Genomic DNA, 57,671 nt, shown 5'->3' on the forward strand with positions numbered 1-57,671 from the left:
AAAACGCTAACGATAATGCAGAGCCATGTCAATTTTGTGGTTTCCCTCGTGGCGATGGTGCTGTTTTCCGCCATTTTGTTCCATTTGATTCTTCGCAGGGGCAGGCAAAATATTTATTTTCTGCTTTTGATCGGGATGATTTTTGGCACTTTGTTCGGCAGTTTCACCTCTTTTATGCAAATGCTGATTGATCCGAATGAGTTTCAGGTGCTGCAGGATAAAATGTTTGCCAGCTTCAACAATGTGAATGTCCATTTGCTGCGGGTTTCTTTTGTGCTTGTTGTATTGTGCGGGTTGTATTATTTGCGTTTTGCCAAGTTTATGGATGTAATGCTGCTCGGGCGGGATCAGGCGGTCAACCTTGGTGTCGATTATAACCGGGTAGTGCGGCATCTGCTTTTGATTGTCGTCGTCCTTGTCTCCGTCTCGACGGCGCTGGTCGGGCCGATCACATTCCTTGGCCTGCTCGTTGTCAACGTCGCTTATCAATTTTTTGATACATACCGGCATATCATTCTTATACCGGGTGCGATGCTGATCAGCGTTGTCTTCCTCGCAGGAGGGCAGCTGCTTGTGGAAAGAGTCTTCCAGTTCTCTGTTCCGCTCAGCGTCATCATCAATTTTGCCGGGGGCATCTATTTTATTTACTTACTTTTAAAGGAGAGTCGCGCATGGTAAATGTGATGAATGTCTTAAAAAGCTACGGGAGCAAGAAGGTCATTGACCATGTGTCTGTCAAAATTCCAAAGGGAAAAATCACTTCTTTTATCGGGCCGAATGGTGCCGGGAAAAGCACCCTGCTTTCGATCATCAGCCGGCTTGAATTTTCGGATGAAGGGGATGTGTACATAGACGGGGAGGCCGTCAGCCATACAAACAGCAAAAAGCTGGCGAAAAAAATATCCATCCTTAAACAGTCCAACCATATGAACATCCGGCTGACAGTAAGGGAACTTGTCGCATTCGGGCGTTTCCCGCATTCAGAGGGGCGGCTCACGGATGCAGACCAAAAAATAATTGATAAAGCGATTTGTTATATGGAATTGGAAGAATACGAGAACCGGTACTTGGATGAACTGAGCGGCGGGCAGCGGCAGCGCGCTTACATCGCGATGGTGCTGGCCCAGAACACCGAGTATATTTTGCTTGATGAACCGTTAAATAATCTCGATATGAAACATTCGGTCCAGATTATGAAAGTGTTGCGCAAGCTTGCCGATGAGCTTGGGAAAACCGTTTTAATTGTCATTCACGACATTAATTTTGCATCGTTTTATTCGGATTACATTGTGGCGATGAAAGACGGGAAAATCGTGAAACAGGGAAAAACGGATGACATCATTCGCCCGTCTGTTTTAAAGGAAATTTACGATATGGATATCCAAATTCAGGATTACTGCCAAAATAAATTTTGCTTATATTACGGATGAAAAGGGGATTCGCGATGAGAAAGAGCTATTTGGCTGTCATGATGGTTTTGCTGTTAGCGGTATTTGCTGCCGGGTGCGGGACAAAAGAGAGTGCCGGGGGCAGCAATGCCTCAACAAAGAAAATAACGGTAAAGCATGAACTCGGAACCACAAAAGTTCCGGAAAATCCGAAGAAAGTCGTCGTGTTTGACTACGGCGTGCTGGATTCAATGGATAAGTTGGGCATTAAAGTGACGGGCGTACCGCAGGACAATCTTCCGCCATATTTGAAAAAATACAAAAGCAGCAAGTATGAAAATGTCGGCGGCCTCATGGAACCGGATTTTGACAAGATCAGTGAAATCCATCCGGACCTGATCATCATTTCCGGCAGGCAGCAAGACAACTACAATGAATTTAAGAAAATTGCCCCGACCGTTTATATGGGGCTGGATACGGCAAAGTATATGGATTCCTTTAAAGAGAACATGGAAACACTCGGCAAAATTTTCAATAAAGAAGATGCCGTGAAAAAACAACTGGCCGGTATTGACGATTCGATCGACAGCCTGCATGCAAAAGCGGAAAAAGTGAACGGCAAAGCGCTGATTGTCCTGACGACCGGCGGAAAGGTGAACGCGTTCGGGCCGGGTTCACGATTTGGCATCATTCACGACGTATTCGGTGTGCCGGCTGCGGACAAACACATCAAAGCATCCATTCACGGGCAGAATGTGTCATTTGAATATATCATGAAAACCAATCCGGACTATTTGTTTGTCATTGACCGTGATGCAGCCATCGGGCAGGGCGGAAATGCCAAGAGCATCATCGAAAACGACCTCGTCAAGAAAACGAATGCTTACAAGAACAAACATATCGTTTACCTTGACCCGGGCTACTGGTACCTTTCCGGCGGCGGGCTCGTCTCCGTATCCGAAATGGTGAAAGAAGTCCGGAATGCGATTGATTAAGCCGTGTCAACGCCCGGTTTTAAAAATAACCCCCGCATATGGTGCGGGGGTTATTTTTACTCTGAATAAAATTTGCGGGCTTTTTCCAGGAAGGCCATATCCTCTTCTTCCAGTTCTTCTTCATGATAGATGGCTTCTACCGGACAAACTGCCTGGCAAGCGCCGCAATCGATGCAAATATCCGGGTCGATAAAGTACTGGTCTTCCCCCTCGGCAATACAATCCACGGGGCATACATCCACGCATTCGGCCGCTTTTTCGCCGATGCACGGTTGGGTAATTACAAATGCCATTTTCCAGATCACCTTTTTCCTATTATGTTAATCATTATCCGTCTAGCGTTGCGTTTATATCCATCCATTTTGCCAGCCGGACATCCCCGGGCCGGCAGGGTGACAATACGCAATATTCGAAGCCTGGAATCCATGCTTTATCTTTTAACGATCATTTTTAATATAACAAAATGGTACGAATCTTTCAATCAAAATTCTCTGCATACCGGCAAATTGCGGGAAAAAACGCAACAAGAGGCGTCTTAGGAGCAGGACATTTTACGATGGAGGCGGAATATAACTTATAAAGAAAAGGAGGGGGCAAAATTGAAGGCATATGCTTTTATAATCGGAATAATCATTGCTGCGATTGGCATCATTGCAGGGCTTTTTACCGGGGATTTTTCAAAAACCTATTGGCTCTGCGGGATAGCGGCAGCGATTGGGATTGTTTTCTCCGGCATCACAATGGGGGCGTTTGTGGGCGGCATAGAGACGCGGGCAAACTATTTTTCTGAAACAAAAGAACATCACCAATCAAGATTCAGCCTGACGATGCTATTTTTTCTGTTCGGATTGCCGAATGGGATTACCGTTCTGGTGGCATTTCTCATCCAAATGTATGCTTAAAAGATTTTCATATTTTCCGGCCGCGGGGGCGTTTGTGGGCGGCATGGAGACGCGGGCAAACTATTTTTCTGAAACAAAAGAACATCACCAATCAAGATTCAGCCTGACGATGCTATTTTTCCTGTTCGGATTGCCGAATCTGATTACCGTTCTGGTGGCATTTCTCATCCAAATGTACGCTTAAAAGATTTTCATATTTTCCGGCCGCGGGGGCGTTTGTGGGCGGCATGGAGACGCGGGCAAACTATTTTTCTGAAACAAAAGAACACCACCAATCAAGATTCAGCCTGACGATGCTATTTTTCCTGTTCGGATTGCCGAATCTGATTACCGTTCTGGTGGCATTTCTCATCCAAATGTACGCTTAAAAGATTTTCATATTTTCCGGCCGCGGGGGCGTTTGTGGGCGGCATGGAGACGCGGGCAAACTATTTTTCTGAAACAAAAGAACACCACCAATCAAGATTCAGCCTGACGATGCTATTTTTCCTGTTCGGATTGCCGAATCTGATTACCGTTCTGGTGGCATTTCTCATCCAAATGTACGCTTAACAGAATTACATATTTTCCGGCCGCGCGTGGAATGCTTGAAATCCGGCTTTACAATGGAAAAGCAGGCACGATACAATGAAGAAAAACAAGTCGGGGAGCGGGACTATAACAGATGGCTAAAAAAGTTTTGGTTGTGGATGATGAACCATCCATTGTGACCCTTTTAAAATTTAATCTCGAGCAGGCCGGTTTTGAAGTGCTGACTGCCAGTGACGGAAACGAGGGATATGATACAGCAAGGAAAGAAAAACTTGATGTCATTATCCTCGATCTGATGCTGCCAGGCATGGATGGCATGGACGTTTGCAAGCAGTTGCGGCTTGGGAAAATCAATACGCCCATTTTAATGCTGACAGCTAAAAGTGATGAACTGGATAAAATTCTCGGCCTTGAACTCGGGGCAGATGATTATATTACAAAACCGTTCAGCCCGCGGGAAGTGGTGGCACGTGTGAAAGCGATCCTGCGGCGGGCAGAAACAAAAACAGAAGAAGAAACCGCTGAGGCGATAAAAGTGGGCGACCTGCGCATTTTACCGGAACAATTCGAAGCCTATTTTAAAGAGAAAAAACTGGAGCTGACCCCGAAAGAATTCGAATTGCTTTTGTATTTGGCAAACCATGCAGGAAAAGTGTTAAGTCGCGACCAGCTGCTTAATGCTGTTTGGAATTTCGATTTTGCGGGTGATACAAGAATCGTCGACGTACACATCAGCCACCTTCGCGAAAAAATGGAAGAAGATACGAAACAGCCGCAATATATTAAAACAGTCAGGGGTTTTGGCTATAAAATGGAAGTGATGTAGCAGGAAAGGGCTATGCAATGAATAAATTATGGATCCGCATTTTTATTGCATTTTTATCGATTTTGGCCGCCGTATTGCTGGCTATCGGTTTTTTCGTTGCTGATATGATTCAACATACATATATGGACATGGCGCGCACGCAGCTTTCCCAGGATGCAGATCTACTGATGAAAACGATCCGTCCGCAAACATTCAAAGACAAGCCGGATGTACTGCAAGGAAAAGTCCGGCATTATTATTCCAACCACGAACCGCGTATTACCATCATTGATACAAACGGGAAAGTGCTCGCAGATTCGGACGATGATCCGGCAAAGATGGAAAATCACGCAAACCGACCGGAATTCAGGCAGGTTATAAGGCAGCATAAAGCAAGCGGTGAGTCCATCCGCTCAAGCCATACGCTCGGGTACAATATGATGTATGTCGCAAATCCGGTAAAAGAAAATGGGAAAGTTATCGCAGTCATCCGGACCTCCATTGCGCTTAACCGGATTGATGCTGTGCTAAAAGGATTGTGGTTCAGCCTCGGGCTTGCAATGGCGGTGGCCTTCCTCATTTCCGGCTGGATCAGCTATGTGCTGGCACGGAAATTTACGCGCCCGATTGAAGCGAGCATTGAGGTTAGCAACCGCCTGATTGAAAAAGATTATGACAGCCGTGTCCGTGTCAATGCAAGCGGGGAATTGCGGCAGCTGACAAAAGCCATTAATAATCTTGCCCATAACTTAAAGCAGCAAATGAACGAGATTGATGAAAACGAGCAGCAGCTGACCGCCGTATTGGAAAATATGGACAGCGGGGTCATGCTTATTCAGACATCGGGGCGGATCATGCTCGTGAACCGGGCAATGGAAGAAATGACGGGTTTGTCGTCCGGCGAATTGATTGGAAAGCGCCATATCGAAGCGGGAAAAAGTTTCGGGCTCAGCCAGCTGATCGATCGTTCATTAAAAACGGGTGAACGGTTTCGGGACGAGGTCCATCTTTATTACCCGAAAGAGCGCATTCTCGATGCCCATATTGCGCCATATGTCGGGGAGAGCGGAGAGCTGCGCGGCGTTGTGGCGGTCCTGCACGACGTAACAGAAACGAGACGACTTGAGCAGATCCGCAGCGAGTTTGTCGCAAATGTCTCCCATGAATTGAAAACGCCTGTCACCTCTGTCAAAGGGTTTGCGGAAACATTACTAGACGGTGCCATGTATGATGAAGCGACACTCAGGGAATTTTTAAAGATCATCTATGACGAGTCCGACCGGCTGCACCGGCTCATTTCCGACATTCTCGATTTGTCCAGGATCGAGCAGCACCGCATTCCGTTGAAAATGGAACAGCTCAATGTGGTCGATGTGATTACAGAGACCGCCCAAACGATGCGGAAGAGAATAGAAAAGAAACAGCTGGAACTTGTCCTGCCACAAAAGCGGCACGTCATGATGGAAGCAGACAAAGACCGTCTCCGCCAAATCCTGTTGAATTTGGTAACGAACGCGATTGCCTATACGCCGGATAAAGGCAGGATTGAAATCAGCCTGATCGAAAGGGAAAATGAACTGGACTTGATTGTAAGCGATACAGGCATTGGCATTTCTGAAAGGGATTTGCCGCGCATCTTTGAACGGTTTTACCGGGTCGATAAAGCCCGGTCAAGGCAGTCCGGCGGCACCGGGCTCGGTCTTGCAATCGTTAAGCATCTTGTTGAATCGTACCATGGCAAAATCCGGGTTGAAAGCGAGGAAGGAAAAGGGAGCACCTTTATCGTCACCCTGCCGCGGACGCAAACCAGGCCGGACGCTGTTTAAAAGCGTCCGATCTGTTGCTTTTTGCGGATAATAAACGCGTTTTATGTGAAGGAAGCGCTTCGTTTTTGTTTGCTTTCTTAACGTAGATGAGCTCTATGTGAAGGAAGCGCCTCGTTTTTGCTTACTTCCTTAGCATAGGCGGGCTCTATGTAAAGGAAGGTCGTCAATTTTCCTCGCTTTCTTAACGTAGACGGGCTCTATGTAAAGGAAGGTCGTCGTTTTTCCGTGCTTTCTTCACGTAGACGGGTTCTATGTGAAGGAAGGCCTTCGTTTTTTCGTACTTTCTTAACGTAGATGGGCTCTATGTGAAGGAAGGCCGTCAATTTTCCGTGCTTTCTTAACATAGACGGGCTCTATGTTAAGAAAGGTCTACGTTTTTCCGTGCTTTCTTCACGTAGATGGGCTCTATGTGAAGAAAGGCCGTCTTTTTTTTGAGCTTCCTTAACATACAAAAACTGAAACGTCCTTCATCCCGCTTATGAAGGACAAAAGGTTGGGAACCACAAGTTGAAATGTCCTTCATAAGCGGGGTGAAGGACAAAAGGGGACGAACCACAAGCTGAAATGTCCTTCATAAGTTGAATGAAGGACAAAAGGGGCGAGCTGCAATTCGAAATGTCTTTCATAATTGGATTGTAAGACAAAAGAGCAGGAACTGCATCTCCGGTAGAACTGTCCCGTTAGGCGTTCCAATTAGACAAAAGGCCCGCGCCCGGCGCAAGCTTTGACCAATTGGCGGATCTAACTAGACAAAAGCTCCTGCCGCCCAGTAAGAACTGTCCCGTTAGCAATTCTAATTGGACAAAAGCTCCTGCCGCCCAGTAAGAACTGTCCCGTTAGGCGTTCCAATTAGACAAAAGGCCCGCGCCCGGCGCAAGCTTTGTCCCATTAGCGGGTCTAACTAGACAAAAAGCTCCCGTTCCCCGCAAGCTTTGTTCCGTTAGGCGTTCTAATTAGACAAACCCTCCTGACCTCCGTAAGTTTTGTCTAATTAGACGTCAAAACCACATTCACTGAGGCACCAGTGGAAAAATAAAAAATCAACCGGCGCATCTTTTCAGGATAGACAAGATAAAAATGGCCGATCCGTGTTTTGCCCGATCAGTGCAGCCAATCTTGTCTGCGGGTTTCAACAGAAATGCCGAATGAACAAAGCTTTGCAAGTTTTGTCCATTCGGCAATACATGATTTACACATTTAAACTGCCCTGCTCCCTTAGTTTTTCCATTACCTTTCCCGCCGTTTCTTTTCCATTCATGATGCAATCGGCGATGCCTACGCCGTAGTAAGAGCAACCGGCGAGCACCACGTTCGGGTCGCTTGCTGACAGCTTTTTGGTTAGCGCCTCTACCCTCTGCCGGTGGTGCAAATCGTACTTCGGCATCTTGCCCAGCCATTTTGTCACTTCCGCTGCCACTGGCTGTGCACTTATCCCGAGTGCCTGCCGCACATCTTTCAGCGCCGTTTCAATCAGCCCCTCCTGATCCATCGCATTCAGCCGGTTAAACAGTGCGGCATCCGCGTCTTTATAAAACAAGCGCAACAGCAGGCGTCCGTTTTTCGACGTGTGCGGCCATTTCCGGCTTGTCCATGTGCAGGCATTGCAAACGAGCCCGCTTCCGCCGGAAACAATAAAACCTGTCCCGTCTTTCGGCAAGACTGCATCCGGAACGTCAAAACCAAGATAAACGGTGATCACCGAAGCGGCCTTAAACTGATCCCATTCCTCATCCAAAGCAGGGTTCGCAAGCAGTTTCTTCGCTGCAGCATGCGGTACGGCAAGCACCACCACATCTGCTTTAAGCCTGCGCTCGTCCGACAATACAACAGTATAGCCTTTTTCGTGCCGTTCAAGCGCAACTGCTTTTACCCCTTTTATAATGTCAGCACCCGCTGCCTTTTCCTCGAGGCGGCTAGCCAGTTCGGACAAACCGTTTTTAAACGATACAAATTTTTTCTTCTCAGGAGACAAGAAAGTTTGCTTATGTTCGGACAAACCCTTCATAATGCTGCCATACCGATTTTTATAATCGACAAGAAACGGCATTGTTGTCGCCAATGTCAGTTCATACAAATTGCCGGAGTAAACGCCGGACAGCACCGGCGCAATTTGTTTCTCCACCAGTTCTTTGCCGAAAAAAGCCTCCAAAAATTCTCCGGCTGAACTGTCTTTTGTAAAAGAATGGTTTTTCGTAAACAAATCTTTCAGCGCTGCCAGTTTCCCTTTCGTTGAAACAAGTTCGCTGCCAAAAAGGGCATCCAAACTTGCCGGAATGCCAAACACTGCCTCTCGCGGAATCGGTTTTAACCCATCTTCCCGGTAAAGATACGAGATGCCGGTAGCATTGTGGCGAATCCGATTTTCAAGTCCAAGTTCTTTCAAAAACCCGGCTACCCCTTTTTTGCGGGCAACGATTGAATCCGCGCCCGTTTCCATAATAAAACCCTCTTTCCGGACGGTACGGAGCTTTCCGCCAGCTTCCGGATTTTCTTCCACAAGGGCCAAGGATACCTGTGCCCCTGTTTTTTCGATCTGTTTATGAAGCTCGTACAATGCGGTAAGGCCCGTAATGCCCCCGCCAATGATCACGACCGATTTCAATTTTATACCTCCGTTCAGCCTCTGTTACTTCTATTATAAACAAACCGGTTTCTTCTATTTTTTATGTTTTTGCCTAAAATGTGACAATCACCCTTTAAAATCTTACACCTGGTTCTATCATCTTTACAAACTCTTAACATTCCATTCATATCTGCTTAATACCGCACGATTATCTTTAAAAGTGCAAGGAGCAAGCCAATAAAAAACAGGGGGCAAAAAAATGAAGAAAAAGTTTGCAGCGGTATTTGGCTTATTCACGATTTTCGCAGTGATTGCAGCTGGGTGCGGGAACGCAAAAGAGACGACAGTATCCGGCAAGGGCGCAAAACAGGAAAGCATCACGGCCGTCGGTTCAACCGCACTCCAGCCGCTCGTGCAGGAAGCCGCGACACAATATATGAATGATCATCCTGAAGCAACCATTAACGTACAGGGCGGCGGCAGCGGAACCGGCCTGAGCAAAGTTGCGGAAGGCGCTGTCCAAATAGGGAATTCTGACGTTTTTGCCGAGGAAAAAGACGGCATTGACGCAAGCAAAATTACGGACCATAAAGTTGCGGTTGTCGGATTTGCGCCGGTTGCAAATCAGGATATCGGCGTCGATAACCTGACAAAACAGCAGCTGATCGGCATTTTCACTGGAAAAATTAAAAACTGGAAAGAAGTCGGCGGAAAAGACCTGAAAATCGTTGTGATCAATCGTGCGGAAGGATCTGGCACACGGGCCGTCTTTGAAAAACAGGCTTTAGATGGCGCTACTGCAGTGAAGGCGCAGGAACAGGACTCTTCGGGTACTGTGCAAAAAATTGTCAACGAAACACCGGGGGCTATCAGCTATCTCGCATTCTCTTATATGAACAATAAAGTCAAAGCTTTAAAAGTGGACGGCGTTGAACCGACAGAAGAGAACGTCAAAACAAACAAATGGAAAATTTGGGCTTATGAACATATGTACACAAAAGGAAAGGCAAAAGGCTTAACGAAAAAGTTTATAGATTACATGCTTTCGGATGAAGTGCAAAAAAACCTCGTTCCGAAACTCGGGTACATGCCTATTTCTGAAATGCAAGTTGAACGGGATGCAAGCGGAAACGTTACAACAAAATAAAGTGGATTTAAAACTTTGCGGAGCTCTGAACTGATGCAAGCAGCAGAATGATCGCCAGAACGATACGGTTTCCGGTTATCTGGGGCACGTCCGGCGGCACATTTCTGCTTGTCTTGTCCTTTTTTGAAAACCGCAACTGAAAAGGATAGACCATGTAAAAGCACAAGCAGCCAAGCGGGCAGAGCGGGTTGCTCGCAAAGCAGAAATGAGTTCGGCAATCAAAGCGGCAACCATGCCCGTTTTTCAAAACCGCAACTGAAAAGGATAGACCATGTAAAAGCACAAGCAGCCGAGCGGGTAAAATAGGTTGCTCGCAAGGCAGAAATGAGTTCGGCAATCAAAGTGGCAACCATGCCCGTTTTTCAAAACCGCAACTGAAAGGGATAGACCAAGTAAAAGCACAAGCAGCCGAGCGGGTAAAATAGGTTGTTCGAAAACAAAATGAGTTCGACAAACAAGCGGCAACCATGCTCTTTTTTCAAAACCGCAACTGAAAAGGATAGACCGTGTAAAAGCACAAACAGCCGAGCGGGCAAAGCAGGTTGCTCGCAAAGTAGAAATTCATCCGGAAATCAAAGCGGCAACCATGCCCGTTTTTAGAAACCGTAACCGGAAGGGGATTTGAACAACGTGAGTGAAAATGCACTCAAATGGACAGAACAGGTTGTCAAAAATAAAGCTAAGCCGCGTTCGAAAATCAAAATAGAACGGCGCGGGAAAATGATGACACTGATTTGCATTGCTTTGATGGCGGTTGTTGCCACATCAATTTTTATTTTTGTCGCAACAAAAGGGCTTGCCCTTTTCTTTGAACATCACGCCAGTGTCCTAGAATTTTTCACCGGAAAAGACTGGAATCCGGGCAAAAAGGATGCTGCTGGAAACCCGGTTGCGGGCGCTTTGCCGATGATAACCGGTTCCTTTGCTGTCACATTTCTTGCCGCTATCGCCTGTGCGCCGCTTGCAATCGGCGGGGCTGTATTTATGACGGAAATTTCCGCTAAACGGGGGCAAAAAATGTTGCAGCCGGTCATCGAATTGCTTGTCGGCATTCCGTCGGTTGTTTACGGATTTATTGGATTAAGCGTCGTCGTTCCTTTTCTTCGTGAACATATATCAGGAAGCGGCTTTGGCATTGCGGCAGGAACCATTGTGCTTGCAGTCATGATTTTGCCGACTGTGATGAGTTTGTCGGTGGATGCAATCCGGGCTGTGCCCGATTCGCTCCGGGAAGCCTCGCTTGCGCTTGGGGCGACGCGTTGGCAAACGACTTACAAAGTAGTGCTGCGGACGGCGCGGCCGGGCCTGTTAACAGCTGTTATTTTCGGGATGGCCCGGGCATTCGGCGAAGCGCTCGCGGTGCAGATGGTGATTGGCAACGCAACGGTGATGCCCCGTTCATTGTTCGAACCGGCATCCACTTTAACGAGCATTTTAACGATGGGCATGGGCAATACCGTGATGGGAAGCGTGGAAAATAACGCGCTTTGGACGTTGGCGCTCGTGCTGCTGCTCATGTCGCTCGTCTTTATCATCATCGTCCGTTTTATCGGCCGCAGGAGGGATGCATCATGAAAGCAAAAATGGCGGACCGTATCGCAACATCCGTTCTTTACTTCATTGCCATGTTTATCGTCGCCATTCTTGCGGGGCTCGTCGGATACATTCTTGTAAAAGGGCTGCCGCACGTTAGCTGGTCATTCATTTCGTCCCCTCCCCAAACCTTTAAAGAAGGCGGGGGAATCGGGCCACAGTTGTTCAATTCCTTTTATTTACTCGTGTTGACAATGGTGATCAGCATGCCAATCGCACTTGGCGCAGGTATTTATATGGCAGAGTATGCACGGAAAAACCGGCTGACGGATTTGCTCAGGACGGCGATTGAAGTGTTGTCTTCGCTTCCGTCTATTGTGGTCGGGCTGTTTGGTTTTCTGTTCTTTGTCCTGTCGATGGGCTGGGGATTTTCGATTTTGTCCGGCGCGTTTGCATTGGCGCTTTTCAATTTGCCGCTGCTGGTCCGGGTCGTGGAAGATTCGCTCCGTGCCATTTCGCCAGCGCAGCGGGAAGCAGGCCTTGCACTTGGGGTGTCAAGATGGGAAACGATTCAATCGGTGCTGCTTCCGGCTGCGTTGCCGGGGATCATCACCGGGATTATTTTGGCCTCCGGGCGCGTTTTCGGCGAAGCGGCAGCCCTAATTTATACAGCAGGCATGAGCTCGCCGAATCTTGATTTTTCAAACTGGAATCCATTCAGCATGAACTCTCCGCTGAACCCGCTCCGCCCGGCTGAAACATTGGCCGTGCACATTTGGAAAATCAACGGGGAAGGCCTCATGCCGGATGCCGCGTCCGTATCAAGCGGCGCGTCCGCAGTGCTGATCCTGTTTGTGCTCATCTTTAATTTTTCAGCAAGGTTTATCGGCAAATGGCTCCACAACCGGATGACTTCGCAATGAAGGCACCGTATCCATTTGGAAACGTGCCGTGCCTGCTTTCAAATCGGTGCATGGCAGGATTAAAAGCAACAGCTTCACAACCGGATAAGTGGGGGTGTCCAAAAACTAACAACGCCACGTCTGTTTGGCATCATAGCTCATTTTTACTTTGCGAGAATGAGAAGCAAACAGCTCGACAATCGGTTGAGTTCGCCATAAGAGGTTGGGCATGTACCGGTCCAAAAACTGGTAACGGCCATCCGTATCAAACGCTAGGCTTGCACACGTTTCCTTTTAGCCAAGACAAAAAACAGATCCACCTGAATCATTTCACAATAAAAGGAGGAATGACCCATGGCAGTATCGATGCTGGCACGGAATGAAAAAATAGTGCTACCCGCGGTTGAAATCCCTGGACAGATGCCGGAAGCACAGCACATTATCATCGAAACTAAAAATTTAAGTGTTTTTTACGGGGAAAAAGCAGCGATCCAAAATGTTAGCCTCGCGTTTCCCGAACATCAGGTGACGGCATTAATCGGCCCGTCCGGATGCGGAAAATCGACCTTTTTGCGGAGCCTGAACCGCATGAATGATGAAATTGCGGGCTGCAGGATGTCCGGCGGAATTTTTTATAAAGGAGTCGACATCACCCTTTCGTGCGCGGACGTTTTTGAAATCCGGAAGCATATCGGCATGGTGTTCCAGCGCCCGAATCCGTTCGCAAAATCGGTTTTTGAAAATGTCGCGTTCGGTCCGAAGCACCATGGCGTGAAGAAAAAAGCAAGGCTGGAAGAAATTGTCGAAGAAAGCTTAAAAAAAGCAGCATTATGGGATGAAGTGAAGGACCGCCTGCATACGTCCGCGCTTGCCCTGTCAGGCGGCCAACAGCAGCGGCTTTGTATTGCAAGGGCGCTCGCCATGAACCCGGATGTCCTGCTTCTTGATGAACCGGCATCGGCGCTCGATCCGGTCTCAACTGGTAAAATTGAGGAACTGATGCTCGAACTGAAAAAAGATTATACCGTTGCCATTGTCACGCACAATTTGCAGCAGGCCGCCCGCATTTCCGACAAAACCGCCTTCTTTTACATGGGTGCACTGATCGAAGCGGGGGACACGACGAAAATGTTTACGAAACCGGAAAACCAACAAACAAGGGACTACTTATCCGGCTTTTTCGGTTAAATCCCGGTGGAAAAGGAGAAATGCAAAATGGCAGCAGTATTGGAAAAACGGGCAGATAACCAAACGGCTATCCGGGCTGAGCGTGTGAATGTGTTTTATAAAAACTTTCAAGCCCTTTACGATATCAATCTGGCATTTCCAAAAAAGCATGTGACAGCACTGATCGGCCCGTCCGGATGCGGAAAATCCACGTTTTTGCGGACGTTGAACCGAATGAATGACAACATCCCCGGTTTCCGAATGGAAGGCCATGTTACGATTGGAGACGAAAATATTTATGCGCCGAAAACGGATGTTGTCCAATTAAGAAAAAAGGTCGGCATGGTCTTCCAGCGCCCGAATCCGTTTCCGATGTCCATTTACGATAATGTCGCGTACGGACCGCGCATCCACGGCGTTAAAAACCGGCATGTGCTTGATGAAATGGTAGAAAGATGTTTGCTTCAGGCTGCGCTGTGGGATGAAGTGAAAGACCGCCTTCATACATCTGCCGCGGGGCTTTCCGGCGGGCAGCAGCAAAGGCTTGTGCTTGCGAGGGTGCTCGCGGTTGAACCGGGCATTATTTTAATGGACGAACCGGCATCGGCACTTGATCCGGTATCGGCCGCAAAAATTGAGGAGTTGATCCTCGAATTGAAAGCACAATACACGATCATCATCGTCACCCATAATATGCAGCAGGCGATGCGCGTGTCCGGACATACCGCTTTCTTTTTGAATGGCAGGGTGGTGGAATTCGCTGAAACAACCAAAATGTTTACAAATCCTGCATCGAAGCAGACAGAAGACTATATTTCAGGACGGTTCGGCTAATCCTTTCCAACGCTTGACAGGTGAAGGAAAGCACATTTTTCATTCAAGTTCAGCTGAGAGGGCAACCGTACAGCTGGCATTTCTGTTTTCTTGAGCCTGAAATGCACAAAAAAAGCACGTTCACGAAGCGTGTTCTTTTCGTGTGCCCGGTGAGCGGAACCATGGCAACAAAACGGAAAAAAGGTCCCGGCAAATCCGGAAAAATCCTGAAACACTCTTTCACTAAAATTTCTCCTCGTGCTATAATAGTTCAGTACTGTATGGCGAATGATAAAATCAGTAATGATTTGGAGGAGCAACAATGAAAACAGCCGTCTTGGTTCCTTGTTATAACGAAGAACTGACGATTGCAAAGGTGATCCGGGACTTTAAGAGAGAGTTGCCTGACGCGGACATATATGTTTATGATAATAATTCAACGGATCGTACATATGAAATTGCCCGGGAAAACGGGGCCATTGTAAAAAAAGAACCACGCCAGGGAAAAGGCAATGTCGTAAGAGCCATGTTCTTTGAAATTGATGCAGATTACTATGTAATGGTAGACGGGGATGATACGTATCCTGCTGAATTTGTACATCAATTGTTAGAGCCTTTAAAAACAGGCGAAGCCGATATGACCATTGGGGACAGGCTGTCAAACGGCACTTACGAAAAAGAAAATAAACGGGCTTTTCATAACCTGGGAAACAATTTGGTAAGAAGTTTAATCAACAAGCTTTACAAAAGCAATATCCAGGATATTATGACGGGATACCGTGCATTTAACCGCTTGTTTGTACGTTCTTTTCCTGTGGTAAGCAAAGGTTTTGAAATTGAAACAGAGATGAGCATCCATTCGCTCGATAAAGGATTTAAAATCAAAGAAATTCCCATTGACTACCGCGATCGTCCGGAAGGGAGCGAGTCAAAACTCAACACTTTTTCCGACGGCCTGAAGGTAATCAAAACGATTTTTACCCTTTTTAAAGATTACAAACCGATGCTATTTTTCACATTTTGGGCCGTCATTTTGCTTATTTTCGGGCTCGTAGCGGGCGTGCCGGTTATTGTGGAATTTTTCCACACCCATTACATTACAAAAGTACCGTCAGCGATCCTGGCAGTCGGTCTTGTCCTGATGGCCATGCTTTCTTTTGCCTGTGCGCTCATTCTGGATACGGTTGTCAGCCACTCCCGCAAGCAATATGAAATGGAGCTTCACGCCGTTTACGAAGAATTAAAAAGAGAAAAGGAATGGAGCAGGTAATGTTTGCGCATCAAAAGACCATGCAGGCGGTACTTAGTTTAGTGATCGGCATCTTGGTAGGGCCCGGTTTTCTGCTTTTTTCTTATTCTTTTAAAAGCGTGCCCGGTTGGTATCCGGTTTTTTTCGCGCTGGCCGGTAGCTTTCTGGCATACGGTGCCATTTTTTGGAATATTGGCCGAATGAAGCGCCCTTTAAAATGGGGTTCTTTTCTTTTTTCCCTTGTGCTCTCGGTCATTGTCACATTTGCCTTAAAAGGGCCGCAGCAGCATCTGGCGCACCAGCCCTTTTTGATAAACTGCCTTATTTATCTTGCAACGATTGTGTTTTTGCTATTTGCCATGCTGCTGGCGGTCAAAATACTGTATTCTTTAACAGAGAGCCGGGCAGAAGGGGATGTTCCCAGGAGGCATATTCTTTATTTTTCAACCCTGCCTTTATTGATCTCCCTTCTGTACTTCTGGGCTTTTTATCCGGGCATTTTAATGGCTGATTCTGTCAATCAGTGGCAGCAGGCGCACTCCACTTTTTACAATGACTGGCATCCTGCTGTGATGACATGGCTCATTAAGTTTACGGCCCACATATGGGATACGCCGGCATCATATGTGATTTTCCAGTTCATCTTAACAGCACTGATTACCGGATACGTCTTTTATGTATTTGAAAAATTAAGGATCAAAAAGCCGGTTTTATGGCTGGGGTATGCGTTTTTCTGCTTTTTGCCGCTTATCCCGCTTTATTCTGTCGTGATTTGGAAAGATACGTTGTTTAGTTATTTTCTGCTGGCGTTTACAGTTATGCTGATCCAGATCATTGATTCGAACGGCAAATGGCTGCGATCGTTCCCCCATTTGCTGTTTCTGTACTTATCCGTTTGCGGTGTCATTTTTTACCGGCATAACGGCTGGCCGGTGTTACTTGCAACGATTGTTATTTTTCTTTTTTTCCTGCGAAAACGGTATTGGTATATGTATGGCGTTTTCGCGCTTGCGGTCATTACGTTTCTGGTGGTGACAGGCCCGATTTACAAGCATTACAAAGTGCTTCCGGCTGATGAAACGGAATCGTATTCCATTCTTTACCAGCAGATTGGAAGAATTGTGAAGGAAAACGGGCATATAACGCCTGCCCAAAGAGCCGTGATCAATCAGGTGATGCCGATTCAAGATTGGAAAAAATATTATCAGCCGACAGACGTTGATCGGATTAAGTTTACGCCGCACTTTGACCGTGCGTATATTAAATCCCATAAAAAAGCCTTTTTCAGTACGTGGTTCGCGCTATGCCGGCAAAATCCAAAACTTGCTTTGGATGCTTTTTACGATCAGGAAAAGCTTTCGTGGAAACTGTACATTTCCGGCGAAGAGTTGCGCCGCCCGATTTTCCGGAACAAGGATTTTGAAAAGTACCGCCCCGTTTATTTTATGACACAAAAGAATGTGCAAAAATATCATGTTCATTATAAATGGTTCTATTATAAAGATTATGGATCGGATTTGGCGAATACAAAACTTTCGTCGCGCATTACGCAAATCAATCAGACGTTTTCACAAGGGATGCTCCGTGTGCTTATGATGCCGGCGTTCTATTTGTATCTCATCCTTTTGTTTTTGTTTACTGCCATTTTAAAAGGAAACTGGCGATTTGTGCTCGCGGCTGTTCCGATGTTTTTAAATCTCGGTTCCATGTTCGCGGCGATTCCGGCCCAGGACATCCGCTACTTTTTTCCAAACTTTTTGCTGGCGGTGCCGTTTTTCTTCCTTGCAACATTAACAAGCAGAAAGCGTGATAGCCATGGGTAATTCTATTTTTCAATCGATCCGTAAAAATAAAACGGGCATTTTGCTGATTGTGCTTGCGGCATTTTCCACCTCTGTCGGACAGATGCTGTGGAAAATGTCCGGCCATTTTTTGGATGGATACTTTGTGATCGGCTTTTTTCTCTATTTTTGCGGCGCCCTGCTGATGATTGTTGCATTTCGTTTCGGGGATCTTTCTGTCCTTCACCCGCTTTTAAGTATGGGGTATATTTTTTCCCTTTTCCTTGGGAGCATTTTTTTGGGAGAACATATGACGCCTTTCAAAATCATCGGCACTTGCATCATTTTTGCAGGGGCAGCGCTGATAGGGGGCGGGGATGCTGATTAAGCTTGTACTGCTTCTATGCATGACGCTGTTAGGGTCATTGGGGGGGTTCTTTTTCAAAAAATGCACTTCCAGAGGATTAAAGCTGAGCGGATTTTTCATTGTCAATCTTGGTATTGGCGGTGTTCTCTATGTATTAGGGGCATTGCTGAATATTCAGTTGCTGAAAATGATGCCGTATACGATTGTGTATCCATTAACCTCCATCACCTATATTTGGACCTTGATCCTTTCTTCCCTTTTTTTGTCGGAAAAAATGAACAGGAGAAAATGGTTCGGGATTCTGCTGGTCATTACAGGGGCATTTTTCCTTACCATGTAGATTTTAAACCCAGTTGCTTGACGCTGGGTTTATTTTTTTCTAGAATAGTGGAAATATCAAAAAACCAGTCCCAATCCTATAAGAAAAGAAAATCGGACAGCAAGGAGGGAGCAGGATGGGGGTTCACCAATATTTTAAAAGTTTGTCTGACCTGGAAAAAATTTACCGTTGCCCGGGCAAATTTAAATTTCAAGAACATTCGGTGGCAGCCCATTCTTTTAAAGTGGCAAAAATCGCCCAGTTTTTCGGCCATGTGGAAGAGAAAGCCGGCAATAAAGTGAACTGGCGCGCGCTCTACCAAAAGGCGCTGAATCATGATTATCCGGAACTGTTTACAGGCGACATCAAAACGCCGGTCAAATATTCTTCAAAAGAGCTGCATGAGTTGTTCAAACAAGTCGAGGAAGAAATGACGAAAAACTTTATCAACGGCGTGTTTCCGGAAGAATACCGGGATATTTATTTTGACTTGTTCAAAGAAGGCAAAGACGATACGTTAGAAGGAAAAATATTATCCGTTTCCGACAAAGTCGATCTTTTGTATGAATCTTTCGGGGAAATCCAAAAAGGCAATCCGGAGCCGCTGTTTCTGGAAATTTACGAGGAATCGCTGCGGACCATTTTGCGGTTTTCGGGGCTTGCATCCGTCCAATACTTTTTAACGTCCATTTTGCCTGATCTGCTCGCAGAACGTTTTATCGAACGGAGCCAGTTGCGCGGCATTACAGATGAAATCATTGAAAATGAATTCAAAAGATAATTCATTTTCAATGATTTTTCTTGTATTTTCGGGTGGAATGTTAAAAAATAGGGATAGCAGAAGTAAGGGCTTGGAGTGGGGTGAGGATGATCGTTCAATTGGTGGTAGCCGCTGTTTTTCCATGCTTTCTCGTCATCTTTTTTTCGCGGGTTACGTTTAACCAGGTGATTGGGCTGATCCTTACGGTTGCGCTCATTGTCGCTTCCGTTTATAAAGGCTATACGCGCACGTGGCCGGTGTATATCGTGGATGCAGCTTCATTGACAATCGGGTTTTATTTTGCTAATACAATGATACGGAAGGCAAAGATGAAAAAAGGAATGAAAAAATGAAGACGGAGGCGCCCATGACCGGATTCAAAATGAACCCTGCAGAAAAGCAGCCTGTTCTGCGGGAAATACAGCAATTTGTCTGGGAACAGACAGGTGAAGAAATCGGCGTGATTGCCGCACAGGCGTATTTTGATTTTTTTCAGGAAAAGCTTGCGGCACACTACTATAATAAGGGAATTGAGGATGCGAAGAAAATATGGGAAGGGCAAAATGCACGTCTTGAAGAAGAATGGTACGCCCTGGAAATCCCGGTGAAATAACGGCCATCCGTTCCTAAAAGCGGTAGGGAAAATCCTTACCGTTCTTTCTTATGAAAAAGATAGAAAACTTGTTCGCTTTTTGTTGGAGACAGGGCAGGATTTATGTTAAAATAAAAAGACTGAAAGACGAAGAACGCCTTTTAAGGTTGAAATAGATGATGCCGGTTAAGGAGGCTCATGGATGGAACAGCATGCTTTTGAACTTGTTTCGAAATACAAGCCGGAGGGGGACCAGCCGGAAGCGATCCGCCAGCTTGTGGACGGCATCCGTGCAGGCAAAAAGATTCAGACACTGCTCGGGGCGACCGGAACGGGAAAAACGTTTACGGTTTCGAATGTGATTAAAGAAGTGAATAAGCCGACGCTTGTCATTGCCCACAACAAAACGCTGGCCGGGCAATTGTACAGCGAGTTTAAGGAGTTTTTCCCGAACAATGCAGTAGAGTATTTCGTCAGTTATTACGATTATTACCAGCCTGAAGCGTACGTGCCGCAAACCGATACGTATATTGAAAAAGATGCAAGCATTAATGATGAAATTGACAAACTGCGGCACTCGGCAACGTCTGCCCTGTTTGAGCGCAATGATGTCATTATTATTGCGAGCGTCTCCTGTATTTACGGCTTAGGTTCGCCGGAAGAATACCGCGAGCTTGTCGTCTCGCTCCGGACCGGGATGGAAATTGAGCGGAACCAGCTGCTGCGGCGGCTTGTTGATATTCAGTATGCCCGCAATGATATTGACTTCCAGCGCGGGACGTTCCGCGTGCGCGGCGATGTCGTCGAAATTTTCCCGGCTTCGCGCGATGAACACTGCATTCGTGTCGAGTTTTTCGGTGACGAAATTGACCGGATCCGCGAAGTCGACGCGCTGACCGGCGAGATTATCGGTGACCGCGACCATGTGGCGATTTTCCCGGCTTCCCACTTCGTTACGCGCAATGAGAAACTGCAGATTGCGATCCGGAATATTGAAGCGGAACTTGAAGAACGGCTGAAAGAGCTCCGCGATAACGGTAAACTGCTCGAAGCGCAACGGCTCGAACAGCGAACGCGCTATGATCTGGAAATGATGCGGGAAATGGGCTTTTGTTCCGGGATTGAAAACTATTCCCGCCATTTGGCGCTGCGCCCGCCCGGTTCGACGCCGTATACGCTTCTCGACTATTTCCCGAAAGATTTTCTGCTCGTCATTGACGAGTCCCATGTTACGCTCCCGCAAATAAGGGGAATGTTTAATGGGGACCAGGCGCGCAAGCAGGTGCTCGTCGACCACGGGTTCCGGCTGCCGTCTGCGCTTGACAACCGACCGCTCCGGTTTGAAGAATTTGAAAAACATATTTCGCAAATGATTTGCGTATCCGCTACACCGGGGCCGTATGAACTTGAGCATACGCCGAAAATGGTGGAACAAATTATCCGCCCGACCGGCCTTTTGGATCCGGAAATTGATGTGCGGCCGATCGAAGGGCAAATCGACGACCTACTCGGGGAAATTCAGGACAGGATTGAAAAAAATGAGCGCGTGCTTGTCACGACACTGACGAAAAAAATGGCGGAAGATTTAACGGACTACTTGAAAGAAGTGGGCATTAAAGTCCAGTATCTCCACTCCGAAGTAAAAACGCTCGAACGGATTGAAATTATCCGCGATCTCCGTCTCGGCAAATATGATTGTATCGTCGGCATCAACCTGCTCCGGGAAGGGCTGGACATCCCGGAAGTGTCGCTTGTTGCTATTCTTGATGCCGATAAGGAAGGCTTCCTGCGTTCCGAACGGTCACTGATCCAGACGATCGGCCGCGCCGCTCGGAATGCAAACGGCAAAGTGATCATGTACGCTGATAGAATCACGGATTCGATGGAAAAAGCGATCAGCGAAACGAAACGGCGCCGTGCCGTCCAGGAAGCCTATAACAAAAAACATGGCATCACGCCGAAAACGATCCAGAAAGATATTCGCGATACAATCCACGCGACCTATGCGGCGGAAGATGCAACGCCGTATGAAGCGGAAGAAACGAAAAAGCCGCTGACGAAAGAAGAACGCATACGGATGATTGCAGAACTGGAAGAAAAGATGAAAGAAGCGGCAAAAGCGCTTGACTTCGAGCAAGCCGCCCGGTACCGTGATGCCCTTTTAGAACTGAAAGCAGGTGACGACCACAATGGTATTAGATAAAATTGAAGTAAAAGGGGCCCGTGTCCATAATTTAAAAAATATTGATGTAACCTTGCCGCGGGACCAGCTTGTTGTGCTGACGGGATTGTCCGGGTCCGGAAAATCTTCGCTCGCATTTGATACGATTTATGCGGAAGGGCAGCGGCGCTATGTTGAATCGCTGTCCGCCTATGCCCGGCAATTTTTAGGGCAGATGGACAAGCCGGATGTGGATGCGATTGAAGGCCTTTCCCCGGCAATCTCCATCGACCAGAAGACAACGAGCCGCAATCCGCGTTCCACCGTCGGGACGGTAACAGAAATTTATGATTATTTGCGGCTTCTGTATGCTCGCGTTGGCCACCCGATCTGCCCGAACCATGGCATTGAAATTGCTTCGCAGACGGTCGAACAAATGGTGGACCGGATCATGGCATGTCCGGAACGGACACGGCTCCAGGTGCTTGCCCCGGTGGTATCGGGTAAAAAAGGCCGGCATGTGAAACTGCTGGATGATATTAAGAAACAGGGTTTCGTCCGCGTCCGCATTGACGGGGAAATGCTCGACCTCGGCGAAGAAATCGAGCTGGACAAAAACAAAAAACATTCCATTGATATCGTTGTTGACCGTATTGTCGTAAAAGACGGAATTGAGCCCCGCCTGGCCGATTCGCTTGAAACAGCGCTGAAATTGGCGGACGGGCGTGTGGTAATTGATGTGATCGGAGAAGAGGAACTGCTGTTCAGCGAGCATCTTGCCTGCCCGATTTGCGGCTTTTCGATCGACAAACTGGAACCGCGCATGTTTTCGTTCAACAGCCCGTTCGGCGCCTGCCCGGAATGTGACGGGCTCGGGGCAAAGCTTGAAGTGGATCCAAGCCTTGTCATTCCGGACGCCTCGCTTACGCTCAATGAAGGCGCGATCGCCCCGTGGGAACCGATCAGCTCACAATATTATCCGCAGCTCTTAAAAGCGGTGTGCGAGCATTTTGGCATTGACATGGACACGCCTGTAAAAGATTTGCCAAAGCATCAGATGGAGATCATTTTATACGGATCCGGCAACGAACGGATTTATTTCCATTATGAAAATGATTTCGGCCAGGTGCGCGACAATATGATTCAATTTGAAGGCGTACTGAACAATATCGAACGCCGTTACCGCGAAACCAGTTCCGATTTTACGCGCGAGCAGATGGAAAAATATATGGCCCAGCAGCCATGCCCGAAATGCAAAGGCTACCGCCTGAAACCGGAAAGCCTTGCTGTGAAAGTGGGCGGTAAACATATCAGTGAAGTGACGGATTACTCGATCGCGGAAGCCCGCACCTTTTTTGCCAATCTTGAATTGACGGAAAAAGAGCAGGCGATCGCCCGGCTGATCCTGCGCGAAATCGAATCCCGGCTCGGTTTTCTCGTTAATGTCGGCCTTGATTATTTGACGCTGAGCCGTTCTGCCGGTACGCTTTCCGGCGGCGAAGCCCAGCGTATCCGGCTTGCGACGCAGATCGGGTCGCGGCTTACAGGCGTTTTATACATTCTCGATGAACCGTCGATCGGCCTCCATCAGCGCGACAATGACCGCCTGATTGCAACGCTCAGGCAAATGGCTGATATCGGCAATACGCTTATTGTTGTCGAACACGACGAAGATACCATGCTTGCCGCAGACTATTTAATTGACATCGGCCCGGGGGCAGGCGTCCATGGCGGAAAGGTTGTTGCGGCCGGCACGCCGCGCGAAGTCATGAAAAATCCGGATTCACTCACCGGCCAGTATTTATCCGGAAAGAAATTCATCCCGCTTCCTCTTGAACGGCGGAAAGGGGACGGCCGTTTTATTGAAATCAGAGGCGCAAAAGAAAATAATTTAAAAAACATCAATGTAAAATTCCCGCTCGGCCTGTTTATTGCCGTAACCGGTGTCTCCGGTTCCGGAAAGAGCACGCTTGTCAATGAAATTTTGCATAAGGCGCTTGCCCAAAAATTGCAGCGGGCAAAAGCAAAACCGGGCGCTTACAAAGAAATCAGGGGCATTGAGCATCTCGACAAAGTCATTGACATCGACCAGTCCCCGATCGGCAGGACGCCGCGGTCCAACCCGGCGACCTATACCGGCGTGTTCGATGATATCCGCGACGTGTTTGCTTCCACGAACGAAGCAAAAATCCGCGGTTATAAAAAAGGGCGGTTCAGTTTTAACGTCAAAGGCGGCCGCTGTGAAGCCTGCCACGGCGACGGGATTATCAAAATTGAAATGCACTTTTTGCCGGATGTGTACGTACCGTGTGAAGTATGCCACGGCAAACGGTACAACCGCGAAACGCTCGAAGTTCAATACAAAGGCAAAAATATTGCAGATGTACTCGATATGACGGTGGAAGATGCGATTTCCTTTTTCGAAAACATTCCGAAAATCAGGCGGAAACTGCAGACCATTGCGGATGTTGGCCTTGGGTATGTTAAGCTCGGGCAGCCGGCAACGACCTTGTCCGGCGGCGAAGCGCAGCGCGTGAAACTCGCATCCGAACTGCACCGGCGTTCGACCGGCCGTTCTTTCTATATTTTGGATGAACCGACAACCGGCCTTCACGTCCATGATATTGCCAAACTGCTTGATGTGCTGCAGCGGCTGGTGGAAAACGGCGATACGGTGCTTGTGATCGAGCATAACCTCGATGTCATCAAAACCGCCGACTATATCATTGACCTCGGACCGGAAGGCGGAGATGGCGGCGGAACCGTTGTTGCTACCGGTACGCCGGAAAAAGTTGCGGAACACCCAACCTCCTACACCGGAAAATATTTGAAACCGGTGTTGGAACGCGACCGGGAAAGAATGGAAAAAGAAATAGAAAACCTGGCGCGCTGAGGCATGCTTTTTGTTTTTTCATAAGTGCGACTCTGGCTGTGTTCGCGCCTAAAGTCCCGGACGCCCGCGTTTCTCTACCTCCTGCCCTGCCGGATGAATAACTGAATGCGGGATGTACGGTGTCTTTTGGCCATTTTTTCTATTACGTGGAAAACCGGCGTGCTCACTGTATGGCGTTCCTCCCCGCTTGTGGGAGGGACCCTCGTACATAGGGGAAAACCCGGCGCCCGCTTCTTGAAGAAGTATTTGAATTCTGCTTGAAATAGACATATAATGAGTAAAGATTAGGGAAAAATAATGAAAAGTGTCGCATTGTGCAGGAATGTTGCCTATTACATTTAGCAGGGAGAGAACTGTATGAAAAAAGTAATCACATACGGAACATTTGACCTTCTCCATTGGGGGCATATCAATTTACTGAAACGCGCAAGAGCATTAGGCGACTATTTAATCGTCGGCCTTTCATCGGATGAATTTAACGAAATCAAAAATAAAAAATCGTACCATAGCTATGAAAACCGGAAATTAATTTTGGAAGCGATCCGTTACGTTGACCAGGTCATACCGGAACATTCGTGGGAACAAAAAATAGACGATATTAAAAAATACAATGTCGATGTTTTCGTGATGGGCGATGACTGGAAAGGCAAATTTGATTTTCTGAAGGATTATTGTGAAGTGGTTTACCTGCCACGGACGGTTGGCATCTCTACGTCAAAAATTAAGAAGGACCTCTTCTCTGTGAAAAATGGTTAGGGAACTGTTCATTTCCTTATACTTCCTGCTTTTTCGCGTGCTTTTTACATTGTGTAAAATTTTTCCTTTGAAAAGGAAAATCACATTTGTCGTTTCATTTGAGCAGAACAGTTTATATGTGTATGAGGAATTGAAAAAGCATCCCGATCCTTTTCAGGTAGTGTTCGTTTGTACTTCTTCCTGCTATCGCCGTGTTGCGGAAACCGTCCGGCAAGAGAAGGTATTTCTGTTTGAAATGAAAAATTTGCAGCATTTTATCCGCAGCATATACAACATTGCGACATCGAAATTTGTGATTGTTGATAATTATTATGGTTTCCTGGCTGCCGCCCGGTTTAAAAAAGGGGTGGAGTGCATCCAGCTCTGGCATGCAGCAGGGGCTGTTAAAACGTTTGGCCTTGAAGACAAAACGATCCGCACGAGGGGCAAGCGTGCATTGAAGCGGTTTAAAAAAGTGTATGCCCATTTTGACCGGGTAGTGGTGGGGTCTGAAAAAATGAAGCATATTTTTATGAGGGCTTTCGGGCTTCCTCCTGAAAATTTTCTTTGCACAGGCATACCACGGACCGATCTTTTTTTTGACCAAAACAGGATTCGGGACATAAAGAGGGAGCTGTACAAACGGTATCCTGCCTTTCAAAAGAAAAAAGTGATCTTGTATGCTCCGACTTTCAGGGACCAGCATCCGGATCATTTTGAAGCGCCGCTTGATTGGGGCCGGCTTTATGATGCATTGAAGGATGAGTATATTTTCGCTGTGAAATTTCATCCGGCTGTAAACAAAGGGGCAGGGCTGCTGCAGTATCCTGATTTTGTAGTGGACTGCCCGCATGATATGAATATCAACGAATTATTGGTGGTAACGGATTACTTGATCACGGATTATTCTTCTGTTCCTTTTGAGTTTTCCCTATTAGGCCGCCCGATGATCTTTTATCCGTATGATCTGGAAAGCTATCAGGCCACACGGGGGTTGTGGGAACCGTATGACCGGCTTGTCCCCGGGCCGATTGCGTGTACGACGGCAGAAATTATTGGTTTGATTAAAAATGGTTCTTTTGATGCGGGAAGTATTGAAGCATTTTCAAGAACCTGGAATACATACTCTGCCGGCCACTCCAGCCGCGATCTGGTACAGTATTTGCGTGAACAGGACGAAAAAAAGGGAAGAATGTATGGGTGAGTTTGCAGGAAAATGGAATTCCGGGACAGATTCCGGTATTGCAAGAAAAAACCGCATCAATGGGAAATCTGTTTAATTTTACTGTGTTTTAGCCGTTTAAGTGCTTTCAATCGTGTCTTGATGTGAGGATGCATTTGTATGAAAAAAATCTTGAAAAGCATAGCACAGCAAATTTATTTTTTGGCTATGCTTTTGATCGGGAAATTGCCCGCCAAAAAGAACGTGATTATGTTTGAGAGCTTTCAGGGCAAGCAGTACAGCGATAATCCGCGGGCGATATATGAATATATCAAAGCGCATTACCCGGGCTATACTTGTTACTGGAGCGCGCACAAAAACTTCTTACATAACTTTCAAAATAAAGACGTCCGCTATATTAAAAGGCTGTCTCCTTACTGGGTATATATGATGGCCAGGGCTCGTTACTGGGTGACCAACAGCCGGATGCCTTTATGGATTCCGAAGCCGAAACATACCGTGTATCTTCAAACATGGCACGGGACGCCTTTGAAAAAACTTGCAAATGATATGGAAGAAGTGCATATTCCGGGAACTACGGCTGAACAGTATAAAAAAGATTTTTTGAAAGAGGCGGGGAAGTGGGATTTCTTAATTTCGCCCAATGCCTATTCAACAGCCATTTTCCGGAGCGCTTTTCAATTCCGCCAGGCGATACTTGAAACCGGGTATCCGCGTAATGATATTTTAGCCGCCCAAAACAACCGTGCATCTATTAAGTCATTAAAAAGCAAACTGGGGCTTCCGGCTGATAAGAAAGTGATTCTTTATGCCCCTACCTGGCGGGATAACCAAATTCATGAAACCGGGAAGTACCGGTTTGAATTAAAACTTGATTTAGATCAGTTGCAGCATCATCTGAGCCATGATTATATCTTAATTTTACGGATGCATTATTTGGTTGCGGAACAATTGGATTTAGCACCTTATCAAGGTTTTGCCTATGATTTTTCCAATTATGAAGATATCGCGCAGCTTTATTTAATTTCTGATTTGCTGATCACGGATTATTCATCCGTATTTTTTGATTATGCCATTTTAAAACGGCCGATGCTTTTCTTCGTATACGATATTGAAGAATACCGAGACCATTTGCGCGGTTTTTATTTTGATTTTGAAAAAGAGGCACCGGGCCCGCTTGTTACAACGACCGCACAGGTGATTGATGAAGTGAAGAAGATGGATGCCGCGGGATATAAACTGCCGGATTCATTTGATGCTTTTTATCAGAAATTCTGTTATTTAGAATGTGGAGAATCAGCACGGCGCGTTGTTGAAAGGGTATTTGCAGAAAGGAAAGAGTTATGAAATCTGCCATTACTGTCTTAAAAGAGCAATTCAACAGTTTTTATTTAATTATCCGCCTTTCCTTATATGAGGTAAGGAGTGAAAACAGGAATAATTATTTGGGCATCCTTTGGGAAGTCATAAATCCGATGATCCAGCTTGCGATTTACTGGTTTGTTTTCGGTTTTGGTTTAAGAGGCGGGCATCCGCGGCCGGGTTATATTCCATGGCTGTTTGCAGGGTCGTCTATTTGGTTTTTTATCAGCCCGGCTGTTTTGCAAGGATCCCGTTCCATTTATTCCCGGATCCGAATGGTTGCAAAAATGAATTTTCCATTAAGCGCCATTCCGAGTTATGTCATTATGTCAAAATTTTATCAGCACTTGCTGCTGCTTGCGATTGTGATCATTATCCTTCAATTTCAAGGTTATCCGGTTTCCGTCTATTACCTTGAGCTGCCATATTATTTGGTTTGCACGTTTGTATTTACATTTTCTTTATCTTTGATTACATCTACGCTGGCAACGATTGTACGGGACGTGCAAAACATTGTGCAGGCGATTATGCGGATGATGATTTATATTTTGCCTGTTCTTTGGGATCCATCTGCAAGATTGCATGGCCCGATTGAATTGATTTTAAAGTTAAATCCGTACTACTACATTGTTGAAGGGTACCGCTCTGCATTGCTTGGAAATATGGGATGGTATCTTGTTGAACATTTACATTACACGATTTATTTCTGGGCTGTAACCCTCATCGTCTTTATGATTGGTTCGGCGCTGCATATCAAATTTAGAAATAGTTTTGTCGATTTCTTATAAGGGTTTTCCCGAAAGATGGCCATTTCCGGCCGTGATCAGATTTTTAGAGCTGACTCGAAATGGCCCGGATGACGAAAAACAGGTATGAAAAAAAGCACTTCCTATTAATAGGGAGTGCTTTTTTTCATCTTATTCATGCAAGCATCTGTAGAATGTTTCCATGGCGGCTTTGTTATACGCCTGATAATGAAACTTTTCAAATTCCGGATGCTGGTGGGTGATCATGGCTTCCAATCCTGATTTTAACCCGTTAATGCTGTCTTCCACAAGCAGCCCGTATTTGCCGTCTTCGAGGACGGTACGATTTGCGACAATATCTGTTGCCACGATTTTCATGCCGAGCGTTAACGCCTCGAGCAGTACCATCGGCTGGCCCTCATAATGCGATGACAGGACAAAACAATCGCATTTTTTCATAAAAGGAAAAGGATTATCAAGCTGGCCCATTAGGAAAACAGAATCGCTTACGCCAAGCTCCAGAATCAGCGCCTGCAACTCGGCTTTTAAAGGGCCCTGCCCGAGAATATAGAGTTTACTTTTCGGATGGTTTTTATGAAAATCGGCAAACGCCGAAATTAAATTGGCCTGCGCTTTTTCCGGAGAAAGCCTGCCCATGTTGACAAAATTGTAATGGCTGCTGTCCGGTTCCGGGACATACTGGCCATTTACTTCGTATCCGTAAGCACGCTCTACAAAGACGTTCCGCATGTTGATCCAGCCAATTTCAGGCCCGTCCGCCTGCAGGATACGGCCATAAGTCCCGGATGGGGTGGTAACTTCCCTGTCTATTGTAAAGGTTGCATCACCTTTCAGCATATCGGGAAGCCCTGCCTTTTCCGCGCCTTCCATTCCATATGGCTTGGACCAGATTACCGCATTTTTCTCATCCGGCAATATCCTCGCGATTTTTAAAACTTCAATGTCAGAGACGACAGTTGAGCGTTTCAATGGGCTTAATGCGCTTGTATGAATCCAGCCGATTTTATTGTTTTTTAAATAAATGAGAGCGTAAACGCCCTGTTTTGTTTTTGCTAATTTCTTTACAGTGACAATGGCATCTTTATAGTTCAAAGCTTCTTCTACCATCTTGGCCTTATGATTTGGATACGGCTTGTTCCATATTGGTTCATTTACTGAACCTGCCACTTTATAATATTTAGGCTTGCGGAGGTCAACAAGCCTGCGTGTTCGGCCGTCAAGATGGTTTAAAAATTCTCTTTTACTGTAATTTAACGTTTGAATCAGCTTTCGTAAAACAAATATCTTGAGCTTGCTGAAAATTCCCGTATTGGGTTCAATCGTACAGCTGCTGTAAAATCCAAGCGCTCTTTTGTCAATCCAGCCAATGGCTTCTTTCTTTACAGAGAACCGGTAATAAGTTGAATGCTGTGTTTGTACTGCCTGATCAACAGCTACAATACAGTTTTTAAAGTCGGAACTCAAAGAGATCTTTCTTGTTCCAGGCAGTTTAAAAGGTTTGCTCCATATAGCATTTCCTCTTGTTTTAACAATCTTTGCCAGCTTATCTACCTTTTCCGATGTGACAACACTATCCGGAAGAAGGGCAACTGCTTTTTCATGAATCCAGCCGATTTCTTTGCCTTCGTAATGGAAACGGTAATATAATGCGTGTTTTACTGTTGATTTGGCTGTAATCAAAACCTCGGCATTCGCCATCTCATTGGACAAAGATACTTGTGTTGCGCCTTCAATGGAAGGGAGCACCCGCCAAACCGGATAATCATTTACATTACTGAGGAGCGCCCGTGCCTTAAACTTGGTAATTTTAGGCTCATCCGATTTTTCTTCTTCTGCATAAAGAATTCTGTCCGGATTAATGGAATTCAGGACGTAATCAAATTGATCATCATTTGCATACCGGCTTAAATTTTTCCGGTTGACTTCCATTGTTCCTTTGGAGACGCTGACCAGCTTATCAAATCTGTAGTACAGCGTGAACAAGCCTCTCAGGTTGATTCTGTGCGGGTGTTTCCCGTTGATTTCACGTTCACTGTCTGAAAGCAGGTCGTTATGCATAAAGCAAATTTTTCTTTTCGCATCTGCAACGACCAGATACTTTGCCCAATAGTAACTGTATCCACTGAAATCGATAATATAATCAAAATGACTGTTGCCAAACAATCTCGTATGTTCCCTGACATAAGCACGCTCTGGAAAAATCTTTTTCCCAAGATTCCCTTGTATGCCCCGGTTATGCGTAAATTTATCCCGGTATACTTCAAACACGCGGTAAAGCGGTACGCCAGGTTTAAAGATCATGCGCACATTTTTATTGATTTTGTAAATATTATTCAGGACTTCTTTCGATCTTGGTGCGCCGGTAAAACAGCTGACATCGTATTTTTCAAAATCAATGTTGTTCATTAAATTCAGGAAAGAGGAGGTAATCCCGTTATTTCGCATCCCCCCCGGATAAATCAGTATCCGTTCCTTTTTAACCGGCACTGCATTGACAATATGAAGGGGCAAAGAAGCTTGGTCGAAAATATACTGTACAATTCTTTCCGTCACTTTTCCGTCTTCATGGTTGGTAAAACGGCTGCGGAGGTTTTGGTAATTTGAAGCATATTTTTGCGATACCGTTTCAATGTTGTGAATGGCTTCAATCAATTGCTCTACGCTAAACAAGAGCGGGCCGGGCAAATCTTCATTTTTGAGATATTGTCCTCTTTCCTCGCTGTATACATCATAATCCCATGTATAAAATAATATTGGTTTTCCTGTGACCAGGTAATCGAAAAAGATGCTGGAGTAATCCGTAATTAAAAGATCCGTTGCAGCAAGCAGTTCATTCGTGTCCATATAGTCAGGAACAAGCCGGCTTTGCAATTCAGGATATTTGGCTGCCTGCGGGTATAAAAACGGATGGACTTTTACGAAAACGTTGTATTCATTTCCGGCCTCTTTTTCGACTCTGTCCATGTCAGAGATGATTTGCATTACATCATTATTGGCCTTTGAAACACTTTTTCCTTTCCAAGTCGGCGCGTAAAGGAGGTTCTTTTTATTGAAATCAACGGTTAATCCGGCGTCTTTTAACGCTTTTTTTACGGTATTCGGATTTGTATGGAAGGTTAAATCAATCCTCGGATACCCTTCTTCGATAATTTTTCCGTCATACAGCCCTTCAAGCTTATAACTGTCCAGATACATTTTGGTCGTATGTTCATTCGGGCTCAGCAAATAGTCGGCACTCAGGAAATTTCTTAACACGTTTTGCGACTGGGCCGGATTGCCCGGAATGTCAAAGCCCATGCTTTTCAATGGCGTGCCGTGCCACGTATTGATATAAACCTGGCCTTTTTTCGGAGCGTAAAAAGATTGGAATGTGGAATTATTAATTAAATACGCACATGAGGCCAATTCCTTTAAATATTCCCTGGAATTACGCTGTACAAATTTAACGTTTGGATATTTTTTGTATTTGTCTATAACCGGCTGGAGCGATTGAAAATCCTGGATTGACCAAATATGGTTGTAATGTTGATAAGCGGGATTGTCAACCATATATTTAAAAATCGCATAAGGGCTGTCTGTCATACTTTTTCCGTCGCGGCTTTCGTAAAGAATGGTGTTTGGTTTTATCCGCAACTGGTCATAAAATTTTGCATATTGATTGGCACGCTGATGGTTATCTTTAATGAGATACTGTATAATCGGCGCACCGATAAATTTCAATCTTCTTTTTAATACCTTTTTATTCAACTGACGGTGTCTCCTTTCAAAAGAGATCTCTATATTGGTAATGATTTACAAGTTTTTTCTGTCATGATCCATCATATTATTTCCTTATCGATAAAAATTGATATGAATTTTGTCAAAAAAGGAATCATATTGTAGGGAGGTTTCCCTAACAAATCTTATCGAAAAAAAGTATATTTGTCTATATGATGGCAGCAAAGGAATCCGGTTTCAGGTTTTTAAAATGAATGATGGAATAATTGAAACTTAATATGCTGTTAAACGTAAGAGAAGTAACGAGCAGAAAAAGGAGGCCATCCCCCATGGAAAACAAACGAAAACGGATTTTGGATATGGTGAAGGACGGGAAATTGTCGACGGATGAGGCACTGACGCTGTTGGAGGCGTTGGACAGGGAAGAGGCGGGACAAATTGCTGCGAAAGAGGATCCGGCAGAAAACGGGGAACAGGCTACAAACGGCGGCAGCGGCGAGGCTGGTAGTACCACCGGACAGAAAAAGTTCCGCGACGCAGACCGGAATTTTAATGAAACGAAAGAAAAGTTGTTTGATCTTGTCGGCGGCGCGCTGAAAAAAATAAAGGACTTTGATCTCCAGCTGGGCCAGTCTGCCGAAGTTTCCCATGTTTTCCAGCAAAGCCTGCCGGAAACCGATACGATTGAATTGGACATCGCAAACGGGCATTTAACGTTTAAACAATGGGATCAGGAAGATGTGCGGATAGAATGCCAAGCAAAAGTGTACCGCACCAATGACAGGGAAGATGCCCGCAGTTTTCTGCTGAACAATAGCACGTTTTCGGTGGAGGGCGGCAGGCTTGTGTTTTCTACGCAATCCAAATGGATGAAAGTGGATACAGCCGTTTATGTTCCGGCGTCCCGCTACCGGAAAATCACGTTGAGCACTTTCAATGGAAACGTCCAGGTGAAAGACATTCAGGCAGACCAGTTAAAAGTGAAAACACTCCACGGAAAAGTACTTGTGGAACATGCCGATTTGGAAACGGCGGAAGTCGAAACGGGAAACGGCACCGTTGATTTTGACGGAAATACAATCGGGCAGGTTGAAGTACAGACGATGAACGGGGACATCCGGTGGAACGGAGCGTGCAGGCGGTCAGACTTTGAAGCATTTAACGGCAATATTACGGTAAAAATGGCTCCGGGCGCCGATTCATTGCACAGCAAGACCGTCTCCGGAAACATTGAAATGACCATCCCGGAAAACATCTCCGTACACGGGGAAGGAAAAAGCAACTTCGGCAACTTTGCGATTGACCTTCAAGGCATGGAAAAATATGAAGAACGAAAAGAAATGATTCAGAAAGTGGCGCGGTTCAGCAGAAAAGGCACCACCGAGCCCGCATTATATATTTTTGCCGACGCGAAAACGGGGTCCATCACGATCAACGAACAAACGCCGGATGAAGAAGAAAGCCCGGAAGCATAATCGTATTTTTGCCGGGGGAGCAGAAATTTCGCGAAAAAAAGATGCGTACCTGCTCTGCTGCTGGAATCAACTGCTATGCCGTTATATACTGTAAAAAGAACCACACAGAAAAGGTTTGATGATCATGCGCTGGTTACTTGGAATTTTGATCAATGCGGCGTTGTTTATTGCACTTTCCGGCTATTTTCATGGCTTTTATGTCGAAAATATTGGGGCTGCCGTTATGTCAAGTCTCGTCTTGTCCATTTTAAATATTCTGGTACGGCCGATCCTGATTTTGCTTACGTTGCCGATCACGATTCTCACCTTGGGCATTTTTTTGCTCGTCATTAACGCCATTACGCTTGTGCTGACGGATGAACTGATGGGCGCAAGTTTTGAAATTGACAGCTTCGGCATGGCTTTTTTCGTTGCGATCATCATGGCGGTCGTAAACTTAATTTTACAGGAAACCGTATTCCGAAAATAAGATACGCGGCGGCCTGAAACCGGAGCTTTGAAAAAACGGCGGCGAAAACCCGCCGTTTTTTCATGCCATGGCCCGATGGATATAGGGTAAATCATTTTCAGGCAGCCAAGCTATTTTTAAAATGAAAAATGCACCACCCGGCATTTATCTCAAAAGAAGTAACAGGGTGGCGACTTTTCGTTCATTTATAGCGTCGCCCTTTTGGAAAAGGAGGAAAGCAGCGTCCGCTCTGATTTGCCATTAGGCCCTGAACCGCTCTAACGCAGTTTTACACGGCACAGGATGATTTTTGGTTGAAAAGGGTGGAACGGGCCCTTTGGGAAATGATAAAATAATAAGAAGCCTTTGAATCATCAACAAGCCGTTCCGGTGGTTTTCATCCGGACTTAACAGGAGGAATTACAGTGGCAAAGGTGCGCGTAGCAGATATGATTAAACATTTTAATCTGGAATTGATCAGTGGGGAAGAGGGCATCCATCGCCCGATTACCACAAGCGATATTTCAAGACCGGGGCTCGAGATGACGGGATTTTTCGATTATTATCCAGCCGACCGGATCCAGCTGCTCGGGATGACGGAAATCACATTCAGCAAGAGGCTCTCGCCGGAGGAACGGAAAAGCAGGATGGACAACTTATGCAGCGATATTACACCGGGCATCGTGATATCACGAAATTTGGAAGTACCGGATGAGTTAATAGAAGCTTCCGAAGAAAAATCGATCCCTGTGATGCGGACCCCGATGAAAACAACCCGGTTTTCAAGCCGCTTAACCAATTATTTGGAATATAAGCTCGCCCCGGCAACAGCCATCCATGGTGTGCTTGTAGATGTGTACGGGGTCGGCGTTCTGATCACCGGCAAGAGCGGGGTCGGAAAAAGCGAAACAGCGCTTGAACTTGTCAAAAGGGGGCACCGCCTTGTCGCGGATGACTGCGTGGAGATTGTCCAGGAAGAAGAAGGATCTCTGATCGGGCATGCGCCGGAATTGATCGAGCATTTGCTTGAAATCCGCGGCCTTGGCATTATCAATGTTATGACGCTGTTTGGCGCTGGTGCGGTCCGAAGCCATAAAAAAATTACTATGATTGCCAATCTCGAGTTATGGGACGAGCATAAGCAATATGACCGGCTCGGGCTGGATGAGGAAAAAGTCAAAATCCTTGATACCGAAATTACAAAGATGACGGTACCGGTGCGGCCGGGGCGGAACCTCGCCATTATCATCGAAGTGGCGGCGATGAATTACCGTCTGAAAAATATGGGCGTCAATGCGGCGCGGCAATTTACGGCCAAGCTCGCAAACGTCATCGAAGAACACGAGCAGGGAACGGAAGAAGAAAAGAACGAACCGTAAAAATGGCCGGCTGTATTTTAGGCTGGCCTTTACGGCGCGGAAAAGAAGGAGTGGTTGTGAAAAATGGATTCGAATATTACCCCGCTGGATCCGATTGCGTTTCATTTAGGCGGGTTTAGTGTGCACTGGTACGGAATCATTATCGGCTGCGGCATTCTTTTGGGTCTTGCCCTTGCGATGCGGGAAGCTGACCGGCTTTCGGTTGACCAAAATATCATTGCCGATTTATGCATTTGGGCGATTCCGGTTTCCATTATTTGCGCCCGGATTTACTATGTCCTGTTTGAATGGAAGTATTATGCCCAACATACAAGTGAAATCATTAAAATTTGGAATGGCGGCATTGCCATTCACGGCGCGCTGATTGGGGCGGTGGTCACCGCCATTCTTTTTACACGTGCAAAGGGCGTTTCTTTCTGGAAAATTGCGGATATCGTTGCGCCGAGCCTGATTTTAGGGCAGGCGATCGGGCGCTGGGGCAATTTTATGAATCAGGAGGCGCATGGCCGGGCTGTGTCCAGGGCTTTTCTCGAGAACTTGCATCTCCCGGACTGGATCATTAATCAAATGTACATAAACGGCACTTATTACCAGCCAACATTTTTATACGAATCACTTTGGGATCTTGCAGGTTTCATCTTTTTGCTTTTGTTGAGAAGGCGGGCGGCGATGCACAGGGGCGAAATTTTTCTAACCTATCTTATCTGGTACTCGATCGGCCGGTTTTTTATCGAAGGTTTGCGGACGGACAGCCTGATGTTGACTGCGCATATCCGCATGGCGCAAGTTGTATCCTTCATCCTGATTGTTTGCGCGCTTCTTCTCTGGTTTTACCGCAGAAAAACAGGCTTATCGGCCAAACGATACGATGAAGAGTGAAAAAGGCTTAATTTTTCCGGATGGTTCAGCCCGTTTCAGAGAGGCAAACAGGCTTTCCGGCCAAACGGAGCCACGAAAAGAAAGAGGGAAGCAGATTGAAAAACCGGATTACGACATTGCTATTTGACTTTGACGGCACTTTAATTGACACGAACGAATTGATTATCCAGTCCTTTTTGTATACGCTCAATGATTACTATCCGGGTCGTTACAGCCGCGAGGACGTGCTCATTTTTAACGGCCCGCCTTTAATCGACACGTTTCTATCGATCGATCCGGAACGGGCGGAAGAAATGACCGCCAAATATAGGGCGTACAATATTCAGCAGCATGATGCGCTTGTAAAGGAATTTCCGGGCGTATATGACACGATTAAAATGCTCAAGGAACACCGCTTTAAGCTCGGAATTGTTTCAACAAAAATGAAGGACACGATCAAGAAAGGACTGAAACTGGCAAAACTGGACCCGTTTTTTGATGTGATTGTGGCGCTTGATGATGTCAAAAAGGCCAAACCGGATCCGGAGCCTGTTCAAAAAGCGCTCCGCCTTCTCGGTTCAAAGCCGGAAGAAGCGATGATGATCGGCGACAATTACCATGATATCGAAGCGGGGAAAAATGCCGGCACCTTTTCGGCCGGTGTGGCATGGTCGGCAAAAGGGCGCGCTTTTCTCGAGCAATACAACCCGGATTTTATGCTCGAAACGATGACGGATCTTGCTGAAATTGTCGGGGTCCATGTGAAATGAGAAATACAAAGCGGTATCCGGTTAAAGGATCGAATGCCCTTTGGCAAATTTATAAAACCGTTTCATTCTGGAAAGTTTTTAAAAACGTGCTTGTCATTGAAATTGCGCGCTTTCTTCCGTTTTTGCGTCTTAAAAACCAAATGTACCGCATCTTTTTGCACATGAAAGTCGGGGACAGGACGGCTTTTGCCTACAAAGCGCTTGTCGATATTCTGTTCCCGGAGATGATCACAGTCGGCAAAAATTGCGTGATCGGCTATCATACGACCATTCTCGCGCATGAATATTTGATTGATGAATACCGAATCGGTGAAGTTGTGATTGGCGATGATGTGATGATCGGGGCGAACACGACGATCCTTCCAGGTGTAACGATCGGAGACAGGGCGGTGGTGGCCGCCGGTTCTGTCGTCCATAAAGATGTGCCGGCTGGTGCCTTTGCTTGCGGGAATCCGCTTCAAATCAGGCAGAAAAGTAGCGAAAAGAAAGACCCGGAACAAACAAAACGATAAAAAAGGGAAGAATTACTTTATCCCAAAAGGTTAAAGGCTTTCCAATTGTATGTTATACTACAAGAAACGATGAATGTTACTTGTTTGTGAGGGAACAACATGAGCAAAGATTCCAAATTAAGGCAGGAACATGACAATGTGCTGTCTTTTGTACCAACGGGAGAATACTATTTTAATAAAGGTGTCCAGGCTTATGACCGCCATGACATCAAAAAGGCATTGAAATATATGCAGCGCGCTGCCCAGCTTGACCCGTATGATCCGGTCATCGCCTGCCAGCTTGCGATCATTTATACCCATTGTGAAGCGTTTCGGAAGGCGATTGACATTTTTCGCCATATTTTAGCAAAACTCGATCCCGGCATGGTCGAATGCCATTATTTTATTGCCAATAATTATGCGGATCTCGGATTTTTTAACGAAGCTTTATACCATGCGCGAAAATATCTTGAACTGGACCCGTTTGGCGAGTACAGGGAAGAAGCAGAAGAACTCATTTATGTGCTTGATTTGGAAGAAGAGGACGAAACGGGCGCTATTTCGTATGAACAGGACGAACTCATGGCCAGACAAGAGGAAGCAAGGCGGTATCTCGAAGCGGGACATTTCGATACGGCGCTTTCGGAGTTGCATAAACTGATCAAGAAATACCCCGATTTCTGGTCTGCCTACAACAACATGGCGCTTGCGTGTTTTTACCTTGGTCAGACGGAAAAAGCGGTCGAGGTACTGATGGATTTGCTCGAAAAGAACCCTGGCAACCTTCATGCACTTTGCAATTTAGCGGTTTTTTACTACCATAAACGCGATGACGAAAAGCTGGAACAGATTTTACGCGGCCTTGAAAAAGTTCGGCCGGTGTTACTGGACCATCAATATAAACTCGGTGCAACATTTGCAATTGTCGGGCGCTATGAAGAGGCGTACCTTTGGCTGAACCGGTTGAAAAAAGTTGGATTTGACGGGGATGCTTCGTTTTACTACTGGCTTTCGCGGGCGGCCTACCATACGAACCGGCAACAGGCAGCAGAAGCCGCCTGGGAGCAGCTTGTGGAACTGAATCCGGAGAAAAAAGGCTGCGAACCATGGAACCGGGAAATGGAAAAGAAAATGAACGAGAAAAATGTCCAGTTTATTTTGGACAGGTTGAACAGCACGGAGTTGCCCGAGCGGTTCTTCGGAATTTTCATGATCGGATTGTCTTCCAATCGTTCGGATATCGTATCGCATCCGGATTTTAAACCGCTTGACGATTTTACGCTGACCGAAAAAATTTATCTCGCCCATGTGCTGGAGTCGGATATTCGCGAATCGTTTGACCCGGATGAGGTGTTTGTGCGCGGCCACAATATTGCATGTATCCTCCACAGCCATTACGGTCCGATGTTTCCGGGCTATACGAACTTAATGCTCGCCTGGTTTTCGATTTTTTTAACCGGTCTGAAACGCGGGGAACGGTTTCAAAATGAGTCCGGTTTTGCCGCCGCTATCGATTACTTGTGGCATCACCAAAAAGGCGATAAAGTATCCCAACAGGCAATCGCAAGGGAGTACCGGATTTCCGTCTCCACATTAAGGAAATACGCAAACCGGATCAAATCGCTCCTTTAAGCACAAAAATAGACGATAAACCAATATTCCTTTACTATAGAGAATGAAAGAAAACCCCACTGCATAAAAGAGAGTGGGTTTTTTTCAAAAAAATCGTATGGAATTGCATCTTTGTGGAACGATGAAAACAGGCGGCCTGCGGTTTCCCGGCCGCGGCCTTTCAATAAGGAGTGGTACAAACGATGAGTGAAGAACAAATTTATGATGTGATCATTATCGGGGCGGGGCCTGCCGGGATGACAGCTGCCGTTTATGCATCGCGGTCAGACTTGAAAACCTTGATGATCGAGCGTGGCGTTCCAGGAGGCCAGATGGTCAACACGGAAGAAGTGGAAAACTATCCGGGTTATGAATCGATTCTCGGTCCGGAGCTATCAAATAAAATGTTTGAGCATGCCAAAAAGTTCGGTGCCGAGTATGCATACGGCGATATTAAAGGCATTGAGATAGACGGGGATTATAAAATTGTCAAAGCAGGCGCAAAAGCATACAAAGCGCTTGCTGTGATTATCGCAACGGGCGCCCAATATAAGAAACTCGGTGTCAAAGGCGAAAACGAACTGGGCGGCCGCGGCGTTTCTTATTGTGCAGTGTGCGACGGCGCTTTCTTCAAAGGAAAAGATCTCGTTGTCGTTGGCGGCGGTGACTCGGCTGTTGAAGAGGGAAATTACCTGACGCGCTTTGCCAATAAAGTGACGATTGTGCACCGGCGTGATCAGCTGCGGGCGCAAAAAATCCTGCAGGACCGGGCTTTTAAAAATGAAAAAATTGACTTTATCTGGAATCATACGGTGAAAGAAATCCATGAAGAAAACGGAAAAGTCGGCACTGTGACGCTCGTTTCGACTGTGGACGGATCAGAAAAACCATTTAAAACGGACGGCGTTTTCATTTATATTGGCATGGTGCCTTTGACCAAGCCTTTTGAAAACCTGGGCATTACGAATGAAGCCGGTTATATTTTGACGAATGAGGAAATGGAAACGAAAATTCCGGGCATTTTTGCAGCCGGCGATGTCCGTGAAAAAACGCTCCGCCAAATCGTCACGGCAACGGGCGACGGCAGCATTGCCGCACAAAACGCCCAGCATTATGTAGAAGAAGTGAAAGAAGCCATGAAAGCCGGTTGATTGCTGGATAAAAAGGCGTGTATCCCCGGCATTTTGCTAAAAACAGGGAAAACGTCAAGTGGTTTTAACGTGTTTGTAACCCGCATGAAATAAACTTGCGGTATGATGTAAATATAAATTGACCCCCTTTTTTATATGTTTGAACCAAGAACACTTATGGCTCCGGCTATAAGCGGTTCAAGGAACCTATCTCCCAGGCACAGGAAAATCCTGTGCTCTTTTTTTTTTTTGCGCAAAAATTGCGGTGCGGATATTGCGCTGCTTTTTCCGGCTGATAAATGCGCTGGCTCGTTTATACGGGAGATGAAAGACATTTTAAAGGGTGGCGGGCGCCTATTTGTCCTTCACCGGTTTGATGAAAGACAAAACAAAGCGCGACTGCTTGCCATTTGTCCCTCATCGATGCGATGAAAGACAAAACAAGGTATGACGGGTATCGATTTGTCCTTCATCACCCCGATGAAAGACATTTTATAAGATGGCTGCCAGTATTCTGTCCTTCACCGGCATAATGAAAGACAAAACAAAGCGCAGCTGCCAGCCATTTGTCCTTCATCTGCCCGGTGAAAGACAAATCAAAGTTCAGGAGCCACGGACTTGTCCTCACCCATGCGATTTTCACGATTGGGGAAAACTTGACACAAACGGGGCAGGTGCATTCATTGTTCAACCATTTCATTAATAGTATAATAAAAAGGTACATGGTTTTACGCACGGGAAAGGTTTATCCATCGGTTGAATAGATGCGGATTTGTCCGCATCATTCCGGTTCAGATATGAGGTGACTCCTTTGCAAAGAATAACAAATTGTGTATTCATCAAAGACGGACAGGTTTTATTGCTGCAAAAGCCGCGGCGCAACTGGTGGGTTGCACCCGGTGGGAAAATGGAGCAAGGAGAAACGGTCCGTGAAGCTGTCATTCGTGAATACCGTGAAGAAACGGGCATCTATTTAAAACATCCTGATTTAAAAGGCGTTTTCACCATTGTCATCAAAGACGGGGATAAACCCGTGTCTGAATGGATGATGTTTACGTTTGTTGCCACAGACGGCGACGGCAAAAACTTCGAGCAATCTGCTGAAGGAATTTTGCAGTGGCATGCCATTGATGAAATGAAGAACTTGCCGATGGCGGCGGGGGATACCCATATCTTGGAATATATGGTTCACGGAAGCGGCATCATCTACGGCCAGTTTACGTACACGCCCGACTTTGAATTGCTTTCATACAGGCTCGATCCAAGCTGAAACGCCATGCTAAATTTTCCGTCAGGGGGAAAAAGAATGGGTTTAGAAGGAAATCAAATGCAGTTTGTCATCATTACCGGCATGAGTGGGGCCGGAAAAACAGTTGCGATCCAAAGCCTGGAGGATCTCGGGTTTTTCTGTGTCGATAATTTGCCGCCGACGCTTTTGCCAAAATTTCTGGAACTGATGAAAGATGCCAGTAATAAAATGAATAAAGTCGCGCTTGTAATGGATTTGCGCGGCCGTGAATTCTTTGATGACTTGTTCCGGGCGCTGGATGAACTTGACAAGTCTTCGTGGGTTACGCCCACCATTTTATTTTTAGATGCGGATGATTCTGTGCTCGTACGCAGGTATAAAGAAACGCGCCGTTCACACCCGCTTTCGCCGGATGGGACGCCGCTGGAAGGGATACAGCAGGAAAGAAAAATCCTTGAGGAGCTGAAAGGGCGCGCACAGCTTATTCTTAACACATCCAATTTAAAACCGCGCGAACTTCGCGAAAAAATAGTGATGGAGTTTTCGGCGAATAAGCAGTCGTTTTTCACGGTTAATGTCCTGTCGTTCGGCTTCAAAAATGGTATTCCGATTGACTGTGATCTTGTTTTTGATGTCCGGTTTTTGCCGAATCCATTCTATATTGAACATATGCGCCCGAAAACCGGACTGGACGAAGAGGTATACACTTACGTTTTAAAATGGAATGAAACGCAAAAATTTCTTGAAAAGCTGACCGATTTGCTTGCTTTTATGCTCCCGCATTACAAACGGGAAGGGAAAAGCCAGCTGGTGATCGGCATCGGGTGCACGGGCGGACAGCACCGTTCCGTAGCGCTTGCCGAGTATATCGGCCATTTTTTTGAAAAAGACTATCATACAACGATTTCTCACCGTGATATTAAAAGAAAAGAGGAGCGTAAGCCATGAGGCATCCGAAAATTGTACTGATCGGAGGCGGGACGGGGCTTCCCGTGCTTTTGCGGGGGCTGAAAAAATACCCGGTTGAGATCAGTGCCATTGTAACTGTTGCAGATGACGGCGGGAGTTCCGGAAGAATCCGCAATGAAATGGACATTCCTTCACCGGGGGACATCCGCAATGTGCTTGCGGCTTTATCCGATGTGGAGCCGCTGCTTGAAAAAATGTTCCAGCACCGCTTTGAAACCGGCGATGAACTTTCCGGGCATTCGCTTGGCAATCTGATTATTGCGGCGCTCACTTCGATAACTGGAGATTTTGTGCACGCCGTAAAGGAACTGAGCAAAGTCCTGAATGTACGGGGGCAGGTTTTACCATCCGCCAACCAAAGTGTCGTGTTGCACGCCGAAATGGAAGACGGATCGGTCGTTTCCGGGGAATCCAAAATTCCGTATTCTGGCAAAAAAATCAAAAGGGTGTTTTTGACCCCAGAAGTCATTCAGCCGCTTCCGGAAACATTAACGGCCATTCAGGAAGCTGACTTGATCGTGATCGGCCCGGGCAGCCTTTATACAAGCATTTTGCCGAATTTAATGGTGCCGGGTCTTGGAGAAGCGGTATGCCAGGCACATGCGAAAAAAGTGTATGTATGCAATTTGATGACACAGGCGGGCGAGACGAATCATTATACTGCCGCGGATCACGTGCAGGCGATTTTCAACCATATGGGCAGTGCCTGCATTGATACGATCCTCGTCAATGATGAAGATGTGCCGGAACCGGTTATGAGCCGGTACCGCGAGGAGCTGGCACAGCCTGTTGTATACGACGTGAAGCGTTTAATGGGGCTCGGCCTGGAGGTGGTTTCGGGAAATATTTTAACGTATAAAGGCGGGGTCATCCGCCACGATACGGAAAAAGTTGCCGAAATCCTTTATGATATTTTGAAAAAGCAGCAATGGCTTTCACGCTCCAGTGCCCGGTGAAAGGATAAAGGCGGAACATCCCCTTTTCGTGTGCATTTTTTCGCATAGCTCTAAATTTTGCCAAGGGAGGGGCCTGGAGGATGTCATTTGCATCAGAGATCAAAAAAGAGCTGACCAATTTAGCAGTAAAAGATTGCTGCGTGAGATCCGAATTATCGGCACTGATCCGGATGAACGGATCTTTATCTTTTTCCAACAAGGTGCTGGTTGTCAATGTGCAGACGGAAAATGCCGCCATTGCCCGGCGGATTTACGTCCTTGTAAAAAGATTATATGATGTCCCGGTGGAATTATTAGTCAGGAAAAAAATGCGCCTGAAAAAAAACAATGTCTACATTGTCAGGCTGAAGGCCCGGGCAAAAGAAATATTGGAAGATTTGCATATTCTCGGTGAACATTTTACCTTTACCCGGAACATTTCCCCGGAACTGCTGAAGAAGAAGTGCTGCAAACGCTCCTATTTGCGCGGGGCTTTTCTGGCGGGCGGATCCGTTAACAATCCGGAAACTTCCTCTTATCATTTGGAAATTTCCTCCCAATACAAAGAGCACAACGATGCACTATGCCGCCTGATGAACGGGTTTCATTTAAACAGCAAAACGCTTGAAAGAAAAAAAGGATATATTACGTATTTAAAAGAAGCGGAAAAGATTACGGAGTTTCTCAATATTATCGGTGCCCATCATGCCCTGCTCCGGTTTGAAGATGTCCGGATTGTTCGGGATATGCGCAATTCCGTCAACCGGCTCGTCAATTGCGAAACGGCCAATTTGAATAAAACGATCGGAGCCGCCCTCCGTCAAGTGGAAAACATTCGCTATATTGAAGAAACGGTCGGCCTTGACGCACTGCCGGAGAAACTGCGCGAGATTGCAGTATTGCGCGTGAACCACCAGGATGTGACTTTGAAGGAACTCGGCGAAATGGTGTCCGGCGGGCATATTAGCAAATCCGGCATCAATCACCGGCTCCGCAAAATCGATGAAATTGCCGAGAAACTGCGGGCAAACGGGCCTGTCAATAAAAATTCATAATGGGTACCAACATCTATATATTATAAGCTTTAGTTTTTCGCGCAAATTACGAGCAGGATAAGACATGGCTTCTCATAACATGTAAAGAAGTAGTTATGTTAAAATTCAACTTATCTAAGATGAATAGGTTTAAAAAGTACAAAGATGGGGGGCGTATTGGCAGCGCCCCTATCCTGCTACTTGAAAGGAGAGGGTTATCGTGATCGAAAAACAATTGGAAGTGAAATTAAAATCCGGTTTGCAAGCGCGTCCTGCAGCCCAATTTGTCCAGGAAGCCACCCGCTTTTCATCGGAAATTTTTCTTGAAAAAGAAGGAAGAAAGGTGAATGCAAAAAGCATTATGGGGCTGATGACCCTTGCCGCAGGCCATGGAGAAACTGTTACGCTGAGCGTGGACGGGAGTGATGAAGAAGAAGCATTTGAACATTTGGCAAACTATATTGAAGGAAAAGAAAAACTTCCGTCCTAATGTAAGCGCATGCGCCGGAATCAGCCTGCAGGTTTCAAACACAGTACAAGGCCGCCCGCTTGCGGACGGCCTTGTTCAATTTTATTTCAATTCTTTTTTTGTCATAATATGGTCAATCAAACCATATTCTTTTGCTTTTTCCGCGCTCATGAAGTTATCGCGGTCTGTATCCCTTTCGATCACTTCAATCGGCTGGCCGGTATGGTCGGACAAAATTTTGTTTAATTTCGCGCGCGTATACAAAATATGTTTTGCCGCGATTTCAATTTCTGTTGCCTGGCCTTGGGCGCCGCCTAATGGTTGGTGAATCATCACTTCGCTGTTCGGCAGGGCATAACGTTTCCCTTTCGTGCCGGCGGTCAACAGCACGGAGCCCATTGATGCAGCCATCCCGACGCAAATCGTTTGCACGTCCGGTTTGATGATCTGCATGGTGTCATAAATGGCAAGGCCCGCAGTGACACTCCCGCCAGGACTGTTAATATAAAGATAAATATCTTTTTCAGGGTTTTCCGCTTCCAGGAACAAAAGCTGGGAAACAATCGAGTTGGAAACATTGTCGTCAATCGCGCTGCCAAGCATAATAATCCGGTCTTTTAACAGGCGGGAATAAATGTCGTATGCGCGTTCCCCGCGGTTTGTTTGTTCAATTACTGTGGGAATTAAATTCATATTGAGTATCCTCCTTCTTCTCTTCGGAATGGTCCATCATATGCTATATCATGGATGTTAAAGGAATTATTCTCCATCCTTATGTACTGATCATACAATATTGGTCAATGAAGGTCAAAAGAATTGCCTTCACCTGAACTACAATACCCATCATAACCAAATTCCGATAAAATAAAACCAAAAAGGGGCTTGCTTTTTTGTTCATTGTCCTTTATAATCTATTATTGTTGAATCACTTATTGCCCTCGTGGTGCAAAGGATAGCACGTGAGATTCCGGTTCTCAAAATGTGGGTTCGATTCCTGCCGAGGGCGTTTTCTAAAAACTGAACAATTAGCTTAAAATTTTTTAAACCCTTGATACGACTGCATTTGCAGTCGTTTTTCTTTTTCTCTGATACGGAAAAATAAGGCGAAAATTGAATGAATTTTGCACCACAAATCTCATTCATTGCGCCACCTGCGACATTTCCTTCATAGTGCCATATATTCAGGTTTTGAACAGTTTTTGTATAAATCATGGAGGGCTTTATTGGTTACGAAAAATTGATAAGAAATATGCAAAAGGAGAATGCCGGACCAAATTTGCAAAATCCACTTGAAAAACGAACGTTTGTCCTTTATAATAAAACTGAAAAATAAGAAAAGGAGTGCTGCCATTGGAACTTGTAATGGAAAAGCATGCCGGTTATCACGTGCCATGATCGTTTTTTTAAGGAGCTGATCCAAAACTTTTTTCAGGAGTTTATGGAGGCCTTTTTCCCGGATGTGTCAGCGGATCTTGACTACCGCCGGGTGCGGTTTTTGTCGCAGGAACAGTTTACGGACTTTCCGGGCGGTGAGCAAAAACGGGTTGACATCCTCGCCGAAACGAAGGTAAAAGGGAAAGACACCGTGATTCTCATCCATGTTGAGCCGCAGTCGTATTACGAAAAGCCTTTTCCTGAACGCATGTTTCGTTATTACATGATGATCAATCTCCGGCACCGGAAACCGGTATTGCCGATTGCTGTATTTAGTTATGAGGAGAAAACAGAAACCCCTGATACATACACCTTTGCGTTCCACAACATTGAAATTCTTCGTTTTCACTATTTATCCATTCATCTGATGAAACAAAATTGGAGAAATTATATCCGGAGCAACAACCCTGTTGCTGCGGCATTATTAAGCAAAATGGGGTATACAGAAAAAGAACGGGTGCAGGTCAAACTGGAGTTTCTGCGGATGCTGGCCCGGATGGAACTCGACCCTGCAAAAATGAGGCTGTTACACGGTTTCTTTGATTATTATTTAAAATTGAACGAAAAAGAGGAGGCGGAAGTAATGGAAAACATTAAAATGCTGGATCCGGACGAAGCGGAGCAAGTATTGAAGCTGCCGAATTCCTATTTTGACCGCGGGTATAAGAAGGGGAAAGAGGAAGGCAGAGAAGAAGGAAGGGAAGAAGGGGAAGAAAGGTTAAGAAGATTTATTGTTAACTTGTTGAAAAATCAAGTGGATGTGAAGGTCATTGCCCAAGCATCCGGCTTGAGTGAAGATGAGATCATGAAAATCAAAAGGCAGATAGAAGGGGAAAAGCCTTGAACCCGAGTTATGACGAAGCAGAGCAAGTATTAAAGCTGCCGAATTCTTACTTTGATCGCGGGTATAAGAAAGGAATTGAAATAGGAGTAGAGAAGGGAAGAGAAGAAGGAAGGGAAGAAGAAAGAAAAGAATTGTTACAAACGATTCCAATTGCCATCAAAATGTTGCTGGCAGGTACGGAGCTTCAATTAATTGTAGAAAAAACCGGCCTGAGCCAGACAGAAGTGGAAAAAATAAAACAGCAACTGGAGACAAAGCAGGACAAGTATTGAAGCTGCCGAATTTTTATTTTGATTTCGCGAATATATGAAATAAAATAAATGCACACCATTGCGAACAGGCTGCTCAGGGCGGTAGCGACCCGCAATGCATTGAAAAAACGGCCGGCCTGAGTCAGCAGGGGTGCCGTTCAAGCGGTCGTTAGCGGGGAATGATGTCTGTTACAATCCGGCAAATCCGGAGAGTGGCAGGCATTTTTTCAGGACTGTGATACCGGCAAACGGTAAATGTACGGCATTGGCCGGCTCGTGAACGGATATGCCGCTTTTTTGGTGCAAGTTTCATTCCTGAAAATTGTTTTCAAAAAGGAATTGATCAGCGACTCGCGAGCGTTGAGGTGTTGCTTTGCGGGAATTTATAGTAAAATAAACTTGCAGCTACATACCGGCAAGTTTTTTAGGCTTGCCACCGTTTCCACCGTTTTGCAAAACTCAATTGTAAGCACATACAGGAGGGGAAGAAAGTGGAGTACCGAATTGAAAAAGACACACTCGGAGAAATGAAAGTGCCGCGGGACAAATATTGGGGGGCACAAACGCAGCGCAGCAAGGAAAACTTCCCGATCGGCGGGGAAAAAATGCCGATGGAAGTGATCCGCGCTTTTGCCCATTTGAAAAAAGCGGCTGCCGTCAGCAACAATCGCCTCGGCAAATTATCGGATGCCAAAATGAAGGCGATTGTCCAAGCTTGTGAAGAAGTGCTGGACGGGAAATTTGATGAACATTTTCCGCTTGTTGTCTGGCAAACAGGCAGCGGCACCCAGTCAAACATGAACGTGAATGAAGTGGTGGCAAGAAGGGCAAACGAAATTCTTTCGGGAGAAAATAGTGCTGAACACGTCCATCCGAACGATGATGTGAATATGTCGCAAAGCTCGAACGATACGTTCCCGACTGCAATGCATATTGCCGCTTACCATGAACTACAGACAAGGTTGTTGCCGCCGCTGGAACAGCTGAAAGAAACGCTGCTTGAAAAAGAAAAAGCGTACATGAAAATTATTAAAATCGGGCGCACGCATTTGCAGGATGCAACCCCGCTTACTTTCGGCCAGGAAATCAGCGGCTGGCGTGCCATGCTGGAAAAAAGCGAACGCATGATCAAAGAAAGTGCAAAACATATTTTGAACCTGGCGATCGGCGGCACGGCTGTCGGCACCGGCATTAATGCGGACCCGACTTTCGGTGATAAAGTTGCGGAAGAACTAGAAAGCCAGACCGGCTACCCGTTTGTTTCTTCTGATAACAAATTCCATGCACTCACAAGCCATGACGAAATCGTTCATGTCCACGGGGCATTAAAAGGGCTTGCTGCAGATTTAATGAAAATGGCCAATGATGTCAGGTGGCTTGCAAGCGGGCCGAGAAGCGGAATCGGTGAGATTACGATCCCGGCCAATGAACCGGGCAGCTCGATTATGCCTGGCAAAGTCAACCCGACCCAGTGCGAAGCATTGACGATGGTAGCGGTCCAAGTATTCGGGAATGATGCCGCAATCGGGTTTGCCGCGAGCCAGGGCAACTTTGAATTAAATGTATTTAAACCGGTAATTATATACAATTTCCTGCAGTCCGTCCATCTGCTCGGCGATGCGATGAAATCATTTGATGAAAGATGCGTGCGCGGCATCGAACCGAATGTAGAAACGATCCAGGAAAATGTTAATCGTTCCCTCATGCTGGTGACGGCCTTAAATCCGCATATCGGTTATGAAAAAGCGGCCCAAATTGCGAAACTTGCTTTCAAGGAAGGTACGACGCTGAAAGAAGCCGCCATTAAAACAGGTTATGTAACCGAAGAACAATATGAGGAGTGGATTGTGCCGGAAAAAATGGTCAATTTAAATCACTGATAAAAAGGGAGGCGATTGCCCCCCTTTTTTTCAGCCATTTTATTGGTTTGTTTTATTACGAATGGAAAGTACCACCAAGTTGTTGTTCAGCCATTTGCACAAGGCGTTTTGTAATTTCTCCCCCGACAGATCCGTTCGCGCGGGATGTCGTATCTGCGCCGAGGTTTACGCCGAATTCTTGTGCAATTTCGTATTTCATTTGGTCGAGAGCCTGCTCAGCACCGGAAACTAACAATTGGTTTGAATTGCTGTTGTTTGCCATCTGTGTCATCTCCTCGTTGTAAGTTTTTGGTTGGGTCGGCTGGAATTGCACCAGCAAGCGGGGAATTCCCCGCCACCTTCTTGGTTGAACCCAGCGGAATTTGATCGATGTACTACGTATTATGGAGGAAAAAATTTTAATTATACTGGTTCCTGGATGGTAATCGCTGGTGATTTTTGCAGTGAAAAAATGCCGGCTGCAACCAGCAGCCGGCATTTCTATTCACCCAATCCTTAATTCTGTTTCAGCATCAAAGAAATGGGCTTTGTTCATATCAAGCCCGAGCGTAATTTCGTCACCCGGTTTGACAACCGTCCTGGAATCGATGCGGGAGATAAACTCTTGCCCGTTGATTCTGGAATAAAGCATTGTTTCAGCGCCATGAAGTTCGGAAACATCAATCGTGGCTTTGATGGTAGCGCCCGGCATTGTCTCAATGAAAACAGGTTCATCGTGGATGTCTTCGGGGCGGACGCCGAGGATGACATCTTTCCCGATATGGCTTTTCAAGTGTTTCATTTTTCCTTCCGGCACATCAATCTGAACCGATTCGTTTAAGTGGAATTTGCCGTTATCCAGTTTACCGCGGAAGAAGTTCATCGCTGGTGAGCCGATAAAACCGGCGACGAACAGGTTAGCAGGTGAGTCGTATACTTCACGCGGCGTTCCGACTTGCTGGATGACACCATCTTTCATGACGACAATCCTCGAAGCCATCGTCATTGCTTCCGTCTGGTCATGCGTCACATAAATGGTCGTCGTTTGCAAACGCTGGTGAAGCCGGGCAATTTCGGCCCGCATTTGCACCCGCAATTTTGCGTCCAGATTTGATAAAGGTTCGTCCATGAGGAAGACTTTTGCATCCCGTACAATCGCGCGGCCGAGGGCAACCCGTTGCCTTTGTCCGCCTGATAAAGCTTTTGGTTTCCGTTTTAAATATTCTTCAAGGCCAAGAATTTTTGCGGCTTCCTGTACCCGCTTGTCAATTTCCGCTTTCGGCACTTTGCGGAGTTTCAGCCCGAATGCCATATTGTCGTATACCGTCATATGCGGATAAAGCGCGTAGTTCTGGAATACCATCGCGATATCACGATCTTTCGGCGCGACATCGTTCACCCGTTTGCCATCCATGTATAAATCGCCTTTTGAAATTTCTTCAAGCCCGGCAATCATCCTGAGCGTCGTCGATTTCCCGCAGCCGGAAGGACCGACAAATACAATGAATTCCTTGTCATTAATATGTAGATTAAAATCGGATACAGCGGTTACATTATTGTCGTAAATCTTATAAATATGCTCAAGCGCAAGTTCTGTCATCGTAAAATCCTCCCCCGTTATAAGTTGTCTTTATTATAAAGAAAACCCTTTCATAATGGGAACGTCAGGATGCACAAAAAATGCAGGGCGATTTTCGGCACCCTGCCCACACGATTTTCCCGGTTGACGCAGTGAAATGAGAGAGCCGGGATCCTGGCAATGTAAAAGCAGCTCGTTTTCCATTCTTCTGGTTGCCGCATTCATTACAACATGGGAGCTGATGCCGGCATGCCACTCTTGATACAACCATTTTTTGTAAAATAGGCCTATTCCATCTCAAGGCAGATCACGTAAGACTTATCGGAAGGGTTAGCCGCCAAAGGTTTCGAGACAGGCGAAATACGCAAAGATCGCATCTGTAAAATGTTTTAAATTCAAACCCGTTTTTTCTTCGAATTTTTCAATCCGGTACTGCAAGGAATTGCGGTGGATGAATAATTGTTTTGCCGTCAGGCTGGCATTCGCAAAATTTTCAAGATACCGTTTGATCGTTTGCCCCATTTCCCGGTCTTCTTCAAACAGCCCGTGCAGGGATTGAAAGAGCAGGCCCTTTTCACTTTCAGGCAAATTAGACAGCAAATAAAGGGGAAGCAGGGAATGAACCGTGAACAAAGCGGACGTTTTCCGGCGGCTTTTGGCAAATTCGAAAAGCCGGCGTTCGAATGAGAAGTGGTGCTTTAATGCTGCCATTTCCTGAAATTCGCCTAAATACAGCAAAACAGGGGTGTAGAAATCCCCTTCAAACGCACGGAGGGATGCCGTCAGATCGTCTTTGGTTGCAATTGTTTCACTTTTTTCTTCAATCACAATGCCTTCCAGCTGATTGGTCACAATCACCAAGACATCAGGCACAAACATGTTTTTGATAGCTTCCTGAACGCCGGATACATCCGACCCTGCTTTTGCCAGCGCAAATTGTGTAACGCGATATACGCCGTCATGGACAGGGGCATCGGCATCCGGCAAAAACAGGTAGTCATACCATTTGGATGCTTCGCTCGTCGTGCCGGCAGTATTTTCTTGAAATTTTGGGAATAATGTCTTTAACAGCAGCGTTTCTTCCGGTGTCAATTCGACCGGATCAATCCCGAAATACTTTTTTTCTTCTTCCATCCAAAACCACAACAAAGGTTTCGCCGCAATCGGTTCATTTGCAATGCAAGCATTTGGATACCTCGTTTTTAATCTTTCCAGCATGTTTGGACCCCTCAGTTTTTCATTGGATATAGTCTATTTTACTCAATTTTTTTAAAGGGAGGGAATCATTTTGCCAAAAATCCGGTAACGGCATAAAACAAATCGGCAAGTTTCTGGGTTTTTGCTGTTTCAATTTCAGGTTCATCAAAGGACATTGGTTTCGCATTCAGTTCAAACAAATAAAAGCTGTCTTCATTGCCGGGTGCGATGTCAGCGGTAAATTCCCCGAAAAAGCCGTATGATTCCGCTAAAGCATTGCCGCATGCTGAAATGAGCGGCGCAAGCTTTTTTTCAATCTCCGTTTTTTCCCGGGAAGATAGCACCAGCGTTTCCCCGCCCTTTGCCGTATGGGTTGTCATGCCGCCGGGGCGGGCAACCCGCACGCCGATGCTGGTAACCCGGTAACCTGTTCCGTCGTAATGGACGTGGACACGGTAGTCATATTTCCGACCATCAAGCAATAATGTTGGCACGGTTTCTTGGACAATGTACGTTTCTTTTTCCGCAAGCAGGCCAATCTCCTGCCACACATCCGAAAAGCTGGCGGGCAAGCGGGCGGATTGGGGCGTGTAAAATGTCCATGTCTCACAGGGTCCCTCTACAATGCGGCGGATGCCGTATCCTTGCGAACGGGCGGCGGGCTTGATATAGACATCCTTGTGCGTCAATAAAAAAGCGTGCAAGCTGTCTTCATCAGAAATAAGCGCCGTTTCCGGAAGAAAACCAGCAATCGCCGGGTCCTGCTTCAATTTTTCGTACACATCATATTTATTTAAAAAATGCGGGTTGAAAAAAGGAATCCTTTTTTGCCGGAGAAGCGTGGTGAAGCGGTGGAAATCTTCGCCCGATTCTTCCTCCCGCTTCCGGATCCGGTTATAAACCACGTCCGGAAGCGGGAACATTGCCCTGTGCCATTTTTCTTGTTTTATATCCCAAAACACACCGGTAATATGTGCTGAAATATCGGCAAGGCTGAATAAAAAAGACAGACCGCCCTGTTTTTCCTGCAATGCTTGTTGAATGGCGATAAAAAAATCACGATCTCCGCTGATGGCTTTCTTTGATTTACTGATAAGTATCCCGATAAGGGGGCCGGCCGATGCTCCTTTTAACATCAGGCGGTGAGGCGTTTCCTCACCGGGTTTCGCGGAGAAAGGAATCAGTTCCGCTTCTTTTCCCCAAAAAAGCGGGGACGGGGTAGTGCGCTTAAACATTTTTTCCTTGCGGTCAAACCAGATGACGGTCATGGGAACATTTCCCCTGGTGACTGCACCTGCCGTTCCGTCAAATAAACGGCAAATGATAAGCTCATTTTGCGCGTCAATAAATCGCACGCCTTCATGAACGGATGGTTGAAAATGGAGCGCCCGGGCTTTGAATTGGCTTCAAACAGCCATACTTTTCCGTCCGTACTGATGCCGAGGTCAAACCCGATTTCTCCAATGATTCCTTCGACATGTTCATCGATGGCACGGGAAAGTTTGAGGGCGGCTGTTTCCAGTGCATGCCGGTACATCTCCTGTTGTTCCGGGTTTTCCGTAAGCTCGGGAAGTGTTTTAATTAATCCGCCGCTTCTCACATGCGTTGTCGGGCTTCCCGGGCCGGCCACTTTTGCCGCGATTGCTGTAACGACCCAGTTTCCATCCCCGTCTTTATTGGTATGGACCCGGAAATCAACCGGCCGCCCTCCGTCTGTTACGAGAAAAATGCCCTGCTGGACAAGCAGCCGGTTCCATTGCTTTTTGGAAAAAACACGGTTCATTAAGTTTTCAAGGCTGCTGAATTTTAACAATCGGTTGCCAGTGTCCCGGTACCGGCAATAATACGCACCGGAAGCATGGTGGTAAAGGATTTGATGGACGCCGAGGCCAAGGCTGCCATTCACCGGTTTGATATAGACCATCCCGTAGTCAGACAGCATCCGTTCAATTTGATGAAAAGAGGTGAGCGGGTTTGTTTCCGGCAAATATGGGCGCACATCCGGATCTTGAAACAGCCGCTCGTTAATTTCTAGTTTGTTGAAAAAACCGGGATTGTACCATGGAATGAAATATTCATTTTCCAATTTTTCTTTAATTTTCTGCGCATTTACAAGTTTTTCACTCTTCCGGTTCGGGAGCCGGTCGTAAATGGCATTGGGAAATGGAACTTCCTGTTTTTCCCAGCCCGCTCTCCCGTAAAAGTAGCCGGTGATCACACCCTGTTCCCAATCTATATGCTGTTCGCCGAATAAAAACGGCACAACACCGGCGTCCGGCTGGGCGGAAAGAAGTTTTGCAAACCACGCTGACCTTGCGCCGGCCGGCCGGTTTTCAAAAGGGGTGAAGCCGGCCGTAAAAATGCCGACAAGCGGGCCGAGCATTAGGATATCGCTGTTTTGGAAACAGTGAAGAACCGTTAAAAAGGCGGGCATTCTCAGTTCACCGGCAAGTGCGCTTGAGACGGAAAAAACATTGCGGCCATTTGGATGCGGTTCGATTTTTGCGGCAGCGATCTTAGAGCCGAAAGCCACTTTGTCGGTGTGTTCAAGTATCGGAAGGCTTTGCGGCGTGTACAGGATCGGGTCGGATGCCTCAAAAAACTCGATTTTATATTTTCTAGCCATTTGCAAAACACCTCGTTTCATTTTCAGCTTCGTGCTATACAGTTTCGATATTTGCCCGCGCGCAGCTTCCGGTTTCCTGTAAATGCCGGCAGTAGGCAAGCGGGGCTTCAGCCATTTGCCCGGTTTTTTCCGGATGGAGAAGGCTGACCATTTTCCTGCCCGGTTTCGAATTGATGTCGAGTATCCAGATCGATTGGTCTCCCGCAATGAGCAGATCGATCCCCAGCTCAAACAGCGGTTGAAAAGTTTCTTCCAAAACAGCCGGCAAGGTGCTGATGATGTCAGAGATTTCCTGGCTGATATAGACGTGATTAAAATGCGGCGTTTCGCGTTGCCAGTTCTCGTATGTTGAGAGGCTTGCCCCTGCGCTCAAATTGGTTAGAATGCCGTTTTCCATGCCGGTACGGATGCCCCGCGCCACTTCCTGCCACTCGCCGCGGCTGTCTTTTTGCAAAAAGATGCGGAGATCAAAAGGCCGGTTTTTCCGGTCCATATTGTCAATCCTTGCCTGAATGAGAAAATCATGCTTTCCAAGCAGCTGATTGAGCCAAGCTTGAAATTGATCCAAACGGTCGAAGTTCCGCGATATAAGACTGCCGTTTTTCGTCGTACTCACAAGCAGTCCGCCCGTTCTCTTTTCGAGGGAATATACCGCATAACCATGCGCACCGTTTGCCGGTTTTAAAATAATGGAAAGGTATTTGTTCAGCTCCCGCAAAACCGTTCCCGTGCTGTCCGCCTTTACTGTCTCCGGCAAATACGGAGAGATCTCCGGAATTTCCTTTAGGCGGTCATAAAGCATGGCTTTATTTGGCAGCCCGTATCCGAGAAAGGTAAGGTCTTTCCGTTCTTTCAGCCATGCGACAATTTTTTTGGCATCTTTTGATGGCTGGTCTTCACCGTAAAAGCAGCGGTCATAAAGGAATTCCGGAATTTGGAAAACTTCTTCTTTCCATATGCCGCTTGCAGTGTCAAAATGGAGTCCTTTTGCTTTCTGCGTGCCGGGCAGTAAATCAAGGGGGGAGAATGAATAAAGATCGGTCCCGTATTTTTTTGATTCATGTGCCATTTGGTCAAAATATTCCTGCCGGGAAGCAGGATCCAGCGTTAGAATGCCTAATTTATCCGGCATGTTCCATTCCCCTTTCAGTCCATAGAAATAAACCGTAACGGTAAAGTGCTTTTACGGATGGGCGGATGCCGCCGCGGGATACGCCAAACGCGGCCTTAGACGGCTTAACGTTTGCTTCAATTACCCACGGTTTTCCTTCCCGGTCCACGCCTATATCGATCCCGAATTCCGCAAAATGCCCGTTTCCGGCAGAACAGAGCGTGATGGCGGCGGCTTCCGCCAGCTCGTGCATGAGTTCCAGCGCAAGCCGGCCTTTTTCCTTTCCGAAATGATGGAAGATCAGCGGCGCCGGTTTTGCCGGAAGCCCTCCTTGTGAGAGGTTTGATACAATCGCATCATCTGCCGCTGTTCTTGCGAGGGATGACGCGATCTGCCAATCGTTTTTTGCGCCGGTTCTCCAGACAAGAAACCGGAAATCGGTTTGCCTTCCATCTGCCGAAAGCAATGGAATGCCTTGTTGAAGGATATACGGAAGGTTTCCGGTGAGTTGGTCCATTTTTTTAACGGTGTCTTCCACATTTTCCGCAACTTCCGGCAAACTGTTTTCCTTGTGCGTATTATGGTCAAGGAGGAACCGGCCTTCTTTTTTTTCAATCCGGATGATGCCGCGCCCCTGGCTTCCGTTTTCGGGCTTGACATACAGGACGCTTGATGCCTCAAGTTTTTCCGCAAGGCACGCTGGCCCGTACCGGCAAGTTTCCGGTAAATACGGCCGCAAAAATCGGTTTGCATAAAGGCATTCGTAAACTTCCATTTTTGTTAAATACTTGGCGTTAAAAAAATCGATTCCCTTTTCTTTGTACGCCGCTGTTTTTTTCTCAAACTGACGGCTTTTTTCAGCCAGCCTGGAGTGAATGCGGTTATAGACGATGTCCGGTTCCGGCACTTCCCTTGTTTTCCAACGGTCGTCGGAAAACGTGCAGCCGGTACCGGCACGGGAATCCAAGCCTTCTACAAAAAGGTAGCCGCCTTCTTTTTCGAGCAGGTTGTGCAGTTCTTCGCAAAATGGCCGAATGTTTTCGGAAGGGGCACTTCCAGTGAGTTCTGTTAGGACGGCAATTACCGGGCCAAGTTCAAGCGCTCCCTGCCGGCAGAAGGCTCTCATCCGTGCGGGCGGAACAGGGAGCTTCAGATGTTTGTAACCATCCGCAGAGAGCATCATCACCGTTTTGCCGGATGCATCGGTTTCTACTTTTGCCGTGGCTGTTTTTCCCCCGAACCGGATGGTGAGCTCGCCGTTTGAAATGTGCAAAAAGGAAAGGAGCGCCCGTGGAATTTCCGCCGCCGCGCCTTTCGTTTCATCATCATGCCGGAATGCAATGGTTGATGCCAATCCGTTCCCTCCCTTCCTCCTGAAAACACGGGCACGAACACGGTCCATTTTTGACTTTATTGGGCTTTTGCTGATATCTTATGATTAGTACAGAAAATCGGTTCAAAAAAAATAGCTGATTTTAGAAATACCCGGCCGCA

53 protein-coding genes, 1 tRNA gene and 2 pseudogenes (1 of these 56 running past the window's edge) are annotated in these 57,671 nt (G+C 46.4%); 45 read left to right on the forward strand and 11 right to left on the reverse strand.

Annotated elements, in window-relative coordinates:
• The 3 genes in view from NSS95_RS03795 to NSS95_RS03805 are tightly spaced (at most 14 nt apart) and all read left to right on the forward strand, a layout consistent with a single transcriptional unit that may run on beyond the window.
• On the forward strand, positions 1-678 hold the 3' portion of the coding sequence (locus NSS95_RS03795) for an iron chelate uptake ABC transporter family permease subunit (RefSeq protein WP_340713796.1). 273 nt of this gene lie to the left of the window's left edge; the window shows 678 of its 951 coding nt (coding positions 274-951); the start codon falls outside the window, past its left edge; it ends in the stop codon at positions 676-678.
• Positions 672-1,430: an iron ABC transporter ATP-binding protein gene (locus NSS95_RS03800; protein ID WP_017553920.1), complete on the forward strand. Its 759-nt coding sequence runs from the start codon at positions 672-674 to the stop codon at positions 1,428-1,430. The genes NSS95_RS03795 and NSS95_RS03800 overlap by 7 nt, the downstream gene beginning before the upstream one ends.
• Before the next feature lie 14 nt (positions 1,431-1,444).
• Entirely contained in the window at positions 1,445-2,383 is a 939-nt protein-coding gene (locus tag NSS95_RS03805; RefSeq protein WP_285957880.1) for a siderophore ABC transporter substrate-binding protein, read from the forward strand.
• Between the two features lie 56 nt (positions 2,384-2,439).
• Here the strand turns inward: NSS95_RS03805 and NSS95_RS03810 are convergent, their stop codons facing one another.
• Positions 2,440-2,676 (reverse strand): indolepyruvate ferredoxin oxidoreductase subunit alpha, encoded by a 237-nt coding sequence (locus NSS95_RS03810; RefSeq protein ID WP_026104642.1) that lies wholly within the window; start codon positions 2,674-2,676, stop codon positions 2,440-2,442.
• A 306-nt stretch (positions 2,677-2,982) separates the two neighbouring features.
• Here NSS95_RS03810 and NSS95_RS03815 point away from each other — a divergent pair, with 306 nt between their 5' ends.
• From NSS95_RS03815 to pnpS, 6 genes are all read left to right on the forward strand, one after another.
• Complete coding sequence (locus NSS95_RS03815) at positions 2,983-3,285, forward strand: DUF5316 domain-containing protein (RefSeq protein WP_340713797.1); 303 nt, start codon at positions 2,983-2,985, stop codon at positions 3,283-3,285.
• Between the two features lie 34 nt (positions 3,286-3,319).
• Positions 3,320-3,469: a DUF5316 family protein gene (locus tag NSS95_RS03820; RefSeq protein ID WP_326244073.1), complete on the forward strand. Its 150-nt coding sequence runs from the start codon at positions 3,320-3,322 to the stop codon at positions 3,467-3,469.
• A 34-nt stretch (positions 3,470-3,503) separates the two neighbouring features.
• Positions 3,504-3,653, forward strand: a complete 150-nt coding sequence (locus tag NSS95_RS03825) for a DUF5316 family protein (protein ID WP_326244073.1) — start codon at positions 3,504-3,506, stop codon at positions 3,651-3,653.
• A 34-nt stretch (positions 3,654-3,687) separates the two neighbouring features.
• Positions 3,688-3,837: a DUF5316 family protein gene (locus NSS95_RS03830; RefSeq protein WP_326244073.1), complete on the forward strand. Its 150-nt coding sequence runs from the start codon at positions 3,688-3,690 to the stop codon at positions 3,835-3,837.
• A 112-nt stretch (positions 3,838-3,949) separates the two neighbouring features.
• Positions 3,950-4,642 (forward strand): response regulator transcription factor, encoded by a 693-nt coding sequence (locus NSS95_RS03835; RefSeq protein ID WP_013858648.1) that lies wholly within the window; start codon positions 3,950-3,952, stop codon positions 4,640-4,642.
• A gap of 17 nt (positions 4,643-4,659) precedes the next feature.
• On the forward strand, positions 4,660-6,447 hold the full coding sequence (pnpS, locus tag NSS95_RS03840; protein ID WP_017551680.1) for a two-component system histidine kinase PnpS: 1,788 nt from the start codon (positions 4,660-4,662) through the stop codon (positions 6,445-6,447).
• Positions 6,448-7,636: 1,189 nt separating this feature from the next.
• On the opposite strand, the gene hemG is transcribed toward pnpS, so the two are convergent.
• Complete coding sequence (gene hemG / locus NSS95_RS03845) at positions 7,637-9,049, reverse strand: protoporphyrinogen oxidase (protein WP_211061890.1); 1,413 nt, start codon at positions 9,047-9,049, stop codon at positions 7,637-7,639.
• Between the two features lie 220 nt (positions 9,050-9,269).
• Here hemG and NSS95_RS03850 point away from each other — a divergent pair, with 220 nt between their 5' ends.
• From NSS95_RS03850 to NSS95_RS03940, 19 genes and pseudogenes are all read left to right on the forward strand, one after another.
• Positions 9,270-10,157, forward strand: coding sequence for a phosphate ABC transporter substrate-binding protein PstS family protein (locus tag NSS95_RS03850; RefSeq protein WP_340713798.1), 888 nt, complete (start codon positions 9,270-9,272; stop codon positions 10,155-10,157).
• Positions 10,158-10,877: 720 nt separating this feature from the next.
• Entirely contained in the window at positions 10,878-11,732 is an 855-nt protein-coding gene (pstC, locus tag NSS95_RS03855; protein ID WP_225621023.1) for a phosphate ABC transporter permease subunit PstC, read from the forward strand.
• The gene (pstA, locus tag NSS95_RS03860) at positions 11,729-12,613 is read left to right on the forward strand and encodes a phosphate ABC transporter permease PstA (protein WP_014095849.1); all 885 of its coding nucleotides are present in this window, start codon (positions 11,729-11,731) and stop codon (positions 12,611-12,613) included. Before pstC ends, pstA begins: the two co-directional genes overlap by 4 nt.
• Positions 12,610-12,975 carry a hypothetical protein gene (locus tag NSS95_RS03865; protein WP_328229696.1) on the forward strand — a complete coding sequence of 122 codons (366 nt, stop codon included), beginning with the start codon at positions 12,610-12,612 and terminating at the stop codon, positions 12,973-12,975. Before pstA ends, NSS95_RS03865 begins: the two co-directional genes overlap by 4 nt.
• Complete coding sequence (gene pstB / locus NSS95_RS03870) at positions 12,947-13,780, forward strand: phosphate ABC transporter ATP-binding protein PstB (protein WP_407067033.1); 834 nt, start codon at positions 12,947-12,949, stop codon at positions 13,778-13,780. The genes NSS95_RS03865 and pstB (NSS95_RS03870) overlap by 29 nt, the downstream gene beginning before the upstream one ends.
• Before the next feature lie 27 nt (positions 13,781-13,807).
• Positions 13,808-14,593 (forward strand): phosphate ABC transporter ATP-binding protein PstB, encoded by a 786-nt coding sequence (gene pstB / locus NSS95_RS03875; RefSeq protein WP_340713799.1) that lies wholly within the window; start codon positions 13,808-13,810, stop codon positions 14,591-14,593.
• A 301-nt stretch (positions 14,594-14,894) separates the two neighbouring features.
• On the forward strand, positions 14,895-15,842 hold the full coding sequence (locus NSS95_RS03880) for a glycosyltransferase family 2 protein (RefSeq protein ID WP_276211042.1): 948 nt from the start codon (positions 14,895-14,897) through the stop codon (positions 15,840-15,842).
• Positions 15,830-17,644, forward strand: a complete 1,815-nt coding sequence (locus tag NSS95_RS03885; protein WP_276211043.1) for a DUF6020 family protein — start codon at positions 15,830-15,832, stop codon at positions 17,642-17,644. The genes NSS95_RS03880 and NSS95_RS03885 overlap by 13 nt, the downstream gene beginning before the upstream one ends.
• A complete protein-coding gene (locus tag NSS95_RS03890) occupies positions 17,637-17,990 on the forward strand; it encodes a DMT family transporter (protein ID WP_071451774.1) in 354 nt (117 codons plus the stop codon). Before NSS95_RS03885 ends, NSS95_RS03890 begins: the two co-directional genes overlap by 8 nt.
• Entirely contained in the window at positions 17,980-18,309 is a 330-nt protein-coding gene (locus tag NSS95_RS03895; protein WP_071452402.1) for an EamA family transporter, read from the forward strand. Before NSS95_RS03890 ends, NSS95_RS03895 begins: the two co-directional genes overlap by 11 nt.
• A gap of 115 nt (positions 18,310-18,424) precedes the next feature.
• On the forward strand, positions 18,425-19,069 hold the full coding sequence (locus NSS95_RS03900; RefSeq protein ID WP_071451775.1) for an HD domain-containing protein: 645 nt from the start codon (positions 18,425-18,427) through the stop codon (positions 19,067-19,069).
• An 86-nt stretch (positions 19,070-19,155) separates the two neighbouring features.
• Positions 19,156-19,401, forward strand: a complete 246-nt coding sequence (locus tag NSS95_RS03905; protein ID WP_014095840.1) for a CsbA family protein — start codon at positions 19,156-19,158, stop codon at positions 19,399-19,401.
• 14 nt (positions 19,402-19,415) lie between these two features.
• Entirely contained in the window at positions 19,416-19,661 is a 246-nt protein-coding gene (locus tag NSS95_RS03910) for a DUF2164 domain-containing protein (protein WP_276211044.1), read from the forward strand.
• A gap of 181 nt (positions 19,662-19,842) precedes the next feature.
• Positions 19,843-21,843, forward strand: coding sequence for an excinuclease ABC subunit UvrB (gene uvrB, locus NSS95_RS03915; RefSeq protein ID WP_026684185.1), 2,001 nt, complete (start codon positions 19,843-19,845; stop codon positions 21,841-21,843).
• Positions 21,830-24,694: an excinuclease ABC subunit UvrA gene (gene uvrA, locus NSS95_RS03920; protein ID WP_340713800.1), complete on the forward strand. Its 2,865-nt coding sequence runs from the start codon at positions 21,830-21,832 to the stop codon at positions 24,692-24,694. The genes uvrB and uvrA overlap by 14 nt, the downstream gene beginning before the upstream one ends.
• A 357-nt stretch (positions 24,695-25,051) precedes the next feature.
• Entirely contained in the window at positions 25,052-25,450 is a 399-nt protein-coding gene (gene tagD / locus NSS95_RS03925) for a glycerol-3-phosphate cytidylyltransferase (RefSeq protein WP_013858674.1), read from the forward strand.
• Positions 25,443-26,633 (forward strand): CDP-glycerol glycerophosphotransferase family protein, encoded by a 1,191-nt coding sequence (locus NSS95_RS03930; RefSeq protein ID WP_340713801.1) that lies wholly within the window; start codon positions 25,443-25,445, stop codon positions 26,631-26,633. Before tagD ends, NSS95_RS03930 begins: the two co-directional genes overlap by 8 nt.
• Before the next feature lie 138 nt (positions 26,634-26,771).
• Positions 26,772-27,959: pseudogene (locus tag NSS95_RS03935) on the forward strand (CDP-glycerol glycerophosphotransferase family protein); the annotation flags it as partial.
• On the forward strand, positions 27,956-28,762 hold the full coding sequence (locus tag NSS95_RS03940; RefSeq protein WP_014095834.1) for an ABC transporter permease: 807 nt from the start codon (positions 27,956-27,958) through the stop codon (positions 28,760-28,762). The pseudogene NSS95_RS03935 and the gene NSS95_RS03940, both read left to right, overlap by 4 nt.
• 129 nt (positions 28,763-28,891) lie before the next feature.
• Here NSS95_RS03940 and NSS95_RS03945 read toward each other — a convergent pair whose 3' ends face one another.
• The gene (locus tag NSS95_RS03945; protein WP_014095833.1) at positions 28,892-32,488 is read right to left on the reverse strand and encodes a CDP-glycerol glycerophosphotransferase family protein; all 3,597 of its coding nucleotides are present in this window, start codon (positions 32,486-32,488) and stop codon (positions 28,892-28,894) included.
• Between the two features lie 299 nt (positions 32,489-32,787).
• On the opposite strand from NSS95_RS03945, the gene NSS95_RS03950 reads away from it, so the two are divergent.
• From NSS95_RS03950 to NSS95_RS04010, 13 genes are all read left to right on the forward strand, one after another.
• Positions 32,788-33,933, forward strand: a complete 1,146-nt coding sequence (locus NSS95_RS03950; protein ID WP_035182145.1) for a DUF4097 family beta strand repeat-containing protein — start codon at positions 32,788-32,790, stop codon at positions 33,931-33,933.
• Between the two features lie 124 nt (positions 33,934-34,057).
• On the forward strand, positions 34,058-34,402 hold the full coding sequence (locus tag NSS95_RS03955) for a phage holin family protein (protein WP_035182163.1): 345 nt from the start codon (positions 34,058-34,060) through the stop codon (positions 34,400-34,402).
• A gap of 404 nt (positions 34,403-34,806) precedes the next feature.
• Positions 34,807-35,760 (forward strand): HPr(Ser) kinase/phosphatase, encoded by a 954-nt coding sequence (hprK, locus tag NSS95_RS03960; protein WP_014095830.1) that lies wholly within the window; start codon positions 34,807-34,809, stop codon positions 35,758-35,760.
• 63 nt (positions 35,761-35,823) lie between these two features.
• A complete protein-coding gene (lgt, locus tag NSS95_RS03965) occupies positions 35,824-36,639 on the forward strand; it encodes a prolipoprotein diacylglyceryl transferase (RefSeq protein WP_035182142.1) in 816 nt (271 codons plus the stop codon).
• Positions 36,640-36,734: 95 nt separating this feature from the next.
• A complete protein-coding gene (ppaX, locus tag NSS95_RS03970) occupies positions 36,735-37,388 on the forward strand; it encodes a pyrophosphatase PpaX (protein WP_026684194.1) in 654 nt (217 codons plus the stop codon).
• Complete coding sequence (locus NSS95_RS03975) at positions 37,385-37,900, forward strand: acyltransferase (protein WP_014095827.1); 516 nt, start codon at positions 37,385-37,387, stop codon at positions 37,898-37,900. The genes ppaX and NSS95_RS03975 overlap by 4 nt, the downstream gene beginning before the upstream one ends.
• A gap of 99 nt (positions 37,901-37,999) precedes the next feature.
• Positions 38,000-39,511, forward strand: coding sequence for a tetratricopeptide repeat protein (locus NSS95_RS03980; protein WP_014095826.1), 1,512 nt, complete (start codon positions 38,000-38,002; stop codon positions 39,509-39,511).
• 182 nt (positions 39,512-39,693) lie between these two features.
• A complete protein-coding gene (trxB, locus tag NSS95_RS03985; RefSeq protein WP_340713802.1) occupies positions 39,694-40,641 on the forward strand; it encodes a thioredoxin-disulfide reductase in 948 nt (315 codons plus the stop codon).
• A 790-nt stretch (positions 40,642-41,431) separates the two neighbouring features.
• Positions 41,432-41,890 (forward strand): NUDIX hydrolase, encoded by a 459-nt coding sequence (locus tag NSS95_RS03990; RefSeq protein WP_014095823.1) that lies wholly within the window; start codon positions 41,432-41,434, stop codon positions 41,888-41,890.
• Between the two features lie 36 nt (positions 41,891-41,926).
• Complete coding sequence (gene rapZ / locus NSS95_RS03995) at positions 41,927-42,817, forward strand: RNase adapter RapZ (protein ID WP_014095822.1); 891 nt, start codon at positions 41,927-41,929, stop codon at positions 42,815-42,817.
• Positions 42,814-43,794: a gluconeogenesis factor YvcK family protein gene (locus NSS95_RS04000; protein WP_260832472.1), complete on the forward strand. Its 981-nt coding sequence runs from the start codon at positions 42,814-42,816 to the stop codon at positions 43,792-43,794. Before rapZ ends, NSS95_RS04000 begins: the two co-directional genes overlap by 4 nt.
• A gap of 80 nt (positions 43,795-43,874) precedes the next feature.
• Positions 43,875-44,828, forward strand: coding sequence for a DNA-binding protein WhiA (gene whiA / locus NSS95_RS04005; protein ID WP_014095820.1), 954 nt, complete (start codon positions 43,875-43,877; stop codon positions 44,826-44,828).
• A gap of 199 nt (positions 44,829-45,027) precedes the next feature.
• Entirely contained in the window at positions 45,028-45,297 is a 270-nt protein-coding gene (locus NSS95_RS04010; RefSeq protein ID WP_014095819.1) for an HPr family phosphocarrier protein, read from the forward strand.
• Between the two features lie 81 nt (positions 45,298-45,378).
• Here NSS95_RS04010 and clpP read toward each other — a convergent pair whose 3' ends face one another.
• Positions 45,379-45,969 carry an ATP-dependent Clp endopeptidase proteolytic subunit ClpP gene (clpP, locus tag NSS95_RS04015; RefSeq protein WP_013858693.1) on the reverse strand — a complete coding sequence of 197 codons (591 nt, stop codon included), beginning with the start codon at positions 45,967-45,969 and terminating at the stop codon, positions 45,379-45,381.
• A gap of 241 nt (positions 45,970-46,210) precedes the next feature.
• Here clpP and NSS95_RS04020 point away from each other — a divergent pair.
• From NSS95_RS04020 to fumC, 4 genes and pseudogenes are all read left to right on the forward strand, one after another.
• Positions 46,211-46,282, forward strand: a tRNA-Arg gene (locus NSS95_RS04020).
• A 344-nt stretch (positions 46,283-46,626) separates the two neighbouring features.
• A pseudogene (locus tag NSS95_RS04025) lies at positions 46,627-47,554 on the forward strand (Rpn family recombination-promoting nuclease/putative transposase).
• Complete coding sequence (locus NSS95_RS04030) at positions 47,551-47,826, forward strand: hypothetical protein (RefSeq protein ID WP_014095817.1); 276 nt, start codon at positions 47,551-47,553, stop codon at positions 47,824-47,826. The pseudogene NSS95_RS04025 and the gene NSS95_RS04030 overlap by 4 nt, the downstream one beginning before the upstream one ends.
• 470 nt (positions 47,827-48,296) lie before the next feature.
• Positions 48,297-49,685: a class II fumarate hydratase gene (gene fumC, locus NSS95_RS04035; RefSeq protein WP_046720972.1), complete on the forward strand. Its 1,389-nt coding sequence runs from the start codon at positions 48,297-48,299 to the stop codon at positions 49,683-49,685.
• A 55-nt stretch (positions 49,686-49,740) separates the two neighbouring features.
• Here fumC and NSS95_RS04040 read toward each other — a convergent pair whose 3' ends face one another.
• The 7 genes from NSS95_RS04040 to NSS95_RS04070 form a co-directional block, all read right to left on the reverse strand.
• Entirely contained in the window at positions 49,741-49,947 is a 207-nt protein-coding gene (locus tag NSS95_RS04040; RefSeq protein ID WP_014095815.1) for an alpha/beta-type small acid-soluble spore protein, read from the reverse strand.
• 222 nt (positions 49,948-50,169) lie between these two features.
• Positions 50,170-51,264 (reverse strand): ABC transporter ATP-binding protein, encoded by a 1,095-nt coding sequence (locus tag NSS95_RS04045; RefSeq protein WP_014095814.1) that lies wholly within the window; start codon positions 51,262-51,264, stop codon positions 50,170-50,172.
• 309 nt (positions 51,265-51,573) lie between these two features.
• Positions 51,574-52,461 (reverse strand): helix-turn-helix domain-containing protein, encoded by an 888-nt coding sequence (locus NSS95_RS04050; RefSeq protein WP_014095813.1) that lies wholly within the window; start codon positions 52,459-52,461, stop codon positions 51,574-51,576.
• 65 nt (positions 52,462-52,526) lie between these two features.
• Entirely contained in the window at positions 52,527-53,708 is a 1,182-nt protein-coding gene (locus tag NSS95_RS04055; RefSeq protein ID WP_017550236.1) for a YheC/YheD family endospore coat-associated protein, read from the reverse strand.
• A complete protein-coding gene (locus NSS95_RS04060; protein ID WP_014095811.1) occupies positions 53,705-55,066 on the reverse strand; it encodes a YheC/YheD family endospore coat-associated protein in 1,362 nt (453 codons plus the stop codon). The genes NSS95_RS04055 and NSS95_RS04060 overlap by 4 nt, the downstream gene beginning before the upstream one ends.
• A gap of 34 nt (positions 55,067-55,100) precedes the next feature.
• Positions 55,101-56,198 (reverse strand): YheC/YheD family endospore coat-associated protein, encoded by a 1,098-nt coding sequence (locus tag NSS95_RS04065; protein ID WP_014095810.1) that lies wholly within the window; start codon positions 56,196-56,198, stop codon positions 55,101-55,103.
• Positions 56,188-57,531, reverse strand: coding sequence for a YheC/YheD family endospore coat-associated protein (locus NSS95_RS04070; RefSeq protein ID WP_035182110.1), 1,344 nt, complete (start codon positions 57,529-57,531; stop codon positions 56,188-56,190). Before NSS95_RS04070 ends, NSS95_RS04065 begins: the two co-directional genes overlap by 11 nt.
• Positions 57,532-57,671 lie beyond the last annotated feature (140 nt).

The organism is Weizmannia sp. FSL K6-3076, assembly GCF_038007245.1.
Taxonomy (GTDB): domain Bacteria; phylum Bacillota; class Bacilli; order Bacillales; family Bacillaceae_C; genus Weizmannia; species Weizmannia faecalis.

What these genes read in the sequence shown, in the direction of transcription:
- NSS95_RS03800 (WP_017553920.1), top strand. Translation starts at nt 672, where the DNA reads ATGGTAAATGTGATGAATGTCTTAAAAAGCTACGGGAGCAAGAAGGTC.
- NSS95_RS03805 (WP_285957880.1), top strand. Translation starts at nt 1,445, where the DNA reads ATGAGAAAGAGCTATTTGGCTGTCATGATGGTTTTGCTGTTAGCGGTA.
- NSS95_RS03810 (WP_026104642.1), bottom strand. Translation starts at nt 2,676, where the DNA reads ATGGCATTTGTAATTACCCAACCGTGCATCGGCGAAAAAGCGGCCGAA.
- NSS95_RS03835 (WP_013858648.1), top strand. Translation starts at nt 3,950, where the DNA reads ATGGCTAAAAAAGTTTTGGTTGTGGATGATGAACCATCCATTGTGACC.
- pnpS (WP_017551680.1), top strand. Translation starts at nt 4,660, where the DNA reads ATGAATAAATTATGGATCCGCATTTTTATTGCATTTTTATCGATTTTG.
- NSS95_RS03850 (WP_340713798.1), top strand. Translation starts at nt 9,270, where the DNA reads ATGAAGAAAAAGTTTGCAGCGGTATTTGGCTTATTCACGATTTTCGCA.
- pstC (WP_225621023.1), top strand. Translation starts at nt 10,878, where the DNA reads ATGATGACACTGATTTGCATTGCTTTGATGGCGGTTGTTGCCACATCA.
- pstA (WP_014095849.1), top strand. Translation starts at nt 11,729, where the DNA reads ATGAAAGCAAAAATGGCGGACCGTATCGCAACATCCGTTCTTTACTTC.
- NSS95_RS03865 (WP_328229696.1), top strand. Translation starts at nt 12,610, where the DNA reads ATGAAGGCACCGTATCCATTTGGAAACGTGCCGTGCCTGCTTTCAAAT.
- pstB (WP_407067033.1), top strand. Translation starts at nt 12,947, where the DNA reads ATGGCAGTATCGATGCTGGCACGGAATGAAAAAATAGTGCTACCCGCG.
- pstB (WP_340713799.1), top strand. Translation starts at nt 13,808, where the DNA reads ATGGCAGCAGTATTGGAAAAACGGGCAGATAACCAAACGGCTATCCGG.
- NSS95_RS03880 (WP_276211042.1), top strand. Translation starts at nt 14,895, where the DNA reads ATGAAAACAGCCGTCTTGGTTCCTTGTTATAACGAAGAACTGACGATT.
- NSS95_RS03885 (WP_276211043.1), top strand. Translation starts at nt 15,830, where the DNA reads ATGGAGCAGGTAATGTTTGCGCATCAAAAGACCATGCAGGCGGTACTT.
- NSS95_RS03890 (WP_071451774.1), top strand. Translation starts at nt 17,637, where the DNA reads ATGGGTAATTCTATTTTTCAATCGATCCGTAAAAATAAAACGGGCATT.
- NSS95_RS03895 (WP_071452402.1), top strand. Translation starts at nt 17,980, where the DNA reads ATGCTGATTAAGCTTGTACTGCTTCTATGCATGACGCTGTTAGGGTCA.
- NSS95_RS03900 (WP_071451775.1), top strand. Translation starts at nt 18,425, where the DNA reads ATGGGGGTTCACCAATATTTTAAAAGTTTGTCTGACCTGGAAAAAATT.
- NSS95_RS03905 (WP_014095840.1), top strand. Translation starts at nt 19,156, where the DNA reads ATGATCGTTCAATTGGTGGTAGCCGCTGTTTTTCCATGCTTTCTCGTC.
- NSS95_RS03910 (WP_276211044.1), top strand. Translation starts at nt 19,416, where the DNA reads ATGACCGGATTCAAAATGAACCCTGCAGAAAAGCAGCCTGTTCTGCGG.
- uvrB (WP_026684185.1), top strand. Translation starts at nt 19,843, where the DNA reads ATGGAACAGCATGCTTTTGAACTTGTTTCGAAATACAAGCCGGAGGGG.
- uvrA (WP_340713800.1), top strand. Translation starts at nt 21,830, where the DNA reads ATGGTATTAGATAAAATTGAAGTAAAAGGGGCCCGTGTCCATAATTTA.
- tagD (WP_013858674.1), top strand. Translation starts at nt 25,052, where the DNA reads ATGAAAAAAGTAATCACATACGGAACATTTGACCTTCTCCATTGGGGG.
- NSS95_RS03930 (WP_340713801.1), top strand. Translation starts at nt 25,443, where the DNA reads ATGGTTAGGGAACTGTTCATTTCCTTATACTTCCTGCTTTTTCGCGTG.
- NSS95_RS03940 (WP_014095834.1), top strand. Translation starts at nt 27,956, where the DNA reads ATGAAATCTGCCATTACTGTCTTAAAAGAGCAATTCAACAGTTTTTAT.
- NSS95_RS03950 (WP_035182145.1), top strand. Translation starts at nt 32,788, where the DNA reads ATGGAAAACAAACGAAAACGGATTTTGGATATGGTGAAGGACGGGAAA.
- NSS95_RS03955 (WP_035182163.1), top strand. Translation starts at nt 34,058, where the DNA reads ATGCGCTGGTTACTTGGAATTTTGATCAATGCGGCGTTGTTTATTGCA.
- lgt (WP_035182142.1), top strand. Translation starts at nt 35,824, where the DNA reads ATGGATTCGAATATTACCCCGCTGGATCCGATTGCGTTTCATTTAGGC.
- NSS95_RS03975 (WP_014095827.1), top strand. Translation starts at nt 37,385, where the DNA reads ATGAGAAATACAAAGCGGTATCCGGTTAAAGGATCGAATGCCCTTTGG.
- NSS95_RS03980 (WP_014095826.1), top strand. Translation starts at nt 38,000, where the DNA reads ATGAGCAAAGATTCCAAATTAAGGCAGGAACATGACAATGTGCTGTCT.
- trxB (WP_340713802.1), top strand. Translation starts at nt 39,694, where the DNA reads ATGAGTGAAGAACAAATTTATGATGTGATCATTATCGGGGCGGGGCCT.
- rapZ (WP_014095822.1), top strand. Translation starts at nt 41,927, where the DNA reads ATGGGTTTAGAAGGAAATCAAATGCAGTTTGTCATCATTACCGGCATG.
- NSS95_RS04000 (WP_260832472.1), top strand. Translation starts at nt 42,814, where the DNA reads ATGAGGCATCCGAAAATTGTACTGATCGGAGGCGGGACGGGGCTTCCC.
- whiA (WP_014095820.1), top strand. Translation starts at nt 43,875, where the DNA reads ATGTCATTTGCATCAGAGATCAAAAAAGAGCTGACCAATTTAGCAGTA.
- clpP (WP_013858693.1), bottom strand. Translation starts at nt 45,969, where the DNA reads ATGAATTTAATTCCCACAGTAATTGAACAAACAAACCGCGGGGAACGC.
- NSS95_RS04040 (WP_014095815.1), bottom strand. Translation starts at nt 49,947, where the DNA reads ATGGCAAACAACAGCAATTCAAACCAATTGTTAGTTTCCGGTGCTGAG.
- NSS95_RS04045 (WP_014095814.1), bottom strand. Translation starts at nt 51,264, where the DNA reads ATGACAGAACTTGCGCTTGAGCATATTTATAAGATTTACGACAATAAT.
- NSS95_RS04050 (WP_014095813.1), bottom strand. Translation starts at nt 52,461, where the DNA reads ATGCTGGAAAGATTAAAAACGAGGTATCCAAATGCTTGCATTGCAAAT.
- NSS95_RS04055 (WP_017550236.1), bottom strand. Translation starts at nt 53,708, where the DNA reads ATGACCGTCATCTGGTTTGACCGCAAGGAAAAAATGTTTAAGCGCACT.
- NSS95_RS04060 (WP_014095811.1), bottom strand. Translation starts at nt 55,066, where the DNA reads ATGGCTAGAAAATATAAAATCGAGTTTTTTGAGGCATCCGACCCGATC.
- NSS95_RS04065 (WP_014095810.1), bottom strand. Translation starts at nt 56,198, where the DNA reads ATGCCGGATAAATTAGGCATTCTAACGCTGGATCCTGCTTCCCGGCAG.